At 70.3% G+C, this 56884-nt stretch carries 51 protein-coding genes (1 of these 51 cut by a window edge); 18 read left to right on the top strand and 33 right to left on the bottom strand.

Annotation, left to right across the window (positions count from 1 at the left end; all coding sequences use genetic code 11):
- Together ACZ63I_RS29620 and ACZ63I_RS29615 are read left to right on the top strand one after the other, a co-directional pair.
- On the top strand, window positions 1-665 hold the 3' portion of the coding sequence (locus ACZ63I_RS29620; RefSeq protein WP_469342440.1) for a FadR/GntR family transcriptional regulator. The gene continues 52 nt to the left of window position 1, outside the view; 665 of the gene's 717 nt are visible here — the last part of the coding sequence; its start codon lies beyond the left edge, outside the window; it ends in the stop codon at window positions 663-665.
- Window positions 666-785: 120 nt separating this feature from the next.
- The gene (locus ACZ63I_RS29615) at window positions 786-1478 is read left to right on the top strand and encodes a gamma-glutamyl-gamma-aminobutyrate hydrolase family protein (RefSeq protein WP_469342271.1); all 693 of its coding nucleotides are present in this window, start codon (window positions 786-788) and stop codon (window positions 1476-1478) included.
- Between the two features lie 6 nt (window positions 1479-1484).
- On the opposite strand, the gene ACZ63I_RS29610 is transcribed toward ACZ63I_RS29615, so the two are convergent.
- From ACZ63I_RS29610 to ACZ63I_RS29595, 4 genes are all read right to left on the bottom strand, one after another.
- Window positions 1485-2204, bottom strand: coding sequence for a helical backbone metal receptor (locus ACZ63I_RS29610; RefSeq protein ID WP_469342270.1), 720 nt, complete (start codon window positions 2202-2204; stop codon window positions 1485-1487).
- Window positions 2205-2291: 87 nt separating this feature from the next.
- On the bottom strand, window positions 2292-2843 hold the full coding sequence (locus ACZ63I_RS29605) for a helix-turn-helix domain-containing protein (protein ID WP_469342268.1): 552 nt from the start codon (window positions 2841-2843) through the stop codon (window positions 2292-2294).
- A 192-nt stretch (window positions 2844-3035) separates the two neighbouring features.
- Window positions 3036-5669 carry an ABC transporter permease/substrate binding protein gene (locus ACZ63I_RS29600; protein WP_469342266.1) on the bottom strand — a complete coding sequence of 878 codons (2634 nt, stop codon included), beginning with the start codon at window positions 5667-5669 and terminating at the stop codon, window positions 3036-3038.
- Complete coding sequence (locus tag ACZ63I_RS29595; RefSeq protein WP_469342264.1) at window positions 5662-6798, bottom strand: quaternary amine ABC transporter ATP-binding protein; 1137 nt, start codon at window positions 6796-6798, stop codon at window positions 5662-5664. The genes ACZ63I_RS29600 and ACZ63I_RS29595 overlap by 8 nt, the downstream gene beginning before the upstream one ends.
- A 275-nt stretch (window positions 6799-7073) precedes the next feature.
- On the opposite strand from ACZ63I_RS29595, the gene ACZ63I_RS29590 reads away from it, so the two are divergent.
- From ACZ63I_RS29590 to ACZ63I_RS29570, 5 genes are all read left to right on the top strand, one after another.
- Window positions 7074-7979, top strand: coding sequence for a 5'-3' exonuclease (locus tag ACZ63I_RS29590; protein ID WP_469342439.1), 906 nt, complete (start codon window positions 7074-7076; stop codon window positions 7977-7979).
- Between the two features lie 106 nt (window positions 7980-8085).
- Window positions 8086-8928, top strand: a complete 843-nt coding sequence (locus ACZ63I_RS29585; RefSeq protein ID WP_469342263.1) for a siderophore-interacting protein — start codon at window positions 8086-8088, stop codon at window positions 8926-8928.
- 182 nt (window positions 8929-9110) lie between these two features.
- Window positions 9111-9695, top strand: a complete 585-nt coding sequence (locus ACZ63I_RS29580) for a sigma-70 family RNA polymerase sigma factor (protein ID WP_469342261.1) — start codon at window positions 9111-9113, stop codon at window positions 9693-9695.
- Window positions 9692-10444, top strand: a complete 753-nt coding sequence (locus ACZ63I_RS29575; RefSeq protein WP_469342260.1) for an anti-sigma factor — start codon at window positions 9692-9694, stop codon at window positions 10442-10444. The genes ACZ63I_RS29580 and ACZ63I_RS29575 overlap by 4 nt, the downstream gene beginning before the upstream one ends.
- A 19-nt stretch (window positions 10445-10463) precedes the next feature.
- Window positions 10464-11768, top strand: a complete 1305-nt coding sequence (locus ACZ63I_RS29570) for a cryptochrome/photolyase family protein (RefSeq protein ID WP_469342259.1) — start codon at window positions 10464-10466, stop codon at window positions 11766-11768.
- A gap of 15 nt (window positions 11769-11783) precedes the next feature.
- Here ACZ63I_RS29570 and ACZ63I_RS29565 read toward each other — a convergent pair whose 3' ends face one another.
- Genes ACZ63I_RS29565 through ACZ63I_RS29545 form a run of 5 tightly spaced genes read right to left on the bottom strand, consistent with a single transcriptional unit; the run spans window position 11784 to window position 16045 of the window.
- The gene (locus ACZ63I_RS29565; protein ID WP_469342257.1) at window positions 11784-12587 is read right to left on the bottom strand and encodes a DUF1295 domain-containing protein; all 804 of its coding nucleotides are present in this window, start codon (window positions 12585-12587) and stop codon (window positions 11784-11786) included.
- On the bottom strand, window positions 12584-12733 hold the full coding sequence (locus ACZ63I_RS29560) for a hypothetical protein (protein ID WP_469342255.1): 150 nt from the start codon (window positions 12731-12733) through the stop codon (window positions 12584-12586). The genes ACZ63I_RS29565 and ACZ63I_RS29560 overlap by 4 nt, the downstream gene beginning before the upstream one ends.
- On the bottom strand, window positions 12730-14022 hold the full coding sequence (locus ACZ63I_RS29555) for a class I SAM-dependent methyltransferase (RefSeq protein WP_469342254.1): 1293 nt from the start codon (window positions 14020-14022) through the stop codon (window positions 12730-12732). The genes ACZ63I_RS29560 and ACZ63I_RS29555 overlap by 4 nt, the downstream gene beginning before the upstream one ends.
- On the bottom strand, window positions 14019-14744 hold the full coding sequence (locus ACZ63I_RS29550; protein WP_469342252.1) for a DUF1365 domain-containing protein: 726 nt from the start codon (window positions 14742-14744) through the stop codon (window positions 14019-14021). Before ACZ63I_RS29550 ends, ACZ63I_RS29555 begins: the two co-directional genes overlap by 4 nt.
- Window positions 14745-14767: 23 nt before the next feature.
- Window positions 14768-16045 carry an NAD(P)/FAD-dependent oxidoreductase gene (locus ACZ63I_RS29545; RefSeq protein WP_469342250.1) on the bottom strand — a complete coding sequence of 426 codons (1278 nt, stop codon included), beginning with the start codon at window positions 16043-16045 and terminating at the stop codon, window positions 14768-14770.
- A 171-nt stretch (window positions 16046-16216) separates the two neighbouring features.
- Between ACZ63I_RS29545 and ACZ63I_RS29540 the strand changes: the two genes are divergently transcribed.
- Both ACZ63I_RS29540 and ACZ63I_RS29535 read left to right on the top strand, forming a co-directional pair.
- Window positions 16217-17845 (top strand): molybdopterin-dependent oxidoreductase, encoded by a 1629-nt coding sequence (locus tag ACZ63I_RS29540; protein WP_469342438.1) that lies wholly within the window; start codon window positions 16217-16219, stop codon window positions 17843-17845.
- Window positions 17846-17957: 112 nt separating this feature from the next.
- A complete protein-coding gene (locus ACZ63I_RS29535) occupies window positions 17958-18620 on the top strand; it encodes a fasciclin domain-containing protein (protein ID WP_469342249.1) in 663 nt (220 codons plus the stop codon).
- Window positions 18621-18753: 133 nt separating this feature from the next.
- On the opposite strand, the gene ACZ63I_RS29530 is transcribed toward ACZ63I_RS29535, so the two are convergent.
- The 13 genes from ACZ63I_RS29530 to ACZ63I_RS29470 all read right to left on the bottom strand — a co-directional run bounded on the left by ACZ63I_RS29530 (window position 18754) and on the right by ACZ63I_RS29470 (window position 31853).
- The gene (locus ACZ63I_RS29530; RefSeq protein WP_469342248.1) at window positions 18754-19392 is read right to left on the bottom strand and encodes a TetR/AcrR family transcriptional regulator; all 639 of its coding nucleotides are present in this window, start codon (window positions 19390-19392) and stop codon (window positions 18754-18756) included.
- A 158-nt stretch (window positions 19393-19550) separates the two neighbouring features.
- Window positions 19551-22379: a DEAD/DEAH box helicase gene (locus ACZ63I_RS29525; protein WP_469342247.1), complete on the bottom strand. Its 2829-nt coding sequence runs from the start codon at window positions 22377-22379 to the stop codon at window positions 19551-19553.
- Between the two features lie 45 nt (window positions 22380-22424).
- Window positions 22425-23372, bottom strand: coding sequence for a diacylglycerol kinase (locus ACZ63I_RS29520; protein ID WP_469342245.1), 948 nt, complete (start codon window positions 23370-23372; stop codon window positions 22425-22427).
- A gap of 50 nt (window positions 23373-23422) precedes the next feature.
- Complete coding sequence (gene tatC, locus ACZ63I_RS29515; protein ID WP_469342244.1) at window positions 23423-24388, bottom strand: twin-arginine translocase subunit TatC; 966 nt, start codon at window positions 24386-24388, stop codon at window positions 23423-23425.
- 59 nt (window positions 24389-24447) lie between these two features.
- The gene (gene tatA, locus ACZ63I_RS29510; protein WP_469342243.1) at window positions 24448-24738 is read right to left on the bottom strand and encodes a Sec-independent protein translocase subunit TatA; all 291 of its coding nucleotides are present in this window, start codon (window positions 24736-24738) and stop codon (window positions 24448-24450) included.
- Window positions 24739-25015: 277 nt separating this feature from the next.
- Window positions 25016-25213: a hypothetical protein gene (locus tag ACZ63I_RS29505; protein ID WP_469342241.1), complete on the bottom strand. Its 198-nt coding sequence runs from the start codon at window positions 25211-25213 to the stop codon at window positions 25016-25018.
- 35 nt (window positions 25214-25248) lie between these two features.
- A complete protein-coding gene (locus ACZ63I_RS29500; RefSeq protein ID WP_469342240.1) occupies window positions 25249-25521 on the bottom strand; it encodes a hypothetical protein in 273 nt (90 codons plus the stop codon).
- Between the two features lie 41 nt (window positions 25522-25562).
- The gene (locus ACZ63I_RS29495; RefSeq protein WP_469342239.1) at window positions 25563-26519 is read right to left on the bottom strand and encodes a helix-turn-helix transcriptional regulator; all 957 of its coding nucleotides are present in this window, start codon (window positions 26517-26519) and stop codon (window positions 25563-25565) included.
- Between the two features lie 15 nt (window positions 26520-26534).
- Window positions 26535-27491: a helix-turn-helix transcriptional regulator gene (locus tag ACZ63I_RS29490; protein ID WP_469342238.1), complete on the bottom strand. Its 957-nt coding sequence runs from the start codon at window positions 27489-27491 to the stop codon at window positions 26535-26537.
- 124 nt (window positions 27492-27615) lie between these two features.
- Window positions 27616-27987 carry an FKBP-type peptidyl-prolyl cis-trans isomerase gene (locus tag ACZ63I_RS29485; protein WP_469342237.1) on the bottom strand — a complete coding sequence of 124 codons (372 nt, stop codon included), beginning with the start codon at window positions 27985-27987 and terminating at the stop codon, window positions 27616-27618.
- A gap of 43 nt (window positions 27988-28030) precedes the next feature.
- Window positions 28031-29059 carry an FKBP-type peptidyl-prolyl cis-trans isomerase gene (locus ACZ63I_RS29480; RefSeq protein ID WP_469342235.1) on the bottom strand — a complete coding sequence of 343 codons (1029 nt, stop codon included), beginning with the start codon at window positions 29057-29059 and terminating at the stop codon, window positions 28031-28033.
- A 160-nt stretch (window positions 29060-29219) separates the two neighbouring features.
- Complete coding sequence (gene pafA / locus ACZ63I_RS29475) at window positions 29220-30581, bottom strand: Pup--protein ligase (RefSeq protein WP_041991391.1); 1362 nt, start codon at window positions 30579-30581, stop codon at window positions 29220-29222.
- Between the two features lie 9 nt (window positions 30582-30590).
- Window positions 30591-31853 (bottom strand): MFS transporter, encoded by a 1263-nt coding sequence (locus tag ACZ63I_RS29470; protein WP_469342234.1) that lies wholly within the window; start codon window positions 31851-31853, stop codon window positions 30591-30593.
- A 126-nt stretch (window positions 31854-31979) separates the two neighbouring features.
- On the opposite strand from ACZ63I_RS29470, the gene ACZ63I_RS29465 reads away from it, so the two are divergent.
- Window positions 31980-32993 (top strand): LacI family DNA-binding transcriptional regulator, encoded by a 1014-nt coding sequence (locus ACZ63I_RS29465; protein WP_469342232.1) that lies wholly within the window; start codon window positions 31980-31982, stop codon window positions 32991-32993.
- An 84-nt stretch (window positions 32994-33077) separates the two neighbouring features.
- Here ACZ63I_RS29465 and prcA read toward each other — a convergent pair whose 3' ends face one another.
- The 5 genes from prcA to arc form a co-directional block, all read right to left on the bottom strand.
- Window positions 33078-33899, bottom strand: a complete 822-nt coding sequence (gene prcA, locus ACZ63I_RS29460; protein ID WP_469342231.1) for a proteasome subunit alpha — start codon at window positions 33897-33899, stop codon at window positions 33078-33080.
- Between the two features lie 52 nt (window positions 33900-33951).
- Window positions 33952-34797 carry a proteasome subunit beta gene (prcB, locus tag ACZ63I_RS29455; protein ID WP_469342229.1) on the bottom strand — a complete coding sequence of 282 codons (846 nt, stop codon included), beginning with the start codon at window positions 34795-34797 and terminating at the stop codon, window positions 33952-33954.
- Between the two features lie 143 nt (window positions 34798-34940).
- A complete protein-coding gene (locus ACZ63I_RS29450; protein ID WP_469342228.1) occupies window positions 34941-35159 on the bottom strand; it encodes a ubiquitin-like protein Pup in 219 nt (72 codons plus the stop codon).
- 135 nt (window positions 35160-35294) lie between these two features.
- Window positions 35295-36806 carry a depupylase/deamidase Dop gene (gene dop, locus ACZ63I_RS29445; RefSeq protein ID WP_469342227.1) on the bottom strand — a complete coding sequence of 504 codons (1512 nt, stop codon included), beginning with the start codon at window positions 36804-36806 and terminating at the stop codon, window positions 35295-35297.
- 235 nt (window positions 36807-37041) lie between these two features.
- Window positions 37042-38808, bottom strand: a complete 1767-nt coding sequence (gene arc / locus ACZ63I_RS29440) for a proteasome ATPase (protein ID WP_041996798.1) — start codon at window positions 38806-38808, stop codon at window positions 37042-37044.
- Window positions 38809-39061: 253 nt separating this feature from the next.
- Here arc and ACZ63I_RS29435 point away from each other — a divergent pair, with 253 nt between their 5' ends.
- Window positions 39062-39382 carry a ferredoxin gene (locus ACZ63I_RS29435; protein ID WP_469342226.1) on the top strand — a complete coding sequence of 107 codons (321 nt, stop codon included), beginning with the start codon at window positions 39062-39064 and terminating at the stop codon, window positions 39380-39382.
- A 19-nt stretch (window positions 39383-39401) separates the two neighbouring features.
- On the opposite strand, the gene ACZ63I_RS29430 is transcribed toward ACZ63I_RS29435, so the two are convergent.
- The 3 genes from ACZ63I_RS29430 to ACZ63I_RS29420 form a co-directional block, all read right to left on the bottom strand.
- The gene (locus ACZ63I_RS29430; protein ID WP_469342224.1) at window positions 39402-40004 is read right to left on the bottom strand and encodes a hypothetical protein; all 603 of its coding nucleotides are present in this window, start codon (window positions 40002-40004) and stop codon (window positions 39402-39404) included.
- Window positions 40005-40193: 189 nt separating this feature from the next.
- Window positions 40194-41090: a tRNA (adenine-N1)-methyltransferase gene (locus ACZ63I_RS29425; RefSeq protein WP_469342223.1), complete on the bottom strand. Its 897-nt coding sequence runs from the start codon at window positions 41088-41090 to the stop codon at window positions 40194-40196.
- A 42-nt stretch (window positions 41091-41132) separates the two neighbouring features.
- The gene (locus tag ACZ63I_RS29420; protein ID WP_469342221.1) at window positions 41133-42389 is read right to left on the bottom strand and encodes a site-2 protease family protein; all 1257 of its coding nucleotides are present in this window, start codon (window positions 42387-42389) and stop codon (window positions 41133-41135) included.
- Window positions 42390-42523: 134 nt separating this feature from the next.
- On the opposite strand from ACZ63I_RS29420, the gene ACZ63I_RS29415 reads away from it, so the two are divergent.
- A complete protein-coding gene (locus ACZ63I_RS29415) occupies window positions 42524-43384 on the top strand; it encodes a RecB family exonuclease (protein WP_469342220.1) in 861 nt (286 codons plus the stop codon).
- Between the two features lie 75 nt (window positions 43385-43459).
- The gene (locus ACZ63I_RS29410; RefSeq protein WP_041991370.1) at window positions 43460-44131 is read left to right on the top strand and encodes a response regulator; all 672 of its coding nucleotides are present in this window, start codon (window positions 43460-43462) and stop codon (window positions 44129-44131) included.
- Window positions 44132-44250: 119 nt separating this feature from the next.
- Here ACZ63I_RS29410 and ACZ63I_RS29405 read toward each other — a convergent pair whose 3' ends face one another.
- The 3 genes from ACZ63I_RS29405 to metH all read right to left on the bottom strand — a co-directional run bounded on the left by ACZ63I_RS29405 (window position 44251) and on the right by metH (window position 50719).
- Window positions 44251-45852, bottom strand: coding sequence for an ABC transporter substrate-binding protein (locus tag ACZ63I_RS29405; RefSeq protein ID WP_469342219.1), 1602 nt, complete (start codon window positions 45850-45852; stop codon window positions 44251-44253).
- Window positions 45853-46350: 498 nt separating this feature from the next.
- Window positions 46351-47052: an HAD family hydrolase gene (locus tag ACZ63I_RS29400; RefSeq protein ID WP_469342217.1), complete on the bottom strand. Its 702-nt coding sequence runs from the start codon at window positions 47050-47052 to the stop codon at window positions 46351-46353.
- A gap of 148 nt (window positions 47053-47200) precedes the next feature.
- Window positions 47201-50719, bottom strand: coding sequence for a methionine synthase (gene metH, locus ACZ63I_RS29395; RefSeq protein ID WP_469342215.1), 3519 nt, complete (start codon window positions 50717-50719; stop codon window positions 47201-47203).
- Between the two features lie 201 nt (window positions 50720-50920).
- Between metH and ACZ63I_RS29390 the strand changes: the two genes are divergently transcribed.
- From ACZ63I_RS29390 to ACZ63I_RS29370, 5 genes are all read left to right on the top strand, one after another.
- Window positions 50921-51685 (top strand): IclR family transcriptional regulator, encoded by a 765-nt coding sequence (locus ACZ63I_RS29390; RefSeq protein WP_469342214.1) that lies wholly within the window; start codon window positions 50921-50923, stop codon window positions 51683-51685.
- A gap of 226 nt (window positions 51686-51911) precedes the next feature.
- On the top strand, window positions 51912-52703 hold the full coding sequence (locus tag ACZ63I_RS29385; protein WP_469342213.1) for an MIP/aquaporin family protein: 792 nt from the start codon (window positions 51912-51914) through the stop codon (window positions 52701-52703).
- 49 nt (window positions 52704-52752) lie between these two features.
- Entirely contained in the window at window positions 52753-54297 is a 1545-nt protein-coding gene (glpK, locus tag ACZ63I_RS29380) for a glycerol kinase GlpK (protein WP_469342212.1), read from the top strand.
- A 44-nt stretch (window positions 54298-54341) separates the two neighbouring features.
- A complete protein-coding gene (locus ACZ63I_RS29375; protein WP_469342211.1) occupies window positions 54342-55952 on the top strand; it encodes a glycerol-3-phosphate dehydrogenase/oxidase in 1611 nt (536 codons plus the stop codon).
- A gap of 113 nt (window positions 55953-56065) precedes the next feature.
- The gene (locus tag ACZ63I_RS29370) at window positions 56066-56737 is read left to right on the top strand and encodes a FadR/GntR family transcriptional regulator (RefSeq protein WP_469342210.1); all 672 of its coding nucleotides are present in this window, start codon (window positions 56066-56068) and stop codon (window positions 56735-56737) included.
- The last annotated feature ends 147 nt before the right edge of the window (window positions 56738-56884 follow it).

Genomic DNA, 56884 nt, shown 5'->3' with positions numbered 1-56884 from the left:
AGGAAGCACTCGAACAGATCCTCCAGGTGGTCAGGCTCGGCCTGGTGGCGGCGGGCGGGCGGCTGCCGGCCGAGCGGGAGCTGGCCGACCGGCTGCGGATCAGCCGGGTCACGCTGCGCGAGGTGCTGAAGGTCCTGCACGAGCAGGGGCTGGTGGAGAGCAGGCGCGGCAGGTACGGCGGTACGTTCGTGACACGGCGGCCCGAGGCGCGGGCGGGCGGGGCCGAGGAGGAGCTGCGGCGGCGGGTGGCGGGCGTCGACATCGAGGACGTCCTGCGCTTCCGCGAGGTGCTGGAGACCGGCGCCGCCGGGCTGTGCGCGGCGCACGGCCTCGACGGCGCGCGGGCCGGCCGGCTGCGGGCGGCGCTCGCCGCCACCCGGGACGCGCCGCTGGCGGACTACCGCAGGCTGGACACGCTGCTGCATCTGACACTTGCCGAGCTGTCCGGGTCCGCCACGCTGACCGCGCAGTACGCGGCCGTCCGGGCGACCGTGAACGAGCTGCTGGACTGCATTCCGCTGCTGGTGCGCAACCTGGAGCATTCGCAGCGGCAGCACACCGCGCTCGTGGACGCCGTGCTCGCGGGGGACGCGGAAGCGGCCAGGGAGACGATGCGCGAGCACTGCGACGGTACGGCGGCGCTGCTGCGGGGCTTCCTCGCCTGAGCGGCTTGAGCACCTGTGCGGCTTGAGCCGCCTGAGGCGCCTGAGCCGCTTGAGCGGCGTCCCTACCGTCTGGAATGGTATGGCAACGTACTTTTGGCCCGCCCCCCGGAGGATCCCGTCGTGAAGCCGCTCATCGGTGTCAGCACCTATCTGGAGGAGTCCGCCACCTGGGGCACCTGGACCCTGCCTGCGGCGCTGCTGCCGGTCGGCTATCCCCGGCTCGTCCAGCGGGCCGGCGGGCTCGCCGCGATGCTGCCGCCCGACGACCCGGCCGCAGCCGCAGCCGTGGTGGCGCGGCTCGACGGTCTGGTGATCGCCGGTGGTCCCGACGTCGAGCCCGTACGGTACGGCGCCGAGCCGCACCCCCGTACCGGACCGCCCGCCCGCGAACGGGACGCCTGGGAACTGGCCCTGATCGAGGCGGCGCTGGCCTCCGGCACCCCGCTGCTGGGCATCTGCCGGGGGATGCAACTGCTGAACGTCGCGCGCGGCGGCACGCTCGTCCAGCACATCGAGGGTCATGTCTCCCCCGTCGTCGGCCGGTTCGGCGAGCATCCGGTGACGCCGCTGCCCGGCACCCGCTACGCGGCGCTGGTGGCCGAGGAGTTCACCGTCCCCACCCAGCACCACCAGTCGGTGGATCAGCTCGGTGCCGGGCTCACCGTCTCCGCCGTGGCAGCCGACGGCACGGTCGAGGCCGTCGAACTGGCAGGGCCGCACTGGGTGTTGGGCGTCCAGTGGCACCCGGAGATGGCGCAGGACACCCGGGTCGTGCGGGCGCTGGTCGAAGCGGCGGGCGCGCGCGGCGCATGAGTCCGGTCAGCGGGCGTCGCTCAGCGCGGCCCGCAGCGCCGCCGGTGCCCGCACCAGCGACGGCCCGTACCAGGTGAGCATCCGCCCGTCGACGAGCGCGGCGGGCAGCCCGGGGAACGCCTCGGGCCCGTCGTCGGCGGTGAAGCGGTACGGCTCGTCGGGCAGGACGACCAGATCGGCGCCCGCGGCGCGCAACTCGTCCTGCGGGATCCGCGGATAGCGCTCGGGGTGCGCCGCGTACACGTTGTCGACGCCGAGCCTGGCCAGCAGATCACCGGCGAAGGTGTCGCTGCCGACGACCATCCAGGGCCGCCGCCAGATCGGTACGAAGGCGGTGCGCCGGGCTGCGGGGGCCGCGGGCCGCTCCCAGGCCGTACGGGCGTCGTCCAGCCAGCGCGGCGCCCCCGGCAGTCCGCAGCCGGCCAGCAGGACCCGTTCCAGTTCCGCGAACGCCTGGTCGAGCGCGCGCACTTCGGTGACCAGGACGTCGAGTCCGGCGGCGGCGAGCGCGGCGAGGTCGGGGGCGCGGTTCTCCTCCTCGTTGGCGACGACGAGATCGGGGCGCAGCGCGGCGATCGCCGCGACGTCGGGGTTCTTGGTGCCGCCGATCCGTACGACGTCGAGTCCTGCGGGCCGTACGCACCAGTCGGTGGCCCCCACCAGCAGCCCTGGCGCGCTGACGGCGACCGCCTCGGTCAGGGAGGGCACGAGCGAGACGACCCGCACGGAACCCCGCGCAGAACCTCGCGCAGAACCCCACCCAGGGGCTCGCGCAGGACCCCGCCCAGGCCCTGTCCGGCCGGTCACGGCGCGTCAGCTCCTGCGGTCGACCGTCGCGTCGATGTGTTCGGCGACGGCGACGATCAGGATGCGGGTGCCGGGCTCGGTGGTGCGCCAGCGGTGCGTCACACCGCCGCTGAGGTAGAGCGTGTCGCCGCGCTCCAGCCGGTACGCGCGGCCTTCGGCCTCCACCTCGGCCGCGCCGTCGGCGATGTACATCACCTCGTCGTTGCGGTGCTGGTACTCACGTCCGGTGTCCAGCTCGCCGGTGAACTCCTGCGCGTCGAGCTGGTGTCCGCCGCGCACGACACGGCGTGCCCCCGGCACGACGGGCCCCGCGGACCGTACGACGTCGACGGTGCGCGCCGAGTCGGCCGCCGCGTGCAGCCGGGCGGGGCTGGTCTCCAGCGCCTCGGCGACCCGGTCGAGCGAGCGGGTGCTGGGCCGGGCGCGTTCGTTCTCGATCTGGCTCAGGAACGGCACGGACAGCCCGCTGCGCTCCGCGACCGCAGCGAGCGTCAGACCCAGGGACCTGCGCCGCCTGCGGACGGCGGCGCCCACCCTGAGCGCTTCCTTGTCGTCCATGTTGGCTCCCTCCCGCCGGATCGCCCATCTTCGCAGAGTTGACGGCGGTACAAGAGCCGTCCGGCCGCACGCACCGGCCGACGGCCCGCCGCAAGCCTGCCGGAGGCGCCGGCCACAACCCCGAAAGGGTGGGTACCGCCATCGGCGACACCCACCCTGTCGAAGGTACTCCGGCCCGATCCGGACGAGGGCCTACAGCGGAGCCATCTTGTCCACGATGCCGGGCTTGGTCTTCATCCAGGCCTCGACCGCTTCTTCCTCGTGCCCCTTGCCGCTCTTCGTGATCTGGTTCTCCAGGCTCGCGAGGTCGCCCTCGCTCATCTTGAAGTCCTTGAGCCACTGGGTGAGCCGCGGGTACTGCTCGGGGAACTTCTTGCTGGCGACGGTGGTGATCTGGTCACCGGTGCCGAACGCCTTCTTGGGGTCGGCCAGCTTCGTCAGCTTGTACTCGTTGTAGGCCCAGTGCGGGCTCCACAGCATGACGGCGACCGGCTGCTTCTTGTCGTACGACCGCTTCAGCTCGGAGAGCATCCCGGGGGTCGAGCTGTCGAGGACCTTGTACTCCTTGTCGAGCCCGTAGCCGGGAACGACCTTGTTCTTCAGGATGTTCATGGTCTCGGTGCCCGGCTCGATGCCGATGATCCGGCCCTTGAACTGGGAGCCCTTGCCCTTGAGGTCGCCCAGGGTGCTGACGCCCTTGACGTAGCTGGGCACCGCGATCTCCAGCGAGGTGGGGCCGTACCAGGACCCGATCTTCGTCAGGTCGTCGTGGTACTTGTCCCAGTACCTCTTCTGCGTGTTGGGCAGCCAGCCGTCGAACTGGACGTCGAGCTGGCCCCGGGATAGCGCCGTGTACATGGGGCCGACGTCGAACTGCTTGAGGTTCATCTTGTAGCCGCGCTGTTCCAGCACGTTCTTCCACAGGTACGTGGCGGCGATGTCCTCGTCCCACGGGAACCAGGCGACGGTCAGCGCCCTGGCCCGCTCGTCCTTGCCGTCGGCCGCCTTGCCCGCGGCCTTGGGTACGGGCGCCCACGTGTCGAGGGCGTCCGGGTTCGCCTTCAGCCAGGCGCGTACGGCTTCCTGCTCCTTGCCCTTGCCGGTCGACTGGATCTTGGCCTCAAGGCTGCCGAGCTGGTCCTCGGTCATCTTGAACTTCTTCAGCCAGGCGGCGACCTGCGGGTTGTCGTCCGTGAAGCCCTTGCGCGCCAGCATGTGGATGCCGTCGCCCTTGCCCCAGGCGTTCTGCGGGTCGGCGAGCTTGGTCATGTCGTACGTGGCGTACGCCCAGTGCGGCGACCAGAGGACGACCGCGATGGGTTCCTTCTTCGCGTACGAACGCTTCAGCTCGGCCAGCATGCTGGGGGTCGAGCTGTCGACGACCTTGTACTCCTTGTCGAGCCCGTACGCCTTGAGGACCTTGCTCTTGAGCAGGCCCATCTCACCGGCGCTCGGCTCGATGCCGACGATCCGGCCCTTGAAGGTGGACCCCTTGCCCTTCAGGTCCGCCATGGTCTTGACGCCCTTGACGTAGCTGGGGACCGCGATCTCCAGGGACGTCTGGCCGTACCAGGACCCCATGTCCTCCAGCTTGTCCTGGTACTTGGCCCAGTACGTGGCGTGCGTGGTCGGCAGCCAGGAGTCGGTCTGGAGGTCGACCTGGCCGCCGGCCTGGCCCGCGTAGAGCGGTCCCGCGTCGTACTGCTTGGCGTCGACCTTGAAGCCGCGCTGCTCCAGCATCTCCTTCCAGAGGAAGGTGGTGGCGATGCCCTCGTCCCACGGGATGTAGCCCATGCTGACGGCCTTGCCCTGGCCCACGTTGCCGGGGTCGGACGAGGCGGTGTCGTCGGAGGAGTCGGAGCCGCCGAAGATGCCGAGACCGCCGGCGACGAGCGCCAGGATGACCACGCCGGCGAGTGCGACGGCCGGCTGCGGGCGGTGGTTCCAGATCTTCAGGCCGCCGGTCAGCGCCTTCGCCTTGGCCAGCGCGCGGCGGCCGATCGGCGAGACGTGCAGGCTGAGCGAGCCGGTGATCCGGTCCAGGTAGATGGCCAGGATGACGACCGACAGGCCCGCCTCGGCGCCGAGGCCGATGTTGACGTTGCCGATGGCCTCGAAGACGTCGGCGCCCAGGCCGTCGCCGCCGACCATGCCGGCGATGACCACCATGGACAGCGCCAGCATGATGACCTGGTTGACCCCGGCCATGATCGTCTGGAGCGCCAGCGGGAGCTGCACCCGGAGCAGGGTGTTGCGCGGGCTGGTGCCGAACGCGTCGGCGGCCTCGACCAGTTCCTCGTCGACCTGCCGGATGCCGAGTTCCGTCATCCGGACGCCGGGCGGCAGGGAGAAGATGATGGTGGCGATGATGCCGGGCGTCACGCCGATGCCGAAGAACAGCACACCGGGGATCAGGTAGACCATGGCGGGCATGGTCTGCATCAGGTCGAGCACCGGGCGTACGACGGAGCTGACGGCCTTGGAGCGGGCCGTCCAGATGCCCAGCGGCACGGCGATGACCAGGATGATGATCGTCGCGACGAGGACCATCGTCAGCGTCAGCATCGCGTGGTCCCACAACTCGAACGAGTCGATGAGCGCGAAGCCGACGAAGGTGAGCACGCCCGCGCTCAGGTTCCGCAGCCACCAGGCGATGACGGCGAAGATACCGGCGAGCAGCAGCGGCTGCGGAGCGGACAGGACGGCGTTGATGCCGTCGTCCATGTGCGTGAGCAGCCAGGTGATGGCGTCGAAGAGCCAGCTCAGATGGTCGGTGAGCCAGTCGACGACGTTCTCGACCCAGTCACCGAAGTGGATCCTAGGCACCGGCCACCGCCTTGTCGGTGGAGACCGGTGCGGTGAGCCGGGTGTCGGCCGGGGTGGCCGGTGTCATGGGCTCGCCGAGCACGGCCAGCAGCCTGGCGCGCGGTACGACCCCGACGAGTTCCCCGTCGTCGCCGGTGACGGCGACAGCGACCCCGCTGGTCGAGCAGGGCGTGAAGAGTTCGATGATCGGGGTGGCTGCGGGGACGACGGCCGGAGCCGCCTCGATGATGTCCTCGGGGGTGCGCAGGTGCTTGCCGTCCTCCGTCGTCGTGCCGAGCGCGGTCTCCACGTCGGCCATGATCGCGCCTGCCGTGAGCACCCTGGAGCGGTCGACATCCTGGGTGAAGGAGGCCACGTAGTCGTTGGCGGGCGTGACGAGGATGTCCTCGGCCGTGCCCATCTGGACGATCCTGCCGTCGCGCATCACGGCGATCCGGTCGCCGAGGCGCATGGCCTCGTTGAGGTCGTGGGTGATGAAGACGATGGTCTTCCTGAGCCGCTTCTGTATCTCCAGCAACTGGTCCTGCATGTCGCGCCGGATCAGCGGGTCGAGGGCGCTGAACGCCTCGTCCATCAGCAGCACGTCGGCGTCGGTCGCGAGGGCGCGGGCCAGGCCCACGCGCTGCTGCATGCCGCCGGAGAGTTCGTCGGGCCAGGACTTCCCCCAGCCGCCGAGCCCCGCCAGCTCCAGTGCCTCGCCGGCGCGCTCGACGCGCTGCTCTCGCGGGACACCCTGCACTTCGAGGCCGTAGGCGACGTTCTCCAGCACGCTGCGGTGCGGGAAGAGCGCGAAGTGCTGGAACACCATGCTGATCTTCTTCGCGCGCACGTCGCGCAGTTGCTGCGGGGTCAGGGCAGTCAGGTCGTCGCCGTCGAAGAGGACCCGGCCCGATGTCGGCTCGGAGAGTCCGTTGAGCATGCGCAGCAGGGTGGACTTGCCGGATCCCGAGAGCCCCATCACGACGAATATCTCGCCGGGCTCGACCGAGAACGAGGCGTCGATCACTGCTGCGGTCGTACCTTCGGCGCGGAGCTCCTCACGGTCCGTACCGCTTTCGAGCTTCGTCACAGCTTCGTCTGGTCGTATGCCGAACACCTTGTACAGATGCTCGGCCTGGAGCCTGGACACATACACCTCACGCGTCGAACGAAAAACGGCCCGGCACCCCCGCGGGCGGGCCGTGGAGCGGGGCGGGGTCGGCCCGCAGCTCCCGGGCCATGGCGAAAAAAGGGCCGGGTCCGCTCCGGCTTCGCCCCTGCCCTACGTTGTAGAGCGCAAACAAGTATGTGTTCCAGGTCACATTTCCTTTTCCTGTACGGAGGGTGACGCGCCGTTGGCCGCCGGCCGACCGCGATCGGCTGTCAGTGGGGTGCGGCATCATCAGGCGTGTGACGCGACGCCTGATGCTCCTCGACACCGCCTCCCTCTATTTCCGCGCCTACTTCGGGGTGCCCGACTCCGTACGCGCGCCGGACGGCACCCCGGTCAACGCGGTGCGCGGCCTGCTGGACTTCATCGCCAGGCTGGTCCAGGACCACCATCCGGACGATCTGGTGGCGTGCATGGACGCCGACTGGCGGCCGCAGTGGCGGGTCGATCTCATCCCTTCCTACAAAGCGCACCGGGTGGCGCGGGAGCACAGCGAGGGTCCTGACGAGGAGGAGACCCCCGACACGCTGGCGCCCCAGGTGCCGGTCATCGAGGCGGTGCTGGACGCACTGGGCATCGCCCGCGTCGGGGTGGCGGGGTACGAGGCCGACGATGTGATCGGCACGCTCGCCGGCCGGGCGGCGGGCCCTGTCGACATCGTCACCGGCGACCGGGATCTGTACCAGCTCGTGGACGACGCCCGGGGCGTGCGGGTGCTCTACCCGGTCAAGGGGGTCGGCACCCTCCAGCTCACGGACGAGGCGGCGCTCCGGGAGAAGTACGGCGTGGACGGCCGGGGCTATGTCGATCTGGCGCTGCTGCGCGGCGACCCGAGCGACGGGCTGCCCGGCGTGCCGGGGATCGGCGAGAAGACGGCGGCCAAGCTGCTGGACGCCTTCGGCGACCTGGCCGGGATCATGGCGGCCGTGGACGATCCGCACGCGAAGCTCACCCCTTCGCAGCGCAAGCGGCTGGACGAGGCCCGGGACTATGTGGCGGTCGCGCCGACCGTGGTGCGCGTCGCCGGTGACGTACCCCTGCCGGACTTCGATCCGGCGCTGCCGTCCGAGCCGCGCGATCCGGCGGCGCTGGACGCCTTGGCGGAGCGCTGGGGCCTGGGCGGGGCGCTGCGGAGATTGCTGGCGACGCTGCGGAGCTGAAGTGCTAGCTTAGGTAAACCTAAGCAGCCGTCGTGCACACGTTGCCGTACACGCCGTGCACGCGTTGCCGTACACGCATCACCGGGCAAGCATCAGGGAGAGCGCAGTGGCAGATCGACCGGCCCGCAGGACACCGAAGGCCCGTGAGGCGCGCGTGACGCGCACGGAACGGATCACTCCGCACATGGTGCGGCTGGTGCTCGGCGGTGAGGGTCTCGCCGGTCTCGAAGCCGACGAGTTCACTGACCACTACATCAAGGTGCTGTTCGCCCCCGAGGGCGTGAGTTACCCGGAGCCGTTCGACGTCGAGCAGATCAGGGCCGACCTCCCGCGCGAGCAGTGGCCCACGACCCGTACGTACACGGTGCGCGGCTGGGACGCTGCGGCCGGTGAGCTGACCGTCGACTTCGTGGTGCACGGCGACGAGGGCCTGGCGGGTCCGTGGGCCGCGCGCGCCCAGGTGGGCGACCCGATGAGGTTCCTCGGCCCCGGCGGCGGTTACGCGCCGGACCCGGCGGCCGACTGGCATCTGCTGGTGGGCGACGAGAGCGCCCTGCCCGCGATCGCGGCGTCGCTGGAGCGGGCCCCTGCGGGTGCGGTGGTGCATGCCTTCATCGAGGTGTCGGGGCCCGCGGAGGAGCAGAAGATCGCCGCCCCTGACGGGGTCGCGCTCACCTGGCTGCACCGCGGCGACCGCCCGGTGGGCGAGGCGCTGGTGGCCGCCGTGCGCGAGCTGGACTTCCCCGCGGGCGACGTGCATGCGTTCGTGCACGGAGAGGCGGGTTTCGTGAAGGACCTGCGCCGCTATCTGCGGGTGGAGCGCGAAGTGCCGCGCGAGCGCCTCTCGGTCTCGGGGTACTGGCGCCTGGGCAAGACCGACGAGGCGTGGCGGGCGGTCAAGCGGGAGTGGAACGAGCAGGTGGAGCGCGAGCAGGAGAGCGCGGCCTGAGCACATAGAGCCACGGCGTCGGCGGCGCCCCCGGTGCGGGGGCGCCGCCGGCGCCGTTGTGCCCTCCGGACCTCTGGTACGAACGGCCCAGGACAAGCGCGGAACAGCGGGACAAGGGACCAATCCGTTCGGGTCCCGGCTCCGAATCGGTCCTGAAGAGTGTTCGAAGGAGGAAGGCTCGCGTGAAAGAAGCCGTACACATCGGCGGACCCGCCTCGGCGGGGCCTGATCTGCAAGAACTGCTGGGTCTCGTGGCCCGGGGCGACCAGGACGCCTTCGCCCGCGTGTACGACACGGTCTGCGGGCCCGTACTCGGTCTGGTGCGCTCCGTGCTGCGCGACCCCGCCCAGTCCGAAGAGGTGACGCAGGAGGTGCTGCTGGAGGTCTGGCGGTCCGCCGCCCGCTTCCAGCCGTCCCGGGGCAGCGGTATGACCTGGGTGCTGACGCTCGCCCACCGCAGGGCCGTCGACCGGGTGCGCTCGGCCCAGGCGTCCAGCGACCGCGAGCACAGGGCCGCGCTGCTGGACCGTACCCCCGCCTTCGACGAGGTCACCGAGCAGGTGGAGGCCCGGCTCGAACGCGAGCAGGTACGGCGCTGTCTGCGCACCCTGACCGAACTGCAACGCCAATCGGTGACGCTGGCCTACTACCAGGGTCTGGCCTACCGAGAAGTGGCCGAACTGCTCGCCGTACCGCTGGGCACGGTCAAGACCCGGCTGCGCGACGGACTCATCCGGCTGCGCGACTGCCTGGGGGTGAGCTCATGAGTACCGCGGAACTGCACACACTGACCGGCGCGTACGCGCTGCACGCACTGGAACCGGCCGAGCGCGACGCTTTCGAGCGGCATCTGGCCGAGTGCTCGGCCTGCGCCCAGGAGGTGAGCGAGCTGGCGGCGACAGCGGCCCGGCTCGGCCTCGCCGTGTCCGTCACCCCGCCGCCCGCGATGAAGGAGCAGGTGCTCCGACGGATCGTGACGGAGCGCCAGGACCCGCCCCGGGTCGCCCCTGAGTCCCGCTCGGGCGCCGCGGGCAGCCGCGGCCGGGCGCTGTCCCGCTTCGCGCTGGCCGCGTGCCTCGCCGTGGCGGCGGCGTTCGGCGGCATCGCCGCCTGGCAGCATCAGCAGGCGCAGGACGCCCGCGCCCAGGCGCAGTCGTCGCGGCAGCGGGCCGATGCGCTGGCCTCGGTGCTCGCCGCGCCGGACGCCAAGGTCACCACGGGCAAGCTGACCGACGGCGCCACCGGCACCGTCGTCGTCTCGCGGAACCAGGACAAGGCGGCCTTCGTCGCCGCGGGGCTGCCCGAACCGCCGAACGGCAAGGTGTACCAGCTCTGGTTCAACGACGGCGGCAAGATGCGGGCAGCGGGACTGCTCAGCCCTTCCGCCGGATCGGACGCCGTACTGCTGTCCGGGACCGTCGGGAAGGCGTCGGGCATGGGCGTCACCGTCGAACCGGCGGGCGGCTCCGACCAGCCCACCTCGGCCCCGCTGGCCCTGATGAACTTCCCCGCCTGAGGACCGTGAGGACAGCTACATGAGTGTTGCGGTGGTGCTCTTCACCTCCGACCTGCGGGTGCACGACCAGCCGGTGCTGCGCGCCGCCCTGCGCGGCGCCGACGAGGTCGTACCGCTGTTCGTCCTCGATCCGGGGGTGCGCGCCGCGGGCTTCGACGCGCCGAACCGGCGCGCCTTCCTGGCCGACTGCCTGGCGTCCCTGGACGAAGGGCTGCGGGAGAGAGGCGGTCGGTTGATCATCCGTTCGGGTGAAATCATCGACGCGGTCTGCCGGGTGGTGCGCGAGAGCGGCGCCCGGCAGGTCCATGTCGCGGCCGGGGTCAGCCGGTACGCGACGCGCAGGGAGGAGCGGTTGCGCGACGCGCTGGCAGAGGCCGGCTGCGCGCTGGACGTGCATGACGCGGTGGTCACGGCCGTACCGCCGGGGGACATCACCCCGGCGGGCGGCCGTGACCACTTCGCCGTCTTCACGCCGTACTTCCGGCGCTGGCAGGCGACCGGTCTGCGCGCGGTGATGCCGGCGCCGAAGGCGGTACGGGTCCCCGCGCTCGCCAGCGATCCGCTGCCGAAGCGGGCGGACGTGTCCGGCGTGTCCCCGGGTCTCGCGGACGGCGGTGAGGCGGTGGGCAGGGAGCGGCTGGCGGCCTGGCTGCGCGCGGGCATCGAGTCGTACGAGGACCGGCACGACGATCTGGCGGGTGACGCCACCTCCCGGCTCTCGCCGTTCCTGCACTTCGGCTGCCTGTCGGCCGTGGAGCTGGTGCACCGGGCCCGCCGCAAGGGCGACGCGGGCGCCGAGGCGTTCGTACGGCAGCTCGCCTGGCGGGACTTCCACCACCAGGTGCTCGCCGCGCGTCCCGAGTCCGCCTGGACGGACTACCGCGGCCACGACGACCACTGGCGCGACGACAGCGCGGACATCGCCGCCTGGCGGGCGGGCCGTACCGGATATCCGCTGGTCGACGCGGCGATGCGGCAGTTGGCGCACGAGGGGTGGATGCACAACCGGGGCCGGCTGCTGGTGGCGAGCTTCCTCACCAAGACGCTCTACGTGGACTGGCGCGTCGGCGCCCGGCACTTCCTGGACCTGCTGGTCGACGGGGATCTCGCCAACAACCAGCTCAACTGGCAGTGGGCGGCGGGTACCGGCACCGACACCCGCCCCAACCGGGTGCTGAACCCGCTCACCCAGGCCAAGCGCTTCGACCGGGACGGCGCGTACGTACGGCGCTGGCTGGGCGCCGAAGCGGCGGAACCCGCACCGGTCGTGGACCTCGGTGAGGGCCGCGACCGGTTCCTGCGGGGCCGTGGCCGGCAGCTCTGACCACGGCCGCGACTCCTACGACCTGCGCGGTGGCAGCGGGAAGAAGCCGCTGGTGCGGGCGGTGTACTCGGCGAATCCAGGACGGTCCGCCATATGCCGCTCCAGCAGCCGCTTCCCGCTGCCCCTGGTCAGCAGATAGCTCATCACCAGCGGGCTGACCACGGTCGCGGCGGCGACCACCGGGTCGTCGCAGACGATCAGGAACAGCCCCCACCAGACGCAGAAGTCGCCGAAGTAGTTGGGATGCCGGGTCCAGCTCCACAGCCCCCGGTCCATCACCCGGCCCTTGTTGGCCGGATCCGCCTTGAAGCGGGCCAACTGCCGGTCGCCGACCGCCTCGAAGACGAGGCCGACCAGCCACAGCGCCCAGCCGACGTAGGCGACGGGCCCCACCGGGCCCGGGATGTACATCGCGGCCTGCACGGGCAGCGAGACCAGCAGCACCAGCGCGCCCTGGAACAGGTAGATCATCCGCAGCGCGTAGAGGTTCCGGTTGCCGGGTGCCTTGTCGAGCATCTTCGCGTACCGGGCGTCCTCGCCGTGGCCGTGGCCGCGCGCCGCGATATGGACGGCGAGCCGCAGTCCCCACACCGCTGTCAGGACCGTCACCAGCAGCCGCCGTACCTCGTCGCCCTCGCCCGCCGACAGGGCGTACGAGACGACGGCGACCGCGGCGAACGCGGCGCCCCAGGCGATGTCCACGACGCGGTGCAGCCCCTTGGCGGCGCCGATCGCGAAGGTCACGAGCATGACGGCGAGCGCGGTGGCCGCGCAGACCCCGACCCCCGCGCCGAACGCGCCCCACGGGTAGCCGTTCATCGCACCTCACCCGGCCGGTACCAGCCGCGCGCCAGGCCCGGTTCGTTCGGCTGCCGGACCAGTCCGCGCAGCCGGCCGCCGAAGAGCTGTTCGGCGAGGGGGAAGAGCCGCTGTGCGGCGCCGTCGTACGGGGCGGGGCGCGTCATCGGGGCTGGGCCTCCTTGGTGAGCATCATCTGGCGCACGTCGAGATAGCCGGAGCGGAAGCCCGCTTCGGAGTAGGCGAGGTAGAAGGTCCACATCCGGCGGAACGTCGCGTCGAAGCCGAGCGCTTCGATCTGCGGGGTGCGCGCGTCGAACTCCTCGCGCCACAGCCGCAGTGTCTCGGCGTAGTGCGGTCCGAAGCCGTCGCTGTCGGCGACGCGCAGCGCCGTGTGCCGCTCGGTGATCTGCTCGATCGCCTCGGTCGACGGGAGCAGACCGCCGGGGAAGATGTACTTCTGGATCCAGGTGAAGGTGTCCTTCGACGCGAGCATCCGGTCGTGCGGCATGGTGATCGCCTGGAGCGAGATCCGCCCGCCGGGTGCCAGCAGCCGGTCCAGGGTCGTGAAGTAGTCGGGCCAGAACTCGGCGCCGACGGCCTCGATCATCTCGACGCTGACGACGGCGTCGAAGGTGCCTTCCACCAGCCGGTAGTCGCTCAGCAGGACCGTGACCGCCTCGCTGAACCCGGCGGCGGCGATGCGCTGCTGGGCCAGTTCCCGCTGTTCGCGGGAGAGCGTCACGGTGGTCACGGTCGCGCCGCGCGCCGCCGCGCGGATGGCGAGTTCGCCCCAGCCGGTGCCGATCTCCAGCAGCCGGGTGCCCGCGCCGACACCGGCCTCGTCGAGGAGCCGGTCGATCTTGCGGTGCTGGGCAGCGGCCAGCAGCGCCCGGTCGGCGGGGAAGCCGCGGAAGAGCGCCGACGAGTACGACAGCGTCTCGTCGAGGAAGAGCGCGAACAGATCGTTGGACAGGTCGTAGTGGTGGCTGATGTTGTCCCGCGAGCCCTCGGGGGTGTTGCGCTGCGCCGCCGGCTGGCGCGGCGCCCAGGCGGCGCGCAGGGTTTGCAGCGGGGCCGGTACGAGCGAGGCGGCGTGGTCGGCGAGTACGGTCAGCAGGCCGACCAGGTCGTCGGCCTCCCACTCCCCCGCCATGTACGACTCGCCGAAGCCGATCAGACCGTCGGCGCCGATCCGCCGGAAGAACGCGCGCGGTTCGTGCACCACCATCAGCGGGCCGCCGAGTCCGAGCGTCTCGGCGCCACCGGGATTGCGCGCCGCACTGAGCCGTACGCGCAGCGGCAGCCTGCCGAGCGCGTACCGGACGACCCGCTCGGCGATCGCCGTACGCAGCCAGGAGGCCCGCGGCAGCCGGGCCACATCGGGCCAGCGTGCCGCGTCGACGGCTGCGGACCTGGTCTTGCGGGCTACCGACGACTGGATTGACGTGCTCACTTCGTGCCTTCCTGGGTCCTGGGACGGGGTTGCACGGGCAGTCCGCGCAGATAGAGCCGGATGCCGTGCAGACGGATACCGGCGGAGACGACGGCGGTGGACCACGGATGGCGCAGCGCCATCCGCAACAGGGTCCGGGACGTGGCGGGACGGCGCTCGCCGCGTACGGTCGCGGTGAACGGGGTGCTGCCGGGCCGCTCCAGCCGGACCCGCAGGCCGAGCCGCCGGTCCGGCTCGGGCAGCCGCATGTCGTACGCGCCGTCCACGGGGAAGAACGGCGACACGTAGAACTCCTTGTCCACCCGCGAGCGGCCGGCGCCGTCGGGGCGCAGCAGATACGCGTGGCGCCCGCCGTAGGTGTTGTGCACCTCGGCGACGGTGCACAGCGGTGTGCCGTCGGCGCCGCGGCACCAGTACAGGGTCAGCGGGTTGAAGACGTACCCGAACACCCGGGCGTGGCTGAGCATCGTCACGCTGCCGCCCGCCAGGTCGATGCCGCGCGGGGCGAGGAACGCCTCAAGTCCCTTACGGATCGTGGGTGCCGTGCCGTCGAAGTGGTCGCGGGGGTCGAAGCGGGCGAGCGGGCGCAGCGGCCGGGGCAGCGCGGGGGGCCGGTCGGGGTCGGTCAGCCACATGTAGGTGCGGAAGCCGAAGGCGTAGCGGCGCGGCGCGGTGCGCACATGGGTGATCAGGCAGGTGTAGACGGCGGGGACCTCGCTCACGACGCCACCCCCGGCGCTGCCGCTCACCACGCCACTCCCAGCGCGGCCGCCGCCTCGACGCCCGAGCGGCAGCCGTCCTCGTGGAATCCCCAGCCGTGGTAGGCCCCGGCGTAGGCGGTGACGGGGCCGCTCAGGGCGGGCAGCAGCCGCTGCGCGGCGACCGACTCGGGTGTGTAGACGGGGTGTTCGTACGTCATACGGGCGATGACCCGGTCCTCGTCGACGCGGCCCGCGCCGTTCAGTGTCACCACGTACGTGTCGGGGCCTTCGAGCCGCTGGAGCCGGTTCATGTCGTAGCTGACCTGTACGGCGTCGGCGCCCGCCGTGCAGGACGGCATGACGTAGTTCCAGGAGGCGCGGGCCCGCGCCGCGCGGGGCAGGACGCTCGTGTCGGTGTGCAGCCGGGTCGGGTTGCGGGAGTAGCGGAAGGCGCCGAGCACGCGCCGCTCCGCTTCGGTGGGGTCGGCGAGCAGCCGCAGCGCCTGGTCGGGGTGGACGGCGATGACCACGGAGTCGTAGTGGGCGGTGCCGCCGTCCTCGGAGACGATGTCGACACCGCTTCCGGTGCGGCGCACGGCCCGCACCGGGGTGGCGGTGTGCACGGCGGCGAGCTGCTTGCCGACGCGCTCCACGTACGCGCGCGAGCCGCCGCTGACGGTGCGCCAGACCGGTGAGCCGCTGATCGCGAGCATGCCGTGGTGGGCGAGGAAGCGGAACAGGTAGCGGGCCGGGTAGCGCAGGGCCGTCGTGGGGTCGCAGGACCAGACCGCTGAGACGACCGGGGTCAGGAAGTGCGCCGTGAAGTACGGCGAGAAGCGCCCGGCGGCGACGAACTCGCCGAGTGTCTGCTCGGTGCCGGGCGCGCCTTCGGGCACGGCGAGCAGGGCGCGGGCGCGCCGGTGGAAGACCGGGACCTCGGCCAGCATCCGCAGGTAGCGGGGGCGCAGCGCGTTGCGCGGCTGGGCGAGCAGACCGCCGGGGCCGCGCGCGCCTGCGTACTCCAGGCCGCAGCCCTCGCACCGCACCGACATGCTCATCTCCGACTCCTGCGTGGCAACGCCGAGTTCCCCGAAGAGCCGGAGCAGAAAGGGATACGTGCGGGTGTTGTGCACGATGAAACCGGAATCGACGCGGTGCACCCCGCCGTCCGCCGACGGTATGTCATGGGTGTGGGCGTGGCCGCCGAGCCGGTCGTCCGACTCGTACAGCGCCACCTCGTGCGAGTTCCGGAGTACGTAGGCGGCCGTGAGGCCCGCCACTCCGCCGCCCACCACGGCCGTACGCCGACGCTCACCGCTCATGTCGCTCCGCTCCTCGGATTCCGCTGGGTGCACGTCCCTCACACACGGCCGCGCACAGTGCATTCGAGGCCGGAGGGCCGCGGGATTGGTTTTTGCGGCGATCTTTCTTGATACAGCGACAACCTCAATTCCTTCGGGTGAATGACCAATCCGCCGTGGTTCTCGCACCGAATGGCCGACGTGAGCGAAGATCGGAAAGTCCTTACAGCAGTGCGGGTAGGTCTGGCGGGGTTGAGCGGCCTGCTGGCCGGCCTCGCCGCGCTGTGCGTGGCCGAGCTCGTCTCCGCGGCCGTCAGGCCCGAGTCGAGCCCGGTGACGGCGGTCGGCGGAGCGGTCATCGACCGCACGCCGCCCGAGTTGAAGGACTTCGCCGTACGGCACTTCGGCACGAACGACAAGCTCGTCCTGCAGCTCGGCATCCTGGTCCTCCTGGCGCTCTTCGCCATGGTGATCGGAGTGGTCGCGCTGCGGTGGCGGCGGGTCGGTTCGGCCCTGGTTCTGGTCTTCGGTGTGGTCGGGGCGGTAGCGGCGGTGGGGCGGCCTGACGGCCACACACTCGACGCGCTGCCCTCGGCCGTCGGTGGCGTGCTGGCCTGCGGAGTGCTGTATCTGCTGGCCGGCCGGCTGGCCGCCCGTCCCGCCCCGGTTCCCGCTTCCGGCGTGTCGGAAGGGCCGTTCGCGGTCGCCGGGGCGGGCGGGACGGCAGGCACCTTCGACCGGCGCGGCTTCGTGATCGCCGCGACGGCCGCCGTGGCGGCGTCGGCGGGAGCGGGCGTCGCGGGACGCCGGCTCAACGCGACGGGGGCCGCCGAGGCCGCCGCCTCACGTCAGGACATCGTGCTGCCCCGCCCGGCCTCACCGGCGCGCCCGGTACCGGCGGGCGCCGAGCTGGGAGTGAAGGGGCTCAGCCCCTTCACCACGCCCAGCAAGGACTTCTACCGGGTGGACACGGCGCTCGTCGTGCCACGGGTGGACGCGGGGAGCTGGCGGCTGCGAATCCACGGCAAGGGCGTCCGCAAGCCGCTCACCGTGACCTACCAGGATCTGCTGCGCCGGGAGCTGATCGAACGGGACATCACCCTGACCTGCGTGTCCAACCAGGTCGGCGGCCCGTACGTGGGCAACGCCCGCTGGATCGGGGTGCGGCTGGCCGATCTGCTGCGCGAGGCGGGGGTGACACCGCCGTCCCAGGGCGGCCCCGCCGACCAGTTGGTGGCCCGTTCGGTGGACGGCATGACGATCGGCTCACCCGTCGACACGGTCATGGACGGCCGCGACGCGATGCTGGCGCTCGGCATGAACGGGGAGCCGCTGCCCTTCGACCACGGCTTCCCGGTCCGGATGCTGGTGCCGGGTCTGTACGGCTACGTCTCGGCCTGCAAGTGGATCGAGGACCTCGAACTCACCACGTTCGACGACTACGACCCGTACTGGGTCAAGCGCACCTGGTCCAAGCGGGCCCCGATCAAGACCGAGTCCCGCATCGACACCCCCCGGCCGTTCGCGAGCCCCAAGGCGGGCAAGGTGCCCGTCGCGGGCGTGGCGTGGGCGCAGCACCGGGGGATCGCCAAGGTCGAGGTACGGGTCGACGGCGGCGGCTGGCACGAGGCGCGACTGGCCGCCGAGGACAGCAACGACACCTGGCGGCAGTGGATATGGGAGTGGCCGGCCCCTTCGGGGAGCCACACCCTCGAAGTCCGCGCCACCGACAGGGACGGCTACACGCAGACGGACAAGCGCGTCGGGACCGTACCGAACGGCGCGACCGGCTGGCATTCGGTGGTGGTCGCCGTGACCTGAGCCCGCCGGCCCCTCTCCTCGGCTCTCCGGCCGAACTCCCCCTGAAAGACCCCGCACCACATCCCAGACCACATCCCGCACCACCATGCGAATCACCTTCAAGGAGAACCCCATGATCGCCACTCGCCTCCACCGTGCCGCCCTCGCCGTCGTCGGCGCCGTCGTCCTGCCGCTCGCCCTCAGCGCCTGCTCCAGCGACGACAAGAGCGACTCAGGCACCGACAGCAAGGCGTCGGCCGCCGCCGAGGCGTCGAAGCCCGCTTCGGACATGCCGAGCGACGGCATGGACAACATGGCGGGCAAGCCCTTCGGCCCGGCGTGTGCCTCGGTGCCCACGAGCGGCGCCGGCAGCTTCGACGGCATGGCGCAGGACCCGGTGGCGACGGCCGCCTCCAACAATCCCGACCTGTCCACGCTGGTCACGGCGGTGAAGAAGGCCGGTCTCGTCGACACCCTCAACAGCGCCCAGAACATCACGGTGTTCGCGCCGACCAACGAGGCGTTCGCGAAGATCCCGAAGGCCGACCTGGACAAGGTGCTCGCCGACAAGGCGACGCTCACCAAGATCCTGACGTACCACGTCGTGGGCCAGAAGCTCACCACCAAGGACCTGGCGAGCGGCACGTACCCGACGCTGGAGAAGAGCACCCTGACGACGGCGGGCTCGGGCGACTCCTTCAAGGTCAACGACTCGGCGAGCATCGTCTGCGGCGACGTCCCCACCTCCAACGCGACGGTGAACATCATCGACACGGTGCTGATGCCGAAGATGTGACCGCAGAACCCACTCCGAGGCCGGCCAGGGCGACTCCGTCGCGTTGGCCGGCCTCGGCTGTCACCAGGAACTGCACCGCGGTCCGGGGCAGTACGCGCCGTTCGCCACCGGATCCCCGCGCGGTAGCGCCGGCTCAGGCCGACGTGGCCTGGACGCCGACGATGCGGAGCGCCGCGTCCGCCGTTGCCGTGGCGAAGGACTCGACCGGGCGGGCCGGGTCGGAGCGGCGGGCCAGGATGACGCTCTCGATCAGGCCGAAGACCAGGTCCGTACGGAGGGCGCGTTCGGCCCGGTCGAGGCGGGCGCCCGGTTCCGTCGCCGCCAGCAGGCTGCCGTAGGTGTCCTTCAGGTCGGCGCGGGTGCGGTGGAAGCCGGCGAAGCGCTCCGATCTGACCTCGGGCAGCAGGTAGAGGCCGCCCAGATTGTGCGGGCCGCCGCAGAGCAGTCGCACATCGGAGCGGCACAGCTCCCACAGCCGGGTCTCGGCCGGGCGGTCGTGCTCGGCCAGCAGTCCGCGGGCCAAGGTCAGTGACGGGGCCACCGTCGATTCCAGCAGCTCGGCCAGCAGGTCTTCCTTGCCGCCGAAGTAGTGGTACATCGTCGCCTGCCGCATACCGGCACGCTCGGCGACGGACCGGGTCGTCGTCGCCGCGTACCCGAGCGTCGTGAACAACTCGGCTGCGGCGCCGAGCAGTTCGTCGCGGGCGGACAGCCCGCTCTCCGGTCGCTGCGCCGCGCGCGGCCGTCCGACCCGCCGTCCCGTCGTGCCCATGCACCGATCGTCGCACAACGCGCGACGCCCCCGGATCTTGGCGGGTTTCCGCTGACATCACCCTCGCCGCGGTCGGCCCGCGGCTGCTCCGTACGACCGCCACCGCGCCGACGGGCAGCCACCCTGGACCTCTTCCGCGCGCCTGCCGCGCCGGGCGGTCAGCCGACCGAGCTGTACGCCACGACCCCGCGCCGTACCTCGTCGATCGCCTTGCGGGCGTTCTTCGCGACGGTGCTGTTCTCCCGGGGAGCGGCGGCGGCGATCTGGCCGAGCACGTCGATGACCTGCTTGCACCAGCGGACGAAGTCGCCCGCCGGCATCTCGGCCTCGCGCAGCACCTCGTCGAGACCGCGCCCCGACGCCCACATGTAGACCGCCCAGGCGAATCCGAGGTCGGGTTCGCGCTGGCCGACGCCCTCCGCCTGGTTGATCTTGAAGTCCTCCTCCAGATCGTCCAGCCGGCTCCAGATCCGCACCATGTCGTTCAGCGCGGCCTTCGCGTTGCCCGAGGGGACCTTGGGCGTCACCGCGTCGTCCGACTGCCGGGCCTCGTAGACCAGCGCCGACACGCAGGCCGCCAGCTCGGCGGGGCCGAGCCCCTCCCAGACGCCCTCGCGCAGACACTCGCTGGCGAGCAGGTCCAGCTCCCCGTAGAGCCTGGCCAGCCGCTTGCCGTGTTCCGTGACCTCGTTGCCGCGCAGATAGTCCAGCTCGGTGAGCAGCTTGACGATCCGGTCGAAGGTGCGGGCGATCGTGTTCGTCCTGCCCTCGATCCGGCGCTCCAACTGGCGTGTGTCCCGCTGCAGCCGGTAGTAGCGCTCGGCCCACCTGGCGTGGTCCTCCCGCTCGTCGCAGCCGTGGCAGGGGTGGGCGCGCAGGGCGGTGCGCAGCCGGGCGATCTCCCGGTCGTCCGCCGCCTCGGCCCGCTGCTTGCGGTGCCGCTCGGGCACGATGTGCCCGGCCTTCGTGCGCAGCGCGGACGCCAGGTCGCGGCGCGACTGCGGCGAGCGCGCGTTGAACGACTTGGGGACCCGCATCCGGTCCAGCGCCTCCACGGGCACCGGGAAGTCCATCGAGGCCAGCCGCTTGACCTGCCGCTCGGCGGTCAGGACCAGCGGCCGGGGCCCTTCCTGGTACTCCAGGCCGCGGTGCCCGTTGGAGCGCCCGGCCGGCACCCCGGGGTCGAGGACCAGCGCGAGCCCGGCGAACTTCCCCGTCGGTACGTGGATCACGTCGCCCGGCTTCAGCTTCTCCAGCGAGGCGGCGGCAGCGGCGCGCCGCTGGACGGCGCCCTGCTTCGCCAGCTCGTTCTCCCGGTCCTTCAGCTCGCGGCGCAGCCGCGCGTACTCCTCGAAGTCGCCGAGGTGGCAGGTCATGCCCTGGCGGTAGCCGTCGAGCCCTTCCTCGTTCTTCTGCACCTGCCGGGAGATCCCGACGACCGACTTGTCGGCCTGGAACTGGGCGAAGGAGGTCTCCAGCAGCTCTCGCGAGCGGTGCCTGCCGAACTGCTGGACCAGATTGACCGCCATGTTGTACGACGGGCGGAAGCTGGAGCGCAGCGGGTACGTTCGGGTCCCGGCGAGGCCGGCGAGGGCGCCCGGGTCCATCCCGCGCTGCCAGAGCACGACGGCATGGCCCTCGACGTCGATGCCGCGGCGGCCGGCCCGCCCGGTGAGCTGGGTGTACTCGCCGGGGGTGATGTCGGCGTGCTGCTCGCCGTTCCACTTGACGAGCTTCTCCAGGATCACGGTCCTGGCCGGCATGTTGATGCCGAGCGCCAGCGTCTCCGTGGCGAAGACGGCCTTGACCAGACCGCGCACGAACAGGTCTTCCACGACCTCCTTGAAGGTCGGCAGCATCCCGGCGTGGTGCGCCGCGATCCCGCGCTCCAGGCCCTCCAGCCATTCGTAGTAGCCGAGGACATGGAGATCCTCGCCGGGGATGGAGGCGGTGCGCTCCTCGACGATCTCGCGGACCTTGCGGCGCGCCTCGTCGTTGTTGAGCCGCAGGCCCGCGTACATGCACTGCTGGACGGCCGCCTCGCAGGCGGCCCTGCTGAAGATGAACGTGATCGCCGGGAGCAGCCCCTCGGCGTCGAGCCGCTCGATGACCTCGGGCCGGGACGGGGTCCAGATCCGGCTGCGCTGTCTGCGCTCGCGCTCCCGGTCGGCCTCGCGGACCATCTTGCCGCGCCGCCGGTCGCGCGGGTTGTACGTGCGCTGGTTCTCCATGCGGGCCATCCGGACCAGGTCCGGGTTGGTCTCGCGCTTGCCGACGCCGCGGCCGCCGTGGTCGGACTCCTCCTCGAAGAGGTCGTACATGCGGCGGCCCGCCATCACGTGCTGCCACAGCGGCACGGGGCGGTGCTCGGAGACGATGACCTCGGTGTCGCCCCGTACGGTGTCGAGCCAGTCGCCGAACTCCTCGGCGTTGGAGACCGTCGCGGAGAGCGAGACCAGCGTGACCGACTCGGGGAGGTGGATGATCACCTCTTCCCAGACGGCGCCGCGGAACCGGTCGGAGAGGTAGTGGACCTCGTCCATCACCACGTAGCCGAGCCCGGTGAGCGACTGCGAGCCCGCGTAGAGCATGTTCCGCAGGACCTCGGTGGTCATGACGACCACCGGCGCGTCGGAGTTGACGCTGTTGTCCCCGGTCAGCAGGCCGACCTTGTCGGCGCCGTAGCGCTTGGCCAGATCCGCGTACTTCTGGTTGGAGAGCGCCTTGATGGGCGTGGTGTAGAAACACTTGCGGCCCTCGGCCAGGGCCAGGTGGACGGCGAACTCGCCGACGATCGTCTTGCCCGAGCCGGTGGGCGCCGCGACCAGCACGCCCTTCCCTGACTCCAGGGCCTGGCACGCCTCGACCTGGAACGGGTCGAGGCCGAAGTCGTACATCTCCCGGAAGGAGGCGAGCGCCGTGGCCTGCTCGACGGCGCGGATCCGGGCAGCGGCGTACCGCTCGGCTGGTGAGAGGTCCTCAGTCATCTTGCTGTCGAGCCTACCCGCCAGGTATGACAGTCACCGCGATCTTTATTTCGACTTGGAGCGGCCGTCGGCGGGCCCGGCGAGGACGCGCACGGCGCCCGGCACGCAGGTGGCGGTGAGTGGCAGCGGGCCGAGCGGTTCGCCGTCGGCGTAGCCGGTGAACCCGTCGGCGGCGAGGCTGATCCGCGCGGTGCGGTGGACCGTGACGGCGGGGTGGCTCAGATGCGTCCCCCGGTAGACCTTCGGGAAGACCCTGAGCAGGGTGGTGCGGCTGCATCCGGCGACGACCGTCACGTCGAAGAGGCCGTCGTCCAGGACGGCGTCGGCGCAGATCCGCATCCCGCCGCCGTACGAGGTGCCGTTGCCGACGGCGACGAGCGTCGCCTCGATCCGCCGTTCGACGCCGTCGTCCAGGGTCATCCGGTACGGGACGGGCGCGAAGGCGGCCAGTTCGGCCACCATGGCGAGGTCGTACGTGAACCGGCCCGCGGGCAGCCGCATCCGGTTGCCCCGGTCGTTGACCCGGGAGTCGAAGCCGGAGGCGAGGACCGTACCGAACCACCTGCCGCCGCTCCCCAGGGTCCCGCCGCTCCCCCCGGTGACCCGGCCGAGGTCCACGTCGCGCGGGGTGCCGTTCTTGAGCGTGTCGGCGGCCAGCAGGGCGGCTGCCACCGGGTCGCGTACGGGCAGTCCGAGCGCGCGGGCGAAGTCGTTGCCGGTGCCGACGGCGATCACCCCGAGCGGGACCCGGGTGCCGGCGACCGCTTGCAGCGCGAGAGAGACCAGCCCGTCGCCGCCGACGGCTATCAGGGCGCCGGTGCCGCCGTCGACCGCTTCCCCGGCCCGGCGCAGCGCGTCGGGCGCGTCGGAGCCGAGGACGGTCCGTACGGAGAAGCCGGCGGCCCGGAGCGCGTCGGCGGCGGGCCGCACGGCACGCGCGCCCCTGCCGCGACCCGCTGTGGGGTTGACGAAGAGGGTGATCTCGCTGGTCACCCGGCGGACCCTACAAGACGGCGCGGCGGCCGACGAGAGCCGTTACGGGATCAGGTGACGTCGTCGTAGCCGTTGAGCCGGTTCGCCCGGCCGGCGTCCGTCTGCTCGGGCAGCGAGGGCGAGGCGGAGACGGGCTCTATGGCCGAGTCGACGTCTTCCGGCGTGAGGTCAAGATCGGACGCCTCGTCGTCGGCGGGCCCCGCCGCTGTGCGCAGCCGGCGGCGCCGGTCGTTGTACATCGAGACGAAGCAGGCCGCGAAGTACAGCACCCAGATCGGCGCGGACAGGGCGAGCATCGACAGCGGGTCGGTGCTCGGGGTCGCGATGGCGGCGAAGACGGTGATGCCGAAGATCATGGCCCGCCACCAGCTCAGCATCCGCCGGCCGGTGAGGATGCCCGCGAAGTTCAGCATGACGAGCAGCAGCGGCATCTCGAAGGAGAGGCCGAAGACGACGACCATGCGGGTCACGAGGTCGAGCAGGTCGTCCAGCGGCAGGAGGTTGTCCACACCGCCCGGCGAGAAGCCGAGCAGGACCTTGGCCGTGGTCGGCAGCACCTTGTAGGCGAAGAGGGCACCGCCGAGGAACAGCGGTACACCGGCGCCGACGAAGGAGAGCGTGTACTTCTTCTCGTTGCTGTGCAGGCCGGGCGCGAGGAACGCCCAGAGCTGGTAGAGCCAGACCGGCGACGCCAGCACCACACCCGCCGTCAGGGAGACCTTGAGGGCGAGGGTGAACGGCGCGAGGAGCCCGTTCAGGGTGATGTGGGCACACTGGGTGCCGTCCTTGGGCTGCTGCTGGGCCAGCGCGCTGAATTCCGTGGGGCAGCCGACCGACTGGAGCACCGGCTTCGTGAAGAAGTCGATTATGTCGTTGTAGAAGAAGGCGGCGACAAGCGTCACGACGACGATCGCCAGGAGGCCCTTCGCCATCCGGTTGCGCAGCTCACGCAAGTGCTCCACGAGGGGCATGCGCCCCTCGGGATCCCTCTCCTGCTTGCGGGCAGACTTGAGCAACCCACGTCCTCATCTCGTGCGGCGGACCACCGCTGACAGCGTCCGCTCCGGCCCTGGTCTCAGCGCTGAGTGGAGTCCGTCGGCTCGTTCACCGGACGGGCACTCGTCACGTCACCGGGCGCGGCCTTGATGGTACGGGGAGCCGCCTGGTCCTGGGCCGTCGGGTCGGTGGGCGGGTCGGCCGGGGCCGTCGCGGCGCCTTCCGACTTCATCGCCTTGGCCTCGCTCTTGAGGATGCGGGCCGACTTGCCGAGCGAACGCGCCATGTCGGGAAGCTTCTTCGCGCCGAACAGCAGCACGATCACGACGAGGATGAGAATGATCTCGGGGGCTCCGAGCCTTCCGAACATAACCGTTTACCTTCTCACCGAGGCTGCATGGGACGGGCCTGCACGATCGCGGCCGGGCATAGCTGCCCGACCGTGCCATGTGCAGCGATCGTAACGCCCAGGGGTGAACAAAAAGCAAGCCCCTGGCGGCACTCTCGCACTTCCGCATGCGGCCCGTGCCTCGCTACCTGGGCCACGCCGATCACCTTACCGCCCGAACTGGCGATGCAGGAGGGTGCGTCGGGTACGACCTGACCTGGCTCTGCGTCACGGCGGCGCGCCGCGTCGGGGCGCGCGGCTACCGCAGGGTCTCACCGGTGGCGGCGAGCCGGGTCGCCGCACGCTCCAGATCCTCCGAGGCGCGGTTGATCCGCTGCGTGGTGGCGGCGACCTGGCGGCCGAGCCGCTGGGTCTCCACGAAGACGCGTACGGCCAGCACCCCGAGCACGGCGATACCGCAGAACCCGAGGGCGATGGCGAGCATGGGCCAGAACATACGGGCAGCCTAGACGAGAGGTCCTGGGCCCTTTCTCAGTTGGCCCCTGAGCGGGAGTGCAGCCGCAGCGTCCGCACCCCGCCGCCGGTGAGGAGTTCGACGATGCGCTCGCCCGCGGGCTTGCGTACGGCGCTCTCGCACTCCGGGCAGGTGAAGGAGTAGAAGGTGGTGCGCCTGCTCGCGCCTATCGTCAGGCGCAGCGCCCCCGCCGACAGCTCGAAGCCGGCTCTGCAGTGCGGGCAGGCGGCCTTGAAGAGGACCGGGGTGACGGTCGAGAGTTCGTACGCCACACCGGACGCCTCAGACATTCCGACCATCCCAGATATTCCCGACATATCTCTGAGTCTTCCTACTCTTGGCCGTCGTAGGCGGCGAGCGCCTCGTGTGCCGCCAGCCGCGCGCTCTCGGCCAGGTCCTGCGGGGAGACGATCCGGCCGTCACCGCCGAGCCGCAGCGCGAGCCGCCGCAGGGAGGCGGGGGCCGGGGTACGCAACGTGATACGCAGCCCGCCGCCGGGAAGTTCATCCGCGCTGTCGTGCGGGTAGTACTCGGCCACCCAGCGACCGCCGGGGCCGACCTCGACGACCACCTCGGGATCGTCCGCCGACGGCTGCACCAGCCCCTCCGACAGATCGCGCAGCTCCAGCTCGGGCGGAGCCGCCGGTGCGTCGAGGAGCTTGATCTCGGCCACCCGGTCGAGCCGGAACGTCCGCCGGGCCTCGGACGTACGGCACCACGCCTCCATGTACGTGTGGCCCACGGCGAACAGCCGGATCGGGTCGACCTCCCGCTCGGTCAGCTCGTCCCTGGCCGGCGAGTAGTAGCGCAGCCACAGCCTGCGCCGCTCGGAGATCGCCCGGTCGACGTCGGCGAAGACGCCGCCCTCCGACTCGAAGGTCACCGACAGCCGGGAGCTGGCCCCCGCCGCCTCGCCGGCCGCCGCCTCCAGCTTGGCCGTGGCGCGCAGCAGCGCCTGCCGGTCGCTCTCCCGGAGGCCGGGCAGGGTGGCCACGGCGCGGGCGGCGACGAGCAGCGCCGTCGCCTCGTCGGCGGCGAGCCGCAGCGGCTCGGCGACATCGTCCGGGTTGTGCCACCAGATGCGGTCCCCGTCGGTGTCGATGTCCAGGAGGTCGCCGCCCCGGAAGCTCGTCCCGCACATGGGCAACACGTCGAGGTCGGAGATCAGCTCGTCCTCGGTGATGCCGAACGCCCGCGCGACATCGCTGACATGGGCGCCGGGGCGCTCCCGCAGATACGTCACGAGCGACAGCATCCGCCGGGTCTGGTCGATGGCATTGGCAGCCATGGTGGTCGCCTCCCCTCAGCCCTTGGCCACGGCGCGCAGCCGCTCCACGACGTCGGCCCGCAGGTCTGCGGGCTCCAGCACGACAGCGTCCGGGCCGAACTCCACCAGCCAGGCGTCGAGGCCGTGCCCGTACGGGATCTCCAGCTCGTCCCAGCCGTCGCCCAGCTCACGCGACGACAGCGCCTTGGCGCGCAGCGGATAGCCGCTGCCTGAGCGCAGTTTGATCAGGGCGGAGCGGGTCGCGGTCTCCCCCGCCCAGCTCTCCACGGTCTCCCGTACGGTCACCACGTCGGGCACCGGCGCCGAGAATTCGGCCGCCCTGGAGCGGATCCGGCCGGTGATGCGGGACAGCCGGAAGACCCGCTCGGCCCCGCGCTCCCGGTCCCAGCCGGCCAAGTACCAGTGGCCGCGCCAGCACTCCAGCGTCCAGGGCTCGACCTGGCGCTGCTCGGGGCGCGCCGCGTTGGCCTTGCGGTAGTCGAAGACGACGGGCCTGCGGTCGCGGCAGGCCAGCATCAGCGGTTCGAAGGCCGCCTCGTGGACGGGGATACGGGGTTCGAGCGCGCTGTGGTGGGCCTCGTAGCTGTCCTCGGCCTCCGGCATCCCCGCGGCCCGCAGCTTCTGCAGCGCGCCGCTGGCGGCGCCGGCGAGCCGCGCCTGCTGCCAGACCTTCGCCGCCAGGCCGAGCGCCGCTGCCTCCTCGGCGTCCAGGGTGATGGCGGGCAGCCGGTTGCTGTCGCGCCGGGCCACGTAGCCCGTGTCGCCGTCCAGGTTCTCCACGGTCTCGATGACCAGGCCCAGTTCGCGCAGATCGTCCTTGTCCCGCTCGAACATGCGGTTGAAGGAGTCGTCGGACCCTGCCTCCAGATAGGCCTCGATGGAGCCGCGCAGTTCGCGCTTGCTGAGCGGCCGCCTGGTCCCGAGCAGACACAGCGCCAGATTCATCAACCGCTCGGCCTTGGCAATGGCCATCGAAGCCCTTTCTGGTGGTACTTCCGACCGTTGACCGTACCGTCCCGGGGTGTGCCCGCAAAAGCCGAGGGCCCATGCCTGACAGCATGGGCCCCAGGTGGACACGACAGATGTCCGGATGTGATCAGACGGCGACCAGATCGCAGACGAAGATCAGCGTCTCGCCGGGCGCGATGGCACCCGGCGCGCCGCGGTCCCCGTACGCGAGGTGCGCGGGAATCGTCAACTGGCGGCGACCGCCGACCTTCATGCCCTGGACGCCCTGGTCCCAGCCGGCGATGACCTGTCCCCCGCCGAGGTTGAACTTGAGCGGGGTGCCGCGGTTCCACGACGAGTCGAACTCCTCGCCGGTGGAGAAGGCCACACCCACGTAGTGGACGGAGACAGTGTCGCCCGCCTTGGCCTCCTGGCCGTCACCCTCCCAGAGATCCTTGATCTCCAGGTCGGCGGGCGGCTCGCCACCCGGGAAGTCGACCTCGGGCTTTTCGTTGCTCACTGAACTGCTCCTCGAAATGATGAACGGGACAACCGGGACAGTGTTACACCGCCGCCAGGATCTCGACGACGAACACCAGAGTCGAGTTGGCGGGGATGGTGTCGCCCTGCGCCTGGTCCTTGTACCCCAGCGCCGGCGGGATCACCAGCAGCACCCGGCTGCCGACCTTCTTGCCGATGAGTCCCTTGTCCCAGCCCTCGATGACCTGCTTGGTGCCGATGGTCGTCGCGAACGGCGCCCCGGTCTTCCAGGAGTCGTCGAACAGCGTGGCCGCGGGCTTGCCCTCGTTGGGCTTCCAGGTGGCGCCGCTGTACTGCATGTAGACGCTCTGGCCACTCTTGACCGCGGCGCCCTTGCCCTCCACGATCGTCTTGCTGACCAGGGCCGACGGCGGGTTGTTCTTCGGCACGGAGATCGTCGCCGCCACGCCCTTGCCCGCCTTGACCTGCGGCAGGTCCTTCGGGATCGACGACTGGGTGCCCTCGGCCTGGGTGGGGATCACCTTTTCGAGGTCCAGCACGAACACCAGGGTGTCGGTGCCGCTGACCCCGAGCTGCTGGCTGCCCTGCGGGCCGAAGCCGGCGTTCGGCGGGGCCACGACCAGCACCCTGCTGCCGAGCTTCTGGCCGACCACACCGTCCGAGAACGCCGGGATGACGTTCTGCGCGCCGGCCGGGATGACCTGCGGGGCCGCCCCCTTGTCGTACGAGCTGCCGAGGTCCTTGCCGCCCTTCCACACCTTGACGGTGAAGTCGGCCATCACGAGGTCGCCCTTCTTGACCTCGGCGCCACCGCCCTTGGAGACCGTGTGCACCACGAACTTGTCACTCGGGTTGCCCTTGGGCAGGGTGATGGTCGCCTTCTTGCCCGTGGCCCCCGCGACGGTCGGCATCGGATCAGCCGTGTCGACGGGCTTGGGAACCGCCGGCGGCGACGCGGGGGCGGAAGGACCGGCCGAGGGAGACGCGGATTTGGACGCGGCGGAGTCGTCCTTCTTGGAGTCCCCACCACCTCCACAGGCGGTCAGCGCCAGGGCCGGCACGATCAGCAGGGCTGCAAGACGGCGTCGCACAGAGGGTCCTCGGGGGTGTAGGGGGATGTCCGTGCCGCCACTCTACGACCCTGCGCCGATCGCTCAGGTGTACGGCGTGCGCACGGGCCCCGTACGGCGTTCGTACGGGGCCCGTGCGTATCCGGCCGAAACCCGGCCAAAATCCGGCCGGGGAGATCGGTCACATACCGGCGATCAGCTTCTCCACCCGGTCGTCGACCGACCGGAACGGGTCCTTGCAGAGCACCGTGCGCTGCGCCTGGTCGTTGAGCTTGAGATGGACCCAGTCGACGGTGAAGTCCCGCCGCTGCTCCTGGGCCCTGCGGATGAAGTCGCCGCGCAGCCGCGCCCTGGTGGTCTGCGGGGGCACCGACTTGCCTTCGAAGATCTTCAGATCGTTGCAGATCCGGGCCGCCTGGCCCTTCTTCTCCAGCAGGTAGTACAGCCCGCGGCGGCGGTGGATGTCGTGGTAGGCGAGGTCTATCTGGGCGACCCGGGGATGCGACATGGTCATGTTGTGCTTGGCCCGGTAGCGCTCGATGAGCTGGTACTTCATGACCCAGTCGATCTCGGTGCTGATCCGGTCGAGGTCCTCGGCCTCGATCGCGTCGAGCGTGCGGCCCCACAGCTCCAGGACCTGCTCGACGGTGCCGGTGCGGATGCCGCGGCGGTCGACGAAGTCGACGGCCTTCTCGTAGTACTCCCGCTGCACCTCGATGGCCGACGCCTCGCGGCCGCTCGCCAGCCGGACCTTGCGCTGGCCCGTGATGTCGTGGCTGACCTCGCGGATGGCCCGGATCGGGTTCTCCAGGGTGAGGTCACGCATCACGGTGCCCGCCTCGATCATGCGCAGCACGAGGTCGGTGGCACCGACCTTCAGCAGCATGGTCGTCTCGGACATGTTCGAGTCGCCGACGATCACATGCAGCCGCCGGTAGCGCTCGGCGTCCGCGTGCGGTTCGTCGCGGGTGTTGATGATCGGACGGGAGCGGGTCGTCGCCGAGCTGACGCCCTCCCAGATGTGCTCGGCGCGCTGGCTGACGCAGTAGACGGCGCCCCGCGGAGTCTGCAGCACCTTCCCGGCGCCGCAGAGCAACTGCCTGGTGACGAGGAACGGGATGAGGATGTCCGCGAGCCGGGAGAACTCTCCGTGGCGGGCGACGAGATAGTTCTCGTGGCAGCCGTAGGAGTTTCCCGCCGAGTCGGTGTTGTTCTTGAAGAGATAGACGTCGCCGGCGATTCCCTCCTCGTGCAGGCGGCGTTCGGCGTCGACGAGCAGACCTTCGAGAATGCGCTCACCGGCCTTGTCGTGTGTGACCAGCTCGGTCACGTTGTCGCATTCCGGTGTGGCGTATTCCGGATGCGAACCCACGTCGAGATAGAGGCGGGCGCCGTTCCGCAGGAAGACATTGCTGCTGCGGCCCCATGAGACAACACGGCGGAAGAGGTAGCGCGCCACTTCGTCAGGTGACAGTCGGCGCTGTCCCCTGAACGTGCACGTGACGCCGTACTCGTTCTCCAGCCCGAAAATGCGGCGGTCCATGTCTGAACATTACGCCTGATGGCCTGAGCTGAAACCGGGTTCGGCCGCCCCGCTTCGATCATTTTCGGTTCCGGCCGTGGCATTCGAAGTACGGCCGGGAGCTGCGAGGACCCGCCGGGTGGTGATCAGTACGAGCAGGGCGGCGACGCCGCCGGCCCCCGCGACGGCGAAGCTGGCCGTCGTACCGCCCGCGTCGACGGCGGGTCCCGCGGCGGCCGTGCCCAGTGCGGCGCCCACCCCGAAGGTCGTCACGAGCCAGGAGAACGCCTCCGTGACGGTGCCGCGCGGGGCGTGCCGGTCGACGACGATGAACGCGCAGGCGATGGCGGGCGCGAGGAAGATCCCGGCGATCACGCAGAGCCCGGTCATCGCCACCACGCCGGGGGTGAGGGTCAGCGGCAGATAGCCCAGCGCGAGCAGCGCGACGATCGTCCGCAGCCGCTGCTCGGGCGCGCCGGTCCACTGCCGCGAGCCGTACACCACCCCGCCCAGCAGCGCCCCGAGTCCGAGGGCGGCCATCAGCCAGCCGTAGACCGACTCCCGGCCCTGGTCGTCGGCGTACGCGACGCCGGCGACCGTGATGGAGCCCAGGGCGACGCCGACGAAGAGGAAGGCGGCGAGCAGCGCGAGCAGACCGGGTGAGCGCAGCGCGCCCAGCCAGTGGGCCTCGCGCGGCGCCGAGCGCCACGCGCGTGAGGGCGCGGACACCACGACGGAGAGCGCGCCGAGCACCCCGGTCGCGTTGATGACCAGCAGCGCGACGCCCGGGGACCAGAGGGCGACCAGCAGGGTGACGAGCAGCGGTCCGACCGTGAACATCACTTCCTGGGCCACCGCGTCCATGGCGTAGGCCCGGTGCACCCGGTCCTCCTTGCCGAGGACGCTGGGCCACAGGGCCCGCAGCCCGCCTTCGAGCGGCGGGGTGCACAGGCCGGCCACCACGACGGCCAGGTAGGCGAGGAGCGGCGGGTCGGTGCCGACGGCCACGAGCAGCACCGCCCCGAGCGCGGAGAGCACCGCCGCGGGCAGTTGGACGCGCGGCTGGCCGTAGAGGTCCACGGCGCGGCCGAGCAGCGGCTGTCCGACGGCGTTGGCGATGCCGTACACGGCGGCCAGCGCGCCGGCCAGGCTGTAGCCGCCGCCCTCGGCCCGTACGAGCAGCACGACGGCGATCGGGGCCGTGGCGTTGGGCAGCCGGCCCACCAGCGTGCCCGCCAGCAGCCGGGCCGCGTGCGGGGTTTTGAGCAGGTCCTTGTATCCGGTGGCTCCCACAGCCCGCTCCGCCCCTCTCCCCCGGTGCGCCGCTTTCACCCGACGGCCGGAGTGTTACGTATAACGTCAGGGGTCATACGTACCATGTGCGCAGCACGCGGGTCCAGCGCCAGGGAGGCGGCAGTCATGAACGAGCAGGCCGCCAGGCCCACCAGCAGGGACGTGGCGCGGGCCGCCGGCGTCTCGCAGGCCACGGTCTCGCTGGTGCTGGGCGAGAAGTGGCGGGGCAGGGTCTCCGAGCGGACCGCGCTGCTGGTCAGGGACAGCGCGCGGGAGCTGGGCTACCGGCCCAATCTCGCGGCCCGCAATCTGCGGCTCGGCAGGACCAGGACGGCGCTGCTGGTCGTGCCGGCGCTCACCAACGAGTTCTTCGCCCGGGTGTACACGGGGGCCGCCGCCGTCGCCGCCGAACACGAATTCGGTGTCGTGCTCTACCCGTCGCCCGACGGCATCGGCCCGGCCAGGGACCCGTTCGCCTCGGCGCGCGCCGCGCTGGACGGGGTCATCGCCTCGTCGATGGCGGCCGAGGCACTGGCCACCATCCGGGGCGCCGACCTCCCGCTGGTGATGCTGGACAGCGATCCGGAGCGGCCGGGCGCCGCCGCCCGGGTGAATCTCGACATGGCGGACGGGATGCGGCAGGTGACGGAGCATCTGCTGGCCCTCGGCCACCGGCGGTTCGTCCATCTCGCCGCAGCCGTGGACTCCTGGACCTTCGACGTGCGCGCTCGGGCCATCGCCGAGGCGCTGGGCACGGCGGGCGCCGTCGTACGCACCGTCAGCTCGGCCCTGGAGGTGGGCGCGGCGCGCGAGGCCGCCGCGCACGCCCTGACGGGACCGGGGCCCCGGCCGACGGCCCTGGTCTGCGACGACGACATCCTGGCGGCCGGGGCCTGCAAGGCCGTGCGGCGACTCGGCCTGCGGGTGCCGGAGGACGTGTCCGTGACGGGCTTCGACGATCTGACGCTGGCCGGCGCCGTGGAGCCGGAGCTGACCACCGTGCGGCTGCCCGCCGAACAGGTCGGCGAGCGGGGCATGTCGGCGCTCCTGGCGGTCCTGGACGGCCGGGAGCCGGCCGGGGGCGATCTGCCGGTCACCCTGGTCGTCCGGGGATCGACAGCGCCCCCGCAGGGCGTCTGACGCACCGTCCGGCGCCGGGTACGGCTGTGCCCCGGGCCGCACGGGGCGGACCGGGGCACGGAGCACCGCTGAGCGGGGCTCAGGTCATTCGTCGGAGCCGTCCTGCTTCTTCTCGGCATCCGGCAGCGACTTCGGGCCTGACGTGTCGTCCGTGGCCGAGCCGTCCTCGTCGTCCGACGGGGCGTCGGTCGGGGTCGAGGCGGCGCCGTCCGCCTCCAGCAGCCGGGCGAGCTGCCGGCCGACGATCCGCTTGAACTTGCGCTTCTGCGGTCGCGTACGGTCCAGGACCGCCACTTCGAGCCGCTCGGCGGGGATCTCGCGCTCGCCGCCGTTGGTGTCACGCGACAGCGCCTGTACGGCGAGGCTCAGCGCCTCGGCGAGCGTCATCGCCTCGCGGTGCCGCTGGTCCAGATAGGTGCTGATCTGCTCGGAGCTGCCGCCGACCGCGACCGAGCCGTGCTCGTCCACGATCGATCCGTCGTGCGGCAGCCGGTAGATCTGGTCGCCGTCCGGTGTGGCGCCCACCTCGGCGACGACCAGCTCGACCTCGTACGGCTTCTCGCCGGCGCTGGAGAAGATCGTGCCCAGCGTCTGCGCGTACACGTTGGCGAGGCCGCGGGCCGTCACATCGTCGCGGTCGTAGGTGTATCCGCGCAGATCCGCGTAGCGCACACCGCCGATGCGCAGGTTCTCGTACTCGTTGTACTTGCCGGCCGCGGCGAAGCCGATCCGGTCGTAGATCTCGCTGAACTTGTGCAGGGCTCGGGACGGGTTCTCGCCGACGAACACGATGCCGTCGGCGTACTGCAGCACAACCAGGCTGCGACCGCGGGCGATGCCCTTCCGGGCGTATTCCGCCCGGTCGGCCATGGCCTGCTGGGGTGAGACATAGAACGGCGTCGACACCGGCTATCCGTCCCTTTCAGTCAGTGGCAGATGGGTTCGGGAGAGGGGACGGTCAGAGCAGCGCGGCGCGCGGGCCGTCCGGCTGCTGGAGCCGGCGCTCAAGGATCGTCCGGGCGATCTCGGCGGACTCCGTGTCGTCCAGCCGCCGGAAGCCGTCCTCCGTGATGACGGTGACGATCGGATAGATCCGGCGGGCCACGTCGGGGCCGCCGGTGGCCGAGTCGTCGTCGGCGGCGTCGTAGAGCGCCTGGATGACCAGTGTCGTCGCCTCCTGCTCCGTCAGCTCGTCGTGGTAGAGCTTCTTCATCGCGCCACGGGCGAAGATCGAGCCGGAGCCTGTCGAGGCGTAACCGTTCTCCTCGGAGCGGCCGCCCGTCACGTCGTACGAGAAGATGCGGCCCTTGTCGCGGTCCACGTCGTACCCCGCGAAGAGCGGGACGACGGCCAGGCCCTGCATGGCCATGGCCAGGTTGGAACGGATCATCGTGGAGAGCCGGTTGGCCTTGCCCTCCAGGGAGAGCGTCGCGCCTTCGACCTTCTCGAAGTGCTCCAGCTCCAGTTGGAAGAGCTTCACCATCTCCACGGCGAGTCCTGCGGTGCCGGCGATCCCCACGGCCGAGTACTCGTCGGCGGGGAAGACCTTCTCGATGTCGCGCTGGGCGATCATGTTGCCCATGGTGGCCCGCCGGTCACCGGCCAGCACCACACCGCCGGGGAAGGTCACGGCCACGATCGTCGTGCCGTGCGGCGCCTCGACGGCGCCCTGCAGCGGCGGCAGCGAACGGTTGCCGGGGAGCATGTCGGGCGACTGGTCCGACAGGAAATCCATGAACGACGACGAGCCGGGCGTCAGGAAGGCCGCCGGCAGACGCCCGGTGCTCCGAGGATTGGCTTCCACACGTTTCCTTCCGGATTGGCTGCGGCCCGCCGCTGGGGCCGGGCCGATCTTTCGAACTGTGCACGGACCTTACCCGCGCCGTGGCCGGTCATCCGCCCCGGTGCGACCGGCTTTCGCCGGTGGCGCCGGGACGGCGACGCAGGTTACTGCCCGCCCTTTTGCACGAACGAGCGCACGAAGTCCTCGGCGTTCTCTTCGAGCACATCGTCGATCTCGTCGAGAACGGAGTCCACGTCGTCCGACAGCTTCTCCTGACGCTCCTTGAGGTCCTCGGAGCCCTGCGCTTCCTGCGTCTGCTCCTCGACGTCCTCCGTGGAACGCGTCGCCTTCTGCTGTCCGCCGCCGGTGTCCTTGGTCGCCATATCCCTCACCCCGCTCGGTTCGCCCCGCTCGATGTGACCTTCAAGATCAGACCCTACAAGCAGGGTCCGACATCGGCCCCGCACTTTCGTACAACGTCCGGGGCCCACCCCCATGATTCCCGTCCGGGGACCATTTCAGCCTCCGGACAGCACCCGGACCAGGTCTTCCGCCGTACGGCACCGGTCAAGCAGCTCTTTCACGTGGTTGCGTGTACCGCGCAGCGGTTCCAGGGTGGGCACGCGCTGCAACGAGTCGCGGCCCGGCAGGTCGAAGATGACCGAGTCCCAGGAGGCGGCGGCCACGTCCTCCGCGTACTGCTCAAGGCAGCGGCCCCGGAAATAGGCCCTGGTGTCCTCCGGAGGCTTCGTCCTGGCCCGTTCCACGTCCTGGTCGTCCAGCAGCCTGGTCATCTTGCCGCGGGCCACCAGGCGGTTGTAGAGGCCCTTCTCGGGGCGTACGTCCGCGTACTGGAGGTCCACCAGGTGGAGCCGGGCCGCGTCCCAGTCGAGACCGTCCCTGCGGCGGTATCCCTCCAGTATTTCCCGCTTGGTGATCCAGTCCAGCTCGCCCGACAGGCTCATCGGGTCGTTCTCCAGCCGGTTGAGGGTGTCCTCCCAGCGGCCGAGCACATCCTGGGTCTGCTCGTCGGCGTCGGAGCCGTACCGCTCCTCGACATATTTTCTGGCCAGCTCGTAGTACTCCATCTGGAGCTGTACGGCGGTCAGGGTGCGCCCGCTGCGCAGCGTGACCAGCCGCTTGAGCGTCGGGTCGTGGGAGACCTGGTGCAGGGTGCGGACCGGCTGGTCGACGGCCAGGTCGACGTTGATGAAGCCGTCCTCGATCATGGCGAGGACCAGCGAGGTCGTACCGAGCTTGAGGTACGTGGAGATCTCCGACAGGTTCGCGTCCCCGATGATGACGTGCAGCCTGCGGTACTTCTCCGCGTCCGAGTGCGGTTCGTCGCGGGTGTTGATGATGGGCCGTTTGAGGGTGGTCTCCAGGCCGACCTCGACCTCGAAGTAGTCGGCGCGCTGGCTGATCTGGAAGCCGTGCTCATGGCCGTCCTGGCCGATGCCGACCCGGCCGGCGCCGGTGACGACCTGGCGGGAGACGAAGAACGGCGTCAGATGGCGCACGATGTCCGAGAACGGGGTCTCCCGGCGCATGAGGTAGTTCTCGTGCGTGCCGTAGGAGGCGCCCTTGTTGTCGGTGTTGTTCTTGTACAGATGGATGGGCTGGGCGCCGGGGATCTGCGCGGCCCGCTCGGCCGCCTCGGCCATGATCCGCTCGCCGGCCTTGTCCCACAGGACCGCGTCGCGCGGGTTGGTGATCTCCGGTGAGCTGTACTCCGGATGGGCGTGGTCGACGTAGAGCCGGGCGCCGTTCGTGAGGATCACATTGGCCAGGCCGATGTCCTCGTCGGTGAGCTGGCTGGAGTCGGCCGTCTCCCTGGCGAGGTCGAAGCCCCGCGCGTCCCGCAGCGGGTTCTCCTCCTCGAAATCCCACCGGGCGCGCCGGGCCCGCATCATCGCCGCCGCGTAGGCGTTCACGATCTGGGACGAGGTGAGCATGGCATTGGCGTTCGGGTGACCCGGAACGGAGATGCCGTACTCCGTCTCGATGCCCATTACTCGCCGTACAGTCATGCGGCCCTCCTTGCCCGGCACCGCTCCCCTTCGGGAAAGGTGCTCAAGTACCGCTGTCGCTCCGGTGCGTGTGCGGTGCCCTTCCCCGCACTGCGCGACCCGGCGGTACCGACGAGCCTAGAACGCCATGGCGCTTGTGGGGAGATCATTTTCGTCATTGGCCTGGTGTGGTGGAAGGTACGGGAAAAGCAGCGGCTGCGGATGTCCTTCCGGACATCCGCAGCCGGTGTGCGTTTTACAGGTACTGACCGGTGTTTGCCACCGTGTCGATGGAGCGTCCGGTGTCCGCGCCCTGTTTTCCGGTGACGAGCGTACGGATGAACACGATCCGCTCGCCCTTCTTTCCGGAGATGCGGGCCCAGTCGTCGGGGTTGGTGGTGTTCGGCAGGTCCTCGTTCTCCTTGAACTCGTCCACGCAAGCCTGGAGGAGGTGGGAGACCCTGAGACCTTTCTGGTTCTGGTCGAGGAAGTCCTTGATGGCCATTTTCTTGGCCCGGTCCACGATGTTCTGAATCATGGCGCCGGAGTTGAAGTCCTTGAAATAGAGGACTTCCTTGTCGCCGTTGGCGTACGTGACCTCGAGGAAGCGGTTCTCCTCGGACTCCGTGTACATCCGCTCCACGACGGTCTGGATCATGCCCTGGACCGCGTCCTCGCGGGAGTCCCTGTGCTCGGACAGGTCGTCCGTGTGCAGGGGCAGCGAGGAGCGCAGGTACTTGGCGAAGATGTCCTTGGCCGCCTCGGCGTCGGGACGCTCGATCTTGATCTTCACATCGAGCCGGCCGGGGCGCAGGATCGCCGGGTCGATCATGTCCTCGCGGTTGGAGGCGCCGATCACGATGACGTTCTCCAGGCCCTCCACACCGTCGATCTCGGCGAGCAACTGCGGGACGATGGTGTTCTCCACGTCCGAGCTGACACCGGATCCGCGGGTGCGGAAGAGGGATTCCATCTCGTCGAAGAAGACGATGACGGGGGTGCCCTCGCTGGCCTTCTCACGGGCGCGCTGGAAGACCAGGCGGATGTGCCGCTCGGTCTCGCCCACGTACTTGTTGAGGAGCTCAGGACCCTTGATATTGAGGAAGTAACTCTTGCCGGCCGGGCGCCCTGTCACCTCGGCGACCTTCTTGGCGAGCGAGTTCGCCACGGCCTTGGCGATGAGTGTCTTGCCGCAGCCGGGGGGCCCGTAGAGCAGGATGCCCTTCGGCGGCCGCAGCTCGTGCTCCTTGAAGAGGTCGGGGTAGAGGTACGGAAGCTCGACCGCGTCGCGGATCATCTCGATCTGGCCGCCCAGACCGCCGATCTTGTCGTAGTCGACGTCCGGGACCTCTTCGAGGACGAGCTCTTCGACCTCGCTCTTGGGAATGACCTCGTAGACGTAACCGGAGCGCGGTTCGAGCAGCAGGGCGTCGCCGGGCCGGATGGTGATGTCCAGCAGCGGTTCCGCCAGCCGCACCACCCGCTCCTCGTCGGTGTGCCCGACGACCAGCGCGCGCTCGCCGTCCTCAAGGATCTCCTTGAGGGTGACGATGTCGCCGGCCCGCTCGAACGTCATGGCCTCGACCACGTTGGTCGCCTCGTTGAGCATGACCTCCTGGCCACGCCTGAGCTCTTCGAGCTCCACGCTGGGGCTGACGTTCACCCGGAGCTTGCGGCCCCCGGTGAAGATGTCGGCCGTACCGTCCTCGTTCGCCTGCAGGAAGACGCCGAAGCCGGCCGGCGGCTGTGCCAGCCTGTCGACCTCTTCCTTGAGGGCCACGATCTGGTCGCGGGCCTCACGCAGCGTGTTGGCGAGCCGCTCGTTCTGCGCGGACACACCCGCCAGATTGGTCTGCAGCTCGACAATCCGCTCTTCGAGAATCCTCGTGTGCCGCGGAGAGTCGGCGAGCTTGCGTCGCAGGACGGCGATTTCCTGCTCAAGATAGGCGACCTGGCCGGCGGGGTCTTCAGACCCCCGACCGGGCCGGGTGCCGCGGTTGATGTCGTCGTCGTGTGCTGCCACGGTCCTCACCTCCTCCAAGGGGAGCTGGACGCTTCCTGACCCTACCTGGGCCGGTGATGATTGAAACCCCTAGATCACAAAGACTGTCGGGGTGTGTCCGATCTTCACCCTTGCGCTCGCCCTCACGGGAGGGGAATACCCACCGAACAACATCGGAAAGCCGCCGGTTGTATCGTCGAAGTGTTCAACACCCGTCAGGGCTGGCGCGACTTACCCCATATTGCACCACCCGGAGCGGCAAACGGCAGGAGACATGATCGTGCAGCAGGAGGCTCCCACCGAAGGTGCCACTGAGACCCAGGATCCGCTGGAGGTGTGGATCGACCAGGATCTGTGCACCGGTGACGGGATCTGTGCCCAGTACGCGCCCGAGGTCTTCGAGCTCGACATCGACGGCCTGGCCTATGTGAAGAGCCCGGATGACGAGCTGTTGCAGGCCCCGGGCGCCACCACCCGGGTGCCGCTGCCGCTGCTGCGCGACGTGGTGGACTCGGCCAAGGAGTGTCCGGGCGACTGCATCCACGTCCGGCGGGTTTCGGACAGCGTCGAGGTGTACGGCCCGGACGCGGTCTGAGCCGGGGCGCGGCCCGCCGTCAGACGCTTTTGGCGGTGGGCTGTTCGCTGCGGACGAACGCGCCGCCGCGCCACTTCCAGGAGACCCGCTCCTGGATGTCGGGGCAGCAGCTCGGGACAGTCGGGTCCGAGTAGCCCAGCAGTGTGGCGAGGACGGCGCCGCCGGTTATCGCGAAGCCGGTGCCGACGCTCTGCTTGGCCTTCGGGTCCAGCAGGGTCGCCACTATGCGGGGCGTGGCCGCCGTCGCGCCCTTGGTCAGTACGTAGACCCCGCTCGGCGGGGTGCCGGAGCCCGAGTCGCAGCGCACGACCGCCACGGTCTCCGGGGAGCCGTCGCCGTCCAGATCGCCGGACGCCTTTTTCGTGACGACCGTCCCTGCGGCGCCACAGTCCAGCGGGAAGTGGACGGCGGCCGGGTCGGGTGCGGGCAGCGCCGCGTGGTTCGGTGCGCTCTGCGCGCGTACCTGTCCCTGCCCCTGGTGAGTTGTCTGCGACGCGGTGGCCGGGCCCGGCTGGAGGAGTCCCGCGACGGCCACGACACCGGCCATCGCGGTCGCCGTGGCGAGCCAGTGCATGGCGGCGGGCCGGGTGTGAGCGAGGTCCGCAGCGTCGGAGATCTGCACGCGGAGTGTCTCCTGAGAGGGGCCGTGCTGGAGAAGAAACCAACGGTGTGAGGGAGACAGCATCGTGCCACACGTCACAGCGGCGCGGAACAGCGGGGGGCGAAACTCCGGCGGGCTTCGCGGCCAACATGACGGCGCCGCCGCCGAGTTCCGCGGGCTGGTCGGGAACTCGGCGGCGGCGGTGTCCTGTTAGTGGGAGTTGCTGCTGCCCGGACCTTCGTAGTCGTCTCCGTACGAGCCCTTGGAGGGCCGGCGGCGGCGCAGCGGGGGCTCGACGCCGTCGGCGAGGCGGCGCGCCGTGACCAGGAAGCCGGTGTGGCCGATCATCCGGTGGTCGGGGCGTACGGCGAGGCCCTCGACGTGCCAGTTGCGGATCATCGACTCCCAGGCGGCCGGCTCGTTGAACGTGCCGAACTCCCTGATCGTCTCGACGGTGCGGGCGAGCTGGGTGGTCGTCGCGACGTACGCGCAGAGGATGCCGCCGGGCACGAGCGCCTTGGAGACGGCCTCGACGCACTCCCAGGGGGCGAGCATGTCCAGGACGACCCGGTCCACGTCCGTGTCGGACAGGTTGTCCTGGAGGTCGCCGACCGTCAGGGTCCAGGCGGGGTGCGGTTCGCCGAAGTAGCGCTCCACGTTCTGCTGGGCGATGTCGGCGAAGTCCTGGCGGCGCTCGTAGGAGTGCAGCATGCCCTCGTCACCGATGACGCGCAGCAGGAAGCTGCTGAGCGACCCGGAGCCCACCCCGGCCTCGACGACGCGCGCGCCGGGGAAGATGTCGGCGAAGGCCAGGATCTGGCCCGCGTCCTTGGGGTAGACCACGGCGGCGCCGCGGGGCATGGACAGGACGTAGTCGGGGAGCAGGGGGCGCAGCGCGAGGTAGGCGACGTTTCCCGTGGTACGGACAACACTGCCCTCGGGAGCACCGATCAGCTCGTCGTGCGGGAAGGACCCTTTGTGGGTGTGGAAGTTCTTCCCGGCTTCGAGCGTGAAGGTGTGGTGGCGTCCCTTGGGGTCGGTGAGCTGGACCTGGTCCCCGACCTTGAAGGGCCCACGTCGGCGGGCGGCACCGGTCGGTTCGGACATGCGACCACACTAGCGGCTTTGTGCGGGGTCCCCTGACGCCGGTCAGTGCGGCTCGGGGCGGGCCATCGCCGCGACGAAGGCGCGCTCCACGTCGGCCGTGGACAGGACGCCGTAGATCTCGCCGGTCTCCTCCACGACCAGGTACTCGGTGGCGGGGGCTGCCCGCAGCCGGTCGAGCAGCGCCTCCCCCGCCAGTTCGGCGGGGACCCGCATGTCGTCGGTGAGGTCCTGCGAGAGGCCGCTGACGGCCACCCAGGGGCGGCGGTGCTGGGGGACGCCGACGATCGCCGCCTCGCGTACCAGGCCCGTCGGGTCGCCCTGCCCGTCCACGACCACGAGGGCGCGCGCACCGGCCTCGTTGGCCCGGCGCAGCGCCTCGGAGAGCGGGGTCTGGGGTTCGACGGGGACGGCGCGTCTGGTGAGCGTGCGGGCCTGGAGTTCCGGCAGGTGCTCGCGCAGCCGGGCCATCCGCAGGCTGTTGCCCGCTCCGGTCCAGATGATCGCGGCGAGGATCGCGGCGATCAAGGCGTCGGTGACCGTCTCGAATCCGCCGATGTCCCCCGCGGCGCTGCTGAAGCTGCCGCCGTGCGTGAACAGCGGCAGCCCGATGAGGCCGACGAGTACGACGACGGCCAGCGCCCGGCCGACCCAGGCGGCGGCCACGGTGCCGCTCATCGGCTTACCGGTGATCTTCCAGACGACGGCGCGCAGCATCCGGCCGCCGTCGAGCGGCAGTCCCGGCAGCAGGTTGAACACGGCCACGATGAGGTTGGAGACCATCAGTCCTGCGAGCAGGACGCCGGGGACGGTGTCGGCTTCCACGGTCAGCATGCCGAGGTAGAAGATCCCCGCGAGGACGAGTGAGAGCAGCGGTCCGACGAAGGCCAGGACGAACTCGCGGCCCGGGGTGTCGGACTCCTTCTCGATCTCCGAGACCCCGCCGAAGAACTGGAGCTGGATCCGTCGCACGGGGAGCTTGAAGCGCAGCGCGGCGACGGTGTGGGCCAGTTCGTGGACGAGTACGGAGGCGTAGAAGGCGACGGCGAAGAACAGCGAGACGAGATAGCGGGCGCCGCCGAGTCCCGGCAGGATCCGGTCGATCTGGCCGCCGAAGACCCAGGTGATCAGCGCGGCCACCAGGAACCAGCTCGGGGCGACGTAGACGGGCACGCCGAAGGGCCGGCCCATGAGGATGCCGCCGCCGGGATCCGCGGGCCTCGGCGGCTTCCGGCTCGGGGGCTTGCCCCCGGGGCCGGGCTCCGGCCGGCTGCTCTCGCCGCTCTCGTCGTCCTCTTTCACGGGTCCCCTTCGTCGGCGGCAGCGTCGCTATCTCGATCATGCAGTGCGAGAGGCTCTGTAGTCGATGGTATTCGGCGGGGTGCGGTCCGGCGGACATGCCCCTGCTGTCAGTGCCGGGCCTTAGGGTCTGCGTCATGACTACCAGCACGCCGCCCTCGTCGCTGTCGCCTTCGCGTGCGAGCGACTTCATGCAGTGCCCCTTGCTGTACCGCTTCCGGGTCATCGACAAGCTGCCCCAGAAGCCCAGTGAGGCGGCCACCCGCGGCACGCTGGTGCACGCGGTGCTTGAGCGGCTGTTCGACGATCCGGCGGCGGAGCGCACGGCGCCGCGGGCGCGGGCGATGGTGCCGGGCCAGTGGGACCGGCTGCTGGAGTCGAGACCCGAGCTGGCCGAGCTGTTCGCCGAGGACGCGGAGGGTGAGCGGCTGACCCGCTGGCTCGCCGAGGCCGAGGGGTTGGTGGAGCGGTGGTTCTCGCTGGAGGACCCGACCCGGCTGGAGCCGGCCGAGCGCGAGCTGTTCGTCGAGACGGAGCTGGCGTCGGGGCTGCGGCTGCGCGGGGTGATCGACCGGGTCGATGTGGCGCCCACCGGCGAGGTGCGGATCGTCGACTACAAGACGGGCAAGGCGCCCCGCCCCGAGTACGCGGAAGGGGCGCTGTTCCAGATGAAGTTCTACGCCCTGGTGATCTGGCGGCTGAAGGGCGTGGTGCCGCGCCGGCTCCAGTTGGTGTATCTGGGCAGCGGCGAGGTCATGACGTACGACCCGGCGGTGGCGGACCTGGAGCGGGTGGAGCGCAAGCTGCTGGCCCTGTGGGACGCGATCCGGGCCGCGACGGAGTCGGGAGACTGGCGGCCCCGGCCGACGAAGCTGTGCGGCTGGTGCGACCATCAGGCGCTCTGTCCGGAATTCGGCGGCACACCACCGGTTTATCCGCTGCCGGTGCCGGGGGCCGCCGCCGTACCGGAGCAGGAGACCGTGCGGGAGACGGCGTAGCGGCCGCGCGCCCGACGGAGTCCTGGCAGGGCCGTCAGGGCAGAATGGGGCCGGTCTAGTGAATGGGAGTTCCCTGTGACTGTCCGCGTCCTACTGGTCGATGACCAGCCGCTGCTGCGCACCGGCTTCCGGATGATCCTGGAGGCGGAGCAGGACATCGCGGTCGTCGGCGAGGCCGGGGACGGCCTCCAGGCCATCGACCAGGTCAGGGCGTTGCAGCCCGACGTGGTGCTGATGGACATCCGGATGCCCCGGATGGACGGCGTCGAGGCGACCCGCCAGATCACGGGCCCCGGCAGGGACGGCCCGGCGAAGGTGCTCGTGCTGACCACCTTCGACCTGGACGAGTACGTCGTGGAGGCGCTGCGCGCAGGGGCGAGCGGCTTCCTGCTGAAGGACGCGCCCGCCAACGAGCTGGTGCAGGCCATCAGGGTGGTCGCGGCGGGTGAGGCGATGCTGGCGCCGAGCATCACGCGCCGGCTGCTCGACAAGTACGCGGACCATCTGCCGTCCGGCGAGGATCCGGTGCCCGACACGCTGCACACCCTGACGGAGCGCGAGGTCGAGGTGCTGAAGCTGGTCGCGCGCGGCCTGTCGAACGCGGAGATCGCCGCGGACCTGTTCGTGAGCGAGACGACGGTCAAGACGCATGTGGGCCATGTGCTGACGAAGCTGAGCCTGCGCGACCGGGTGCAGGCAGCGGTGTACGCGTACGAGAGCGGTCTGGTGCGCCCCGGCGCGCAGTGAGCCGCCGCCGGGCCGCCGGGTGACCGGAGCGGACAGGCCGAAGGGCCGGCCGCGTGAGTGCGTCGCACTCGCGTGGCCGGCCCTTCGGTCCGCTGTACCGGTGCCGGGAGGCCCAGGGGTCAGGAGCTGCCCCGGCCCAGCTCCCAGAGGTTCACCTCGGCAGCCGAGTTGACGGCCCATTCGACGCCCGTGATGTCGTCGCGCGACGCCACGTACTGCTTGCCCTGCCAGAGCGGCAGGACCGGCACGTCCTGGGCGACGATGTCCTGGATCCGGCCGAAGGTGTCCGAAGCCTCGGCGCGGTTGGCCTCCTTGCGGGACTCCGGTATGAGCTGGTTCTGCGTCTCGGCGTTGACGTAGGGGCTGTTGAGGAAGTTGCCCTTGTCGAGGAACGGCGCGACGTAGTTGTCCGGGTCCGGGAAGTCGGGGAACCAGCCCATCCCGAAGACCTCGTACTTGCGGGCGACCTCGGCCGGGCGGAAGGCCGACCACTCGGTGCCCTTGATCTGGACCTTGAAGAGCCCGGTCGCGTTGAGCTGGCTCTGCAGGGTCTGGAATTCCTTCTTCGTGGCGGGACCGTAGTGGTCGGTCGTGTAGTTCAGGGTGAACTGGACCGGGGTCTTGACGCCCGCGTTCCGCAGCACGTCCTGCGCCTTGGACAGCGACGGGTCGCCGTACTGGTTGAAGAAGGAGTTGGTGTGGCCGCTGATGCCCGAGGGGATCAGCGAGTAGAGCGACTCGGCCGTCGTGCCGTACACGTCGTTGACGAGCTTGTTGCGGTCGATGCTGTAGGCGACGGCCTGGCGGACCGCCTTGTCCTTCACCGCGGGCGCGGCCGTGTTGAAGGCCAGGTAGCGGATTTCCAGACCCGGCATCTCCGTGAGGTCGATGTCGTCCGTGGGGTGCTCGGTCATCTGCTTGATCTGCTCGGGCGACATGGTGCGGAGCATGACCCCGATGTCGCCCTTGTCGAGCGCCTTGCCCATGGTGTCGGGATCGTCGAAGGTGATCCGCTCGACCTTGTTGTTGTTCACCTTGAGAGCACCCTTGTATTTGGGGTTCTTGGTGAACACGATCTTCGTGACCTTGTCGTTCTTGACCTCGGCCTTGAGCGTGTAAGGGCCGGATCCGTCGACGTCGAAGCCCTTGCGGACCTTCTTGGCCTCGTACTGCTTGGGGTTGACCACACCGGCGATGGGGGTCGCGAGCTTGTAGGGGAACGTCGCGTCGGACGTCTTGAGGTGGAAGATCACCTCGCGGTCGCCGTTGGTGTCGATCGCGTCGATGTTGTTCAGCAGACCGGCGGCGCCGTTGGGGTCGTTGATGTCGACGACCCGCTCGATGGAGAACTTCACATCGTCGGCCGTGACCGGGTCGCCGTTGCTGAAGGTGAGGCCCTCGCGCAGCGTGCAGCGGTAGCTCTCGTCCTCGTTGTCGGTGAAGGCGCACTTGGACGCGGCCTCGGGCACCGGCACACCGCCGCCGCGCGGCACGGCCATCAAGGTCTGGAGGGTCTGCCGGATGACGTTCCACGTCGAAGTGTCGTACGTGGAGGCGGGATCCAGCGGAGCCGGCACTTCCTTCGTGGCGACGACCTGGTCCGTGGTGCCCACGACAATGGCCGCGTCACCGCCCGAACCGCCCTCCGCACCACCGCAACCGGCCAGCACGGGCGCGAGCAGACCGGCAACGGCCGTCAACACCAAGGTCTTGCGGTTCATCCTGGACGTACTCCTCATGCGGCACTGGGATACAGCGGTGTGAAGGAGACTCCGCCGTGCCACCCGTTCGGGGCTGCGCGTTCGGGCCGGGATGCAGGGTGATCGGTCCCGTGTTCACGGCGACTTGGTGGACCGTCGGGACACGTCGGTGAGGCGGCGAAGTACTCGGCACGAGATTAGTCGGCGGTGCGAGGAATGCAGGACCGGGTGCGAACAGCGGCGTAAACGCTAAGTGATCACTACCGACCGGGGTGCAATTTCCTGGTGCCGTCATGTTTCGTACACCGCTTCACCAATCGGGACACATGGGCACGGCGAAACACCCTCCGCACCACCCGAAGCAGGCTCTTTCGCCACCTGTCGACGCCATGGCGCGTGATAAAGGTCACTCGCACCGTGCCGAGGCCGCACTGAATAGCGGTCCGGCAATGTCACGGAAAATACACGGGCCAATGCGATGAGTCTCCGAATGCAAATTGCAGACTCGCGCCGTGCGGATCAGCGCCTCGGAGTCATCAGTCCGCGCAGGAATACCAGATCGACTTCTTCCAGCGATCCGACGATCGTGCGCCCTTCGGCGGGCGCGATGGGCGCGACGGACGGTACGACGACGACCTGGCAGCCCGCCGCCTCGGCAGCGGCGACGCCGGTCGCCGTGTCCTCGACGACGGCGCAGCGGGCGGGGTCGGCCCCGAGGCCGCGCGCGGCGATCAGATAGGGGTCGGGGTGCGGCTTCGTACGGGCCACGTCGTCGCCGGCGACGGTCAGCGCGAAGTTGTCGGGGCCCAGCGAGACCAGCACCCGGTCGACGATGCGCCGGTGCGAGGCGGAGACCAGGGCGGTGGGCACCTGGTGGGCCGACAGCTCGGCCAGCAGCCGTGCGGCGCCGGGCATCAGCGGTACGCCGAGCCCGATGCGCCGCTCGAAGGTCTCGTTGAGCAGCACGGTCAGTTCGGGCAGCGTGACCGGGGCGCCGGTGGCCTCGATCAGGAAGCCGGCGCTGCGGGTCATGGGTCCGCCGACCACCACTTCGCGCCAGGACTCGTCGAGGGTGTGTCCGAGGCCCTTGAAGACCTCCACCTCCGCGTCCCACCAGAAGCCCTCGCTGTCGACCAGGGTGCCGTCCATGTCGAGGAGGACAGCCTGCAGGGAGGACCCTTCGGCCGTACGGGTCAGGGACGCGGGGACCGTACTGGTCATCCGGCACACCTCCAAGAGGGACGAGAAGGCCGGTCGCCTTGTCCGCGGGGTGTCCCGCCGGAACAGGCGACCGGCCTGCGCTGGGCCGACCAGTGTACGACTTGTCCGGTTGTCGCGCTCAGCGATTACCGGGTGCTCGGACCGATGTTCACCGGGCGTTGAAGTAGGTGGCGTCCGGGTGGTGGATGACGATGGCGTCGGTGGACTGCTCCGGGTGGAGCTGGAACTCCTCGGAGAGCTGGACGCCGATCCGCTCGGGTTCCAGCAGCTCGGCGATCTTGGCCCGGTCCTCCAGGTTGGGGCAGGCCCCATAGCCGAGCGAGAAGCGCGCGCCGCGGTACTTCAGCGCGAACATGTCCTCGACCTCGGACGGGTCCTCGCCCGCGAAGCCCAGCTCGGAGCGGACCCTGGCGTGCCAGTACTCGGCGAGGGCCTCGGCGAGCTGGACGGAGAGCCCGTGCAGCTCCAGGTAGTCGCGGTAGGCGTTGCGTTCGAAGAGTTCGGCGGTCGTGCCGCCGATCTTCGAGCCGACGGTGACGATCTGCAGCCCGACGACGTCCGTCTCGCCGGACTCCTCGGGGCGGAAGTAGTCGGCGAGGCAGAGCCGGCGCCCGCGCCGCTGGCGGGGGAAGGTGAAGCGGGTGCGCTCGGAGCCGTCCTCACCAAGCAGGATCAGGTCCTCGCCCTTGGACACGCAGGGGAAGTAGCCGTAGACGACGGCGGCTTCCAGCATGTTCTCGGTGTGCAGCCGCTCCAGCCAGCCGCGCAGATGCGGCCGGCCCTCGGTCTCGACCAGTTCCTCGTAGCTGGGTCCTCCGCCGGTACGGGCCTCCTTGAGGCCCCACTGGCCCTTGAACAGCGCGCCTTCGTCCAGCCAGGACGCGTACTCCTTGAGCTGGATGCCCTTGACGACGCGGGTGCCCCAGAACGGCGGTGTGGGTACGGGGTTGTCGACGGCGACGTCCGAGCGCCCGCCGCCCTCCTCGGGACGCTCCTCGACCACGGTGTTGGCGGTGGCCCTGACCCGGCGGGGCTTCAGCTCGGGCAGCGTGACGCCGGGGACGCCGCGCTTGACGCCGATCAGCGCGTCCATCAGCCGCAGGCCCTCGAACGCGTCGCGGGCGTAGCGGACTTCGCCCTCGTAGATCTCGTGCAGGTCCTGCTCGACATAGGCCCGGGTGAGCGCGGCGCCACCGAGGATGACGGGGAAGTCGGCCGCCATCTTGCGCTGGTTCAGCTCTTCCAGGTTCTCCTTCATGATCACGGTCGACTTCACCAGCAGACCCGACATGCCGATGACGTCCGCCTTGTGCTCCTCGGCGGCTTCCAGGATCGCGGAGACGGGCTGCTTGATGCCCAGATTGACCACGGTGTAGCCGTTGTTGGAGAGGATGATGTCCACGAGGTTCTTGCCGATGTCGTGGACGTCGCCGCGTACGGTCGCGAGCACGATGGTGCCCTTGCCGTCGTCGTCCGTCTTCTCCATGTGCGGTTCGAGATACGCGACCGCCGTCTTCATCACCTCGGCGGACTGGAGCACGAACGGCAACTGCATCTGGCCGGAGCCGAACAGCTCGCCGACGACCTTCATCCCGTTCAGCAGCGTGTCGTTGACGATCTCCAGCGCGGGGCGCTCCACCAGGGCGGCGGCGAGGTCGTCCTCCAGGCCGTTCTTCTCGCCGTCGATGATGCGCCGCTCCAGGCGCTCGTTGAGCGGCAGGGCGCGCAGCTCCTCGGCCCTGCCGTCCTTCATCGACTTGGTGTTGACGCCCTCGAACAGCTCCATGAGCTTCTGCAGGGGGTCGTAGCCTTCTTCGCGGCGGTCGTAGATCAGGTCGAGGGCGACCTTGACCTGCTCCTCCTCCAGCCGGGCGATGGGCAGGATCTTCGACGCGTGCACGATCGCCGAGTCGAGTCCGGCCTTGACGCACTCGTCGAGGAAGACGGAGTTGAGGACGATACGGGCGGCCGGGTTGAGGCCGAAGGAGATGTTGGACAGGCCCAGCGTGGTCTGGACGTCGGGGTGCCGCTCCTTGAGCCGGCGGATCGCCTCGATGGTGGCGATGCCGTCCTTGCGGGACTCCTCCTGGCCGGTGCAGATGGTGAAGGTCAGGGTGTCGATGAGGATGTCCGACTCGTGCACGCCGTAGGTGCCGGTCAGTTCGTCGATGAGCCGCTCGGCGATGGCGACCTTGTGCTCGGGGGTGCGGGCCTGGCCCTCCTCGTCGATGGTCAGCGCGATCAGCGCCGCGCCGTGCTCGACGGCCAGCTTGGTGACCTTGGTGAAGCGGGACTCGGGGCCGTCGCCGTCCTCGTAGTTGACGGAGTTGATGACGGCCCGGCCGCCCAGCTTCTCCAGGCCCGCCTGGAGGACGGGCAGCTCGGTGGAGTCCAGCACGAGGGGCAGGGTGGAGGCGGTGGCGAACCGGCCCGCCAGCTCGGCCATGTCGGCGACGCCGTCGCGGCCGACGTAGTCGACGCACAGGTCCAGCAGGTGCGCGCCCTCGCGGATCTGACCGCGTGCCATCTCGACGCAGTCGTCCCAGCGGCCGTCCAGCATGGCCTCGCGGAACTTCTTCGAGCCGTTGGCGTTGGTGCGCTCGCCGATGGCGAGGAAGGACGCGTCCTGGCGGAAGGGCACCGTCTGGTAGAGCGAGGCGGCGCCCGGCTCGGGGTGCGCCTCGCGCTCGGTGCGGGGCAGGTCGCGTACCCGCTCGACCACCTGGCGCAGGTGCTCGGGGGTGGTGCCGCAGCAGCCGCCGACCAGCGAGAGGCCGTACTCGCCGACGAAGTTCTCCTGGGCGTCGGCCAGCTCGGCGGGCTGCAACGGGTAGTGGGCGCCGTTCTTGCCGAGGACCGGCAGTCCCGCGTTGGGCATGCAGGAGAGCGGGATCCGGGAGTGCCGGGCCAGATAGCGCAGGTGCTCGCTCATCTCGGCGGGCCCGGTGGCGCAGTTCAGCCCGATCATGTCGATGCCCAGCGGCTCCAGGGCCGTCAGCGCGGCGCCGATCTCGGAGCCGAGCAGCATCGTGCCGGTCGTCTCGACCGTCACGGAGCAGATGATCGGGAGGTTGGCACCGGTGGCCTCCAGGGCGCGGCGCGCGCCGAGGACGGCGGCCTTCGTCTGGAGGAGGTCCTGGGTGGTCTCGACGAGCAGCGCGTCGGCGCCGCCGGCGATCATGCCTTCGGCGTTCTGCTGGTAGGCGTCGCGCAGCGCGGTGTACGGGGCGTGGCCCAGGGTGGGCAGCTTGGTGCCGGGGCCCATGGAGCCGAGCACCCAGCGCTGGCGGCCGCTGGAGGCGGTGAACTCGTCGGCCACCTCGCGGGCGATCCTGGCACCGGCCTCGGAGAGTTCGAAGACCCGCTCGGGGATGTCGTACTCCCCCAGCGCCGCGAAGTTCGCGCCGAAGGTGTTGGTCTCGACGCAGTCGACGCCGACCGCGAAGTACTCCTGGTGCACGGAGCGGACGATGTCCGGGCGTGTCACGTTCAGGATCTCGTTGCAGCCTTCGAGGTCCTGGAAGTCCTCAAGGGTGGGGTCCTGCGCCTGGAGCATCGTGCCCATCGCGCCGTCGGCCACCACCACGCGGGTGGCGAAGGCGTCGCGCAGGGCTTCGATGCGGGTACGGCTGTCAGTAGCGGGGGCTGGGGTTGGCGACGAGGCCATGTATGTACTCCCGGGTTGCGACGGCTGTCGGCTTTGCGCCTTCCCGGCGGAAGGGGCACCTCGCCAGGGTAGCCGGGCCTGCCTCGTTGCGGTCGGCCATTCCACCACGGCGGCCGGGGAGCGTCCCCGCTCGGCGGGGCGAAGGTCGGCATCGGCCGATAGTGTTCAGCATTGTCGAATCCCGTTTTGGAGGTCCGTCCCATGGCGAAGACGATCCAGTCGCTGGAGCGGGCGGCCGCGATCCTGCGGCTCCTCGCGGGCGGGGAGCGCAGGCTCGGCCTCTCCGACATCGCTTCCTCACTCGGTCTCGCCAAGGGCACCGCCCACGGCATCCTGCGCACGCTCCAGGCCGAGGGGTTCGTGGAGCAGGACGGCCCTTCGGGCAGATACCAGCTCGGCGCCGAGCTGCTGCGGCTCGGCAACAGCTATCTGGACGTCCACGAGCTGCGCTCGCGCGCCCTGGTCTGGACGGACGACCTGGCGAGGTCGTCCGGTGAGAGCGTCCATCTGGGCGTGGCGCACCTGGAGGGCGTGCTGATCGTCCACCATGTCTTCCGGCCCGACGACAGCCGGCAGGTGCTGGAAGTGGGGGCGATGCAGCCGCTGCACTCGACGGCGCTGGGCAAGGTGCTGTCGGCGTACGACCCGGTGGCCCGCAACGAGGCCGTACAGGGGGAGCGGACGGCGTTCACGGCGCGGACCGTCACCGGTCTGGCCGAGTTCGAGAAAATTCTCGAACTGACCCGGGCGCGCGGCTGGGCGTCGGACGTCGAGGAGACCTGGGACGGCGTGGCGGCGGTGGCCGCACCGGTCCACGACAGGCGCCGGATGCCGGTGGGAGCGATCGCCGTCACCGGTGCGGTCGAACGGATCTGCGCGTCGGGCGAGCCGCGTCCCGAGCTGATCGCGGCGGTCCGCGAATGCGCCCGGTCGGTGTCCCGGGATGTCGGCGCCGGGCGGTTTTGAGTGGTTTGCCGGATGATCTGACTTGAACAAGGTTTCGGCCCCGGAACCCTTGACCGCATCACGACCCGAGGATGAGACTGCCGTAAGACGGTCGGCATTGTCGAACGCTTTTCGGTGGACGAGCCAGCGGTCGTGACAACGCCAAGGGCCGAAATGCCCTCACCGAGGGCGCGGACCATCGGTACGAGCCGGAGGTTCGCCTTCCCCTGGACGAAGGAGTCTTCGGGTGTCCAATCTCGACATTTTCCTAGGCGAGACCGCCGGTACCGCCGCGCTTCTCCTGCTCGGTGGCGGTGTGGTCGCGGGCGTCGTACTCAGGCGGTCCAAGGCCTCCGGCGCGGGCTGGGTCGCGATCAGCCTCGGCTGGGGTTTCGCGGTCATGGTCGGCGCGTATCTCTCCGCCCCGAAATCGGCCGCGTCCCTGAACCCGGCGCTGACGATCGCGCTGGCCATCCAGGGCAGCATCAAGTGGGGCGACGTCCTTCTCTACATCGGCTCCGAGCTGCTCGGAGCGATGATCGGTGCCGTGCTGGTGTACCTGGCCTACCTGGGCCAGTTCTACGCCCATCTCCGCGACCCCGAGATCCTCGCGGCGCAGCCCGAGGTGGAGGGCCTGGTCGACCAGAAGACCGCGCCGAAGGCGGGTCCCGTGCTGGGTATCTTCTCCACGGGTCCTGAGGTGCGGAACTACTGGCAGAACGTGCTGACCGAGATCATCGCCACGTTCGTCCTGGTCATCGCGGTCCTGACGCAGGGTCTGAACCAGAAGGGCGACGGGCTCGGCCCCATCGGCATCCTGATCACCTCGTTCGTCGTGGTGGCCATCGGTCTCTCCCTCGGTGGACCGACCGGTTACGCCATCAACCCGGCCCGAGACCTCGGCCCGCGCATCATCCACTCGATCCTGCCGCTGCCCAACAAGGGCGGCTCCGACTGGACCTACGCATGGGTGCCGGTGATCGGGCCGTTCGCGGGCGCAGCCCTGGCGGCCGGCTTCTACCGGGCCTGCTTCATGTGACCGCCCGGCCGGCCTCCCCCACCATCCCGACGGACCAGGAGCAGACACCGTGAGTGACGACAACGCAACCTCCTCCCACGGAACCGGGCCGTTCATCGCGGCCATCGACCAGGGCACGACCTCCAGCCGCTGCATCGTCTTCGACGTGGACGGGCGCATCGTCGCCGTCGACCAGAAGGAGCACGAGCAGATATTCCCCAAGCCCGGCTGGGTGGAGCACGACGCCAAGGAGATCTGGACCAACGTCCAGGAAGTCGTGGCGAACGCCATCGAGAAGGCCGGCATCACCAAGGCCGACGTCCTGGCGATCGGGATCACCAACCAGCGCGAGACCACCATGCTCTGGGACAAGAACACCGGTGAGCCCGTGCACAACGCCATCGTCTGGCAGGACACCAGGACCAGCGGTCTGGTCAGGGAACTGGGCCGCAACGTCGGCCAGGACCGGTTCAGGCGCGACACCGGACTGCCGCTCGCGACCTACTTCGCCGGGCCGAAGGCGCGCTGGCTGCTCGACAACGTCGAGGGGCTGCGCGAGCGCGCGGAGAGCGGCGACATCCTCTTCGGCACCATGGACTCCTGGGTCATCTGGAACCTGACCGGCGGAGTCGACGGCGGCGTCCACGTCACCGACGTCACCAACGCGTCCCGCACGATGCTGATGCGCCTCGACACGCTCCAGTGGGACCCGAAGATCTGCAACTCCATCGGCGTCCCGACCGCGATGCTGCCGGAGATCCGCTCCTCGTCCGAGGTGTACGGCACGGCCAAGGGCGGCCCCCTGGACGGGATTCCGGTCGCCTCGGCGCTCGGTGACCAGCAGGCGGCCCTGTTCGGCCAGACCTGCTTCGCCGAGGGCGAGGCCAAGTCCACCTACGGCACCGGCACGTTCATGCTGATGAACACCGCCAACAAGCCGATCAACTCGTACAACGGCCTGCTGACCACGGTCGGTTACCGCATCGGCGACCAGCCCGCGGTGTACGCGCTGGAGGGCTCCATCGCCGTCACCGGCGCGCTGGTGCAGTGGATGCGCGACCAGATGGGCCTGATCAACTCGGCCCCCGAGATCGAGACCCTGGCCTCCTCCGTGGAGGACAACGGCGGCGCGTACTTCGTCCCCGCCTTCTCCGGTCTCTTCGCCCCGCACTGGGACTCGGGCGCCCGCGGGGTGATCGCCGGACTGACCGGCTACGTCACCAAGGCGCACATCGCGCGCGCCGTCCTGGAGGCCACGGCCTGGCAGACCCGCGAGATCAGCGACGCCATGACCAAGGACTCCAAGGTCGAGCTGACGTCCCTCAAGGTCGACGGCGGTATGACGGCGAACAATCTGCTGATGCAGACGCTGGCCAACGTCCTGGACGCGCCGGTGGTACGCCCGATGGTCGCCGAGACGACCTGTCTCGGCGCCGCCTACGCGGCCGGCCTCGCCGTGGGCTTCTGGCCCGACACCGACGCGCTGCGCGCCAACTGGCGCAGGGCCGCCGAGTGGACACCCGACATGGACGCGGCACGGCGCGACCACGAGTACAAGAACTGGCTCAAGGCGGTCGACCGCACCAAGGGCTGGCTCGACGAGGACGACGGCTGAACCGGAGAGCGTCCGACGCACCGCAAGGCTGACAAGGAGTAACGATGAGCACCCTGCAGAGCGGCCCCGCACTGGGGACGCACCCGGCTGGCGGTTCCCTTCCGAGCCGCGCCGAAACCCGGGAGCAACTGTCCAACGCGACGTACGACCTCCTGGTGATCGGCGGCGGCATCCTGGGCATCTCCACCGCCTGGCACGCCTCGCAGTCGGGACTGCGGGTGGCCCTCGTGGACGGCGGCGACTTCGCCGGCGCCACCTCGTCGGCCTCGTCCAAGCTCCTCCACGGCGGTCTGCGCTATCTGCAGACCGGCGCGGTGAAGCTGGTCGCGGAGAACCACTTCGAGCGGCGCGCCGTCTCCAACCAGGTCGCCCCCCACCTGGCCAACCCGCTGACCTTCTATCTGCCGGTCTACAAGGGCGGACCGCACAGCGCCGCCAAGCTCGGCGCCGGCGTCTTCGCCTACTCGGCGCTCTCCGCCTTCCGCGACGGGGTCGGGCATGTGATCAGCCCGGCCAAGGCGCGGCAGGCGGTGCCCGAGCTGCGTACCGACAACCTGCAGGCCGTCGCCGTCTACGGCGACGACCAGATGAACGACGCGCGCATGGCGATCATGACGGTGCGCGCCGCCGTCGAGTCGGGCGCCGCCGTGCTCAACCACGCCGAGGTGACCGGGCTGCGGTTCTCCGGCGGCCGGGTGACCGGCGCCGATCTGCGGGACCGGATGGACGGTACGGAGTTCGGCGTCAACGCCCGGCTGGTGCTCAACGCGACCGGGCCGTGGGTGGACCACCTGCGGAAGATGGAGGACCCGAACTCCGAGCCCTCCATCCGGCTCTCCAAGGGCGCGCACCTCGTGCTCAAGCGCAGCGCGCCGTGGAACGCGGCGCTCGCGACACCGATCGACAAGTACCGCATCACCTTCGCGCTGCCCTGGGAGGGCATGCTGCTGCTCGGCACCACCGACGAGGAGTACGAGGGCGACCCGGCGGACGTCGCGGTCAACGAGAAGGACATCCACCAGATCCTGGACGAGGCGTCGCTCTCGGTACGCGACCAGCAGTTGTCCCGCGATCTGATGACGTACTCGTTCGCGGGGCTGCGGGTGCTGCCCGGCGGTCCCGGCGACACGTCCAAGGCGAAGCGCGAGACGGTCGTGACCGAGGGCAGCGGCGGCATGCTGTCGGTCGCGGGCGGCAAGTGGACCACGTTCCGCCATATCGGCCGTACGGTCCTGACCAAGCTGGAGACCCTGCCGGGGCGCCCGCTCGGTTCGGACGTGGAGCCGGTGGCGCGGCTGCCGAAGAAGTTCCCGCTGCCCGGCATCTCGAACCCGCACGCCGTGGCCCACCGGCTGATGATCGACGGCGGCGGTCCCGGGCCAGGCATGGCGCCGGACACCGCGCACCATCTGGCGACGCACTACGGCTCGCTCGCCTTCGACCTGGTACGCCTCGCCTACGAGCACCCCGAGCTGGGCGAGCGGATCCACCCGGAGGCGCCCGAGATCTGGGCGCAGGTGGTGTACGCGCGGGACCACGAGTGGGCGGAGACGGCGGACGACGTGCTGCGCCGCCGTACGACACTGACCATCCGCGGCCTGGCCACGGACGAGATCCGCGCCCGCGTGGAGGAGCTGCTGGCCCGGCGCGGCTGACGCGGTGCGGCCGGCCGATCGGTGCGACGGACAGGTACCTCCGGGGTACCGCCCCGCTTTCGCGTTCTTGGACGCATAATGGGGGCGATACATCGGATGTCTGGAGGTCGCCCGTGGCTGTCACCGACGAGGCCATAGAGAAGATCAAGGGAATGATCGTCTCGGGCGCACTGCGCCCGGGCGACCGCCTGCCCAAGGAAAGTGAACTCGCCGCCGATCTGGGGCTTTCGCGCAACTCGCTGCGGGAGGCGGTACGCGCCCTGTCGCTCATGCACATCCTCGATGTGCGGCAGGGCGACGGCACGTATGTCACCAGCCTCGAACCGCAGTTGCTGCTGGAGGCGCTGAGCTTCGTGGTGGACTTCCACCGCGACGACACGGTGCTGGAGTTCCTCGCGGTGCGCCGCATCCTGGAGCCGGCGGCCACCGCGATGGCGAGCGCCCGGGTCACGGATGAGGAACTCGCCCGCCTCGACGCGCAGTTGGACGCGCTGGGGCCGCAGCCCTCGGTGGAGGAGCTGGTGGCGTCCGATCTGGAGTTCCACCGCGGGATCGTGCAGGCGTCGGGGAACTCGGTGCTCTGCTCGCTGCTCGACGGGCTCTCGGGACCCACCACCCGGGCCCGGATATGGCGCGGCCTGACCCAGGAGGACGCGGTCAGCCGCACGCTGCACGAGCACCGCGCGATCCTCGCGGCGCTGCGCGACAGGGACGCAGAGGCGGCGCGATCCTGGGCGACGGTGCATATCGCCAGCGTGGAGATGTGGCTGCGTTCGGCGCTCTGAGCCGCTGACGGAAACCGGGCGGGGGGGGGGGGGGGGGCGCCCCCCCCCCCCCCCCCCCAACCCGCTTAGAGTTTTTAAACCCGGGGGGCACCGCCGAATTGACCAGGCCCCAATATTTTAGCGGCCCTGAGGTCAAGGGTAGACAAC

It is taken from the genome of Streptomyces sp. NPDC087906 (assembly GCF_055584925.1).
This window is presented reverse-complemented; position numbering and strand designations above follow the sequence as displayed.

Bases quoted from the DNA above. Each gene is read 5' to 3' on its own strand.
- ACZ63I_RS29425 (WP_469342223.1), bottom strand. From the start codon at position 41,090: ATGTCCGAACCGACCGGTGCCGCCCGCCGACGTGGGCCCTTCAAGGTC.
- ACZ63I_RS29435 (WP_469342226.1), top strand. From the start codon at position 39,062: ATGATCGTGCAGCAGGAGGCTCCCACCGAAGGTGCCACTGAGACCCAG.
- ACZ63I_RS29390 (WP_469342214.1), top strand. From the start codon at position 50,921: ATGGCGAAGACGATCCAGTCGCTGGAGCGGGCGGCCGCGATCCTGCGG.
- ACZ63I_RS29400 (WP_469342217.1), bottom strand. From the start codon at position 47,052: ATGACCAGTACGGTCCCCGCGTCCCTGACCCGTACGGCCGAAGGGTCC.
- ACZ63I_RS29495 (WP_469342239.1), bottom strand. From the start codon at position 26,519: ATGGCTGCCAATGCCATCGACCAGACCCGGCGGATGCTGTCGCTCGTG.
- ACZ63I_RS29545 (WP_469342250.1), bottom strand. From the start codon at position 16,045: ATGAGCGGTGAGCGTCGGCGTACGGCCGTGGTGGGCGGCGGAGTGGCG.
- ACZ63I_RS29525 (WP_469342247.1), bottom strand. From the start codon at position 22,379: ATGACTGAGGACCTCTCACCAGCCGAGCGGTACGCCGCTGCCCGGATC.
- ACZ63I_RS29540 (WP_469342438.1), top strand. From the start codon at position 16,217: ATGGCCGACGTGAGCGAAGATCGGAAAGTCCTTACAGCAGTGCGGGTA.
- tatA (WP_469342243.1), bottom strand. From the start codon at position 24,738: ATGTTCGGAAGGCTCGGAGCCCCCGAGATCATTCTCATCCTCGTCGTG.
- ACZ63I_RS29560 (WP_469342255.1), bottom strand. From the start codon at position 12,733: ATGACGCGCCCCGCCCCGTACGACGGCGCCGCACAGCGGCTCTTCCCC.
- ACZ63I_RS29570 (WP_469342259.1), top strand. From the start codon at position 10,464: ATGAGTGTTGCGGTGGTGCTCTTCACCTCCGACCTGCGGGTGCACGAC.
- ACZ63I_RS29490 (WP_469342238.1), bottom strand. From the start codon at position 27,491: ATGGCCATTGCCAAGGCCGAGCGGTTGATGAATCTGGCGCTGTGTCTG.
- ACZ63I_RS29505 (WP_469342241.1), bottom strand. From the start codon at position 25,213: ATGTTCTGGCCCATGCTCGCCATCGCCCTCGGGTTCTGCGGTATCGCC.
- ACZ63I_RS29450 (WP_469342228.1), bottom strand. From the start codon at position 35,159: ATGGCGACCAAGGACACCGGCGGCGGACAGCAGAAGGCGACGCGTTCC.
- pafA (WP_041991391.1), bottom strand. From the start codon at position 30,581: ATGGACCGCCGCATTTTCGGGCTGGAGAACGAGTACGGCGTCACGTGC.
- ACZ63I_RS29375 (WP_469342211.1), top strand. From the start codon at position 54,342: ATGAGCACCCTGCAGAGCGGCCCCGCACTGGGGACGCACCCGGCTGGC.
- ACZ63I_RS29500 (WP_469342240.1), bottom strand. From the start codon at position 25,521: ATGTCTGAGGCGTCCGGTGTGGCGTACGAACTCTCGACCGTCACCCCG.
- ACZ63I_RS29590 (WP_469342439.1), top strand. From the start codon at position 7,074: ATGCTCCTCGACACCGCCTCCCTCTATTTCCGCGCCTACTTCGGGGTG.
- ACZ63I_RS29465 (WP_469342232.1), top strand. From the start codon at position 31,980: ATGAACGAGCAGGCCGCCAGGCCCACCAGCAGGGACGTGGCGCGGGCC.
- ACZ63I_RS29535 (WP_469342249.1), top strand. From the start codon at position 17,958: ATGATCGCCACTCGCCTCCACCGTGCCGCCCTCGCCGTCGTCGGCGCC.
- dop (WP_469342227.1), bottom strand. From the start codon at position 36,806: ATGACTGTACGGCGAGTAATGGGCATCGAGACGGAGTACGGCATCTCC.
- ACZ63I_RS29565 (WP_469342257.1), bottom strand. From the start codon at position 12,587: ATGAACGGCTACCCGTGGGGCGCGTTCGGCGCGGGGGTCGGGGTCTGC.
- ACZ63I_RS29605 (WP_469342268.1), bottom strand. From the start codon at position 2,843: ATGGACGACAAGGAAGCGCTCAGGGTGGGCGCCGCCGTCCGCAGGCGG.
- ACZ63I_RS29405 (WP_469342219.1), bottom strand. From the start codon at position 45,852: ATGAACCGCAAGACCTTGGTGTTGACGGCCGTTGCCGGTCTGCTCGCG.
- ACZ63I_RS29575 (WP_469342260.1), top strand. From the start codon at position 9,692: ATGAGTACCGCGGAACTGCACACACTGACCGGCGCGTACGCGCTGCAC.
- metH (WP_469342215.1), bottom strand. From the start codon at position 50,719: ATGGCCTCGTCGCCAACCCCAGCCCCCGCTACTGACAGCCGTACCCGC.
- ACZ63I_RS29415 (WP_469342220.1), top strand. From the start codon at position 42,524: ATGACTACCAGCACGCCGCCCTCGTCGCTGTCGCCTTCGCGTGCGAGC.
- ACZ63I_RS29530 (WP_469342248.1), bottom strand. From the start codon at position 19,392: ATGGGCACGACGGGACGGCGGGTCGGACGGCCGCGCGCGGCGCAGCGA.